Source organism: Desulfosporosinus cupriresistens, from assembly GCF_001707885.1.
GTDB lineage: Bacteria > Bacillota > Desulfitobacteriia > Desulfitobacteriales > Desulfitobacteriaceae > Desulfosporosinus.
The window spans coordinates 1-43,111 of record NZ_MASS01000035.1; the positions used below are offsets into that span (position 1 = coordinate 1).

Consider the following 43,111-nt stretch of genomic DNA (forward strand, 5'->3'; position numbering starts at 1 on the left):
TATAAGAATATGAAGCGAGAATATTTTATGAAATATGCATATCCAGCGATTTTTGCCCCAGAAGAAGAAGGCGGTTATGGAGTCGTAGTCCCTGATTTACCAGGATGTGTGCCTTGTGGCAATAATGTCATTGATGCACCTCACCGCGTTCGTAGTTGCAGTATATTCTTTGGCTGCAATTGAGATATGCTGCAACCTGTGTGTGTGTCAAATCCTTGTCTTTTCTTAAATTCTTATTCTTTCATACACTCGAATTCACCTCAGGATAATTATAGTTTAGCGAATTATTCGCTAAAATTATCCCGGATGATGATTTAAATGGTATAATTCATTAACCATAAGGTTTTTTGTTATTGGTCAAGCCAACAAGATAGTCTATGCTGGTGTTATAGAATTCGGCAAGTTTAATAAGCGAAGTACTTGGGATATCAAGAGCACCGCTTTCATATCTAGAATAGGTCGTTTGATTTACTTTAAGTAAGGTTGCAAGCTGTTGCTGGGTCAAGTCCTTGTCTTCTCTTAAATCGCGTAATCGTCGGTACAATTGTATTCACCTCAAGACTATTTTATAATATGCGATAATCGCATATTATATTCTATGCGAAAAACGCATAGAATAGATAAAAGTAAACTAATACCGGGGTGATGGGTAGAGTGGTGGATTATAAAGAAATGTATAGTATCCTATTTAACAAAATGACGGATATTATTGAGGAAATCCAGCAGATACAGCGTCAGACGGAGGAAATGTACATGCAAGGCCAAGACAGGGAGCTTATTTTGCTGACGTCATGTAAAAATTTAGACCTGTCCGACGAAAAGGATGAATAAATGTTGATGGAGAATACAGAATATGTGGCCATAAGATGCCTAACCCAAATTGGAATGCGCATTCCAATTTGGGTTAGGCATCTTATATGGAAAATGATAGAGTTGTCGAAAATGGAAATGAAAGTTTTTATTGACAAGTATATCCTAAAAAGGTATTATTTTTTCGTAGTAAATAATCGGAATTGTCTGAAAGAGGGAGAATCGGGATAGAGAATAGAGGTTTGAGGTTATGACAATATTTTCAACACAATATGAAAACAAGAGTTATAAAAAAGAGATCGATGAACTTTTGATTAGTGATAATTTTAATAGAACAGGAAAATTAGCAACGGTTTTGTTTGTTATTAACATTATGATGTTATTTATAGATTATATCGACAAGACTAAAGGTCTTTGGATTATTGATCGTGGCTATAAAGATTTATTTTATTCTCATGTGGTTTTAGGCTTGGTTACCCTTCTTTATATTATAAGTTTCTATGGATTTGGGCGTAACACCCATAGAAAGATAACCTTGTTGCATAAATATTATGGAGTTCTTTTTGCTTACTTTATTTTATGCCTTTCAGCTGTAACGTCAGGTTGGATCGACCAACAGATTCATGGTCAGATCACTGTTTATATAATAGGATGCCTTTCAATAGCTGTGATTTACAATTATGAACCGAAGATTACGGCATTAATATATGGATTATCTGGTCTGGTTGTTATGAGTCTCCTGACTTTTATTCACCATGCTCCGAATATACAACAGGCGAATTATCTCAATGCTTTTTTGATAGGGATAATTTCCTATTTTTTATCGGTCGAACTCTATAAACTTAAGCGCCAGGATATGCTCAATAAGTATCTTCTAGAGGATTTAGTCAAAGAGCGGACAATCGAATTACAAAATGAAATTTTAGAACGTCAACGAGCTGAGACTGAGGTGGTGCGCTTGGACAGGTTAAGATTAATTGGTGAGATGGCTGCCAGTATTAGTCATGAGGTCAGGAATCCTATGACAACTGTAAAAGGTTTTCTCCAGTTAATCAAACATAAACAAGATTCTAGAGATAAGGAATATTTCGCCCTAATGATTGAAGAATTAGACCGGGCAAATTCTATTCTTTCTGAGTTTCTTTCGATTAGCAGAGCTAAAGCGACTGTGCTTGAGTGGCTCAACCTTAATGAAATAATTACTTCAACCTTGCCTCTGATCCAAGCGGACGCGCAAAACAGTGACAAATTAATAACTGTAGAGCTTAATAAGGTTCCGGACTTGCCACTTGATTTACAAGAAATACGTCAATTGTTGTTAAACTTGGCTCGTAATGGACTGGAAGCCATGTCGAGTGGTGGGCGATTAACGATCAGAACGTCATCAACGGATCATGATGTGACGTTAATTATATCGGATGGGGGTAAGGGTATTGAACAGAGCTTGTTAGAAAAGTTAGGAACCCCATTCTTTACTACGAAGGAACATGGTACGGGTTTAGGATTGGCAGTGTGTTATGGGATTGCTTCACGACATAACGGCAAGATAAGCGTTGAAACTTGTCCACAGGGTTCTACGTTTTATGTCCAATTTAAATTAGTGAACAGGAAGGGGTGATAAGTAATAGGTTCAAGGATAAAGAATTGTTTAGGCATGTTCCTTAGAATTACAGCATCGATTGAATTAGATTTCTATCTGGAGACTACGGACAAAAATTGTGACTTTCTTTCAGATTCAGGTAAGACCCGGCAAAGCCAAGGTGAACAGGAAAGAGTCGTGCGTAGGAAATTCAAGAAAATCTAAGGCGGATTGTTAATGAGCTGGTTTCAATAAGGAGGTAATAAGCATGAACAGGTTATATCCTTTAACTAATGCGCAAAAATCTATTTGGGTTGCTGATAATTTATATCCCGGTACGAGTCACGCGATTTCATCCTTTACCGCAACCATAAGCCAAGAAATTGACGTTGCTTTGATGAATCAGGCCGCAAATACGCTGCTTAAACAAAATGATGCCCTGCGGATTAGATTGGTTACTTATAACGGTATACCTCAACAATATTTTGCTGATTTTGTGCCTAAAAATTTTGATGTGTTCGATTGCAGTTATGAAAATGGCGAGAGAGATTATAAACAATGGGAAAGAGAAATGATTGAAACTCCTTTTGTTTTAATGGACTCTGAGCTTTTTTATTTTGCCATGATTAAGTTAGGTGAACAAAGAACGGTTCTTTTTTGGAAATTTCATCATATAACGACTGACGCCTGGAGTCTGGCCTTGGTAATGCGCAAGACTTTACAAGAATATTGGTATCTGCAGCAGGGCATTCGTTCGGAAAATGTTGAAGAGCCATCCTATATAAATCACATCATGGATGAACAGCAATATATGGCTTCCGACCGTTTTGCAAAACACAAGGAATTCTGGTCAAATGTTTTTGCGAGTATTCCTGAGTTTACTTCCGTGACGGATAATAAAGGGTATAGTAGTCTGGCAGGGAGCAGAAAAAGCTATGTCTTATCCCAAGCTTTGAGTTCTCAATTGCACAACTTTTGTGAGCAAAATAAAGTATCTGAGTTTAGTGTCTTTTATGCGCTCATCGTTTTATATCTGGCCAAACGAAGCAATAAAAAAGATATTGCCATTGAGACCCCTATTTTAAATCGGTCAGGCAAAATCGAAAAGAATACCTTAGGCATGTTCATGCATAATATACCGACGAGAATTTATGTTCAGCCAAATCTCGACTTTTTAACCTTTGTTAACGAATCCTTCCGCGAGCTAAAGAAGTTTATGAAACACCAGCGCTACCCCTACAGCCATATTCTAAAAGATTTTCGGGAAAAATATCCCTCCTCTGGAGCCCTTGTCGATGTTACCTTGAATTATCATAATTTTAAGCTTGATGCGGTGATGGAGTATGAGGCGGAATGGAATTATCCTGGCGCCCAGACCAATTCGCTGTCGATTTGTGTCAGTGATAAAAACGATAGTGGTTTACCGGCTTTAGAGTATGACTATTTACAAGAAGTTTTTAGCGAGGAAGATATTGACCAACTGCATATCGACCTATGTAGTTTGCTGCACAATGCTCTGGAAAATCCTTCGCAAAAGCTCTTTGAACTGCAAATGGCCTCACAGGATCAGTTGCAGAAGTTGCTGGCGGAATTTAATCAAACAGAATCAGTGTATAAGGCAAAAACAATAGCTGTTCTATTTGAAGAACAGGTTCGAAAATCACCCAACAGCATCGCGATTGTTTTTGAGGATAAAGAATTGACCTATCATGAACTGAATGCCAAGGCCAATCAGCTGGCCCGTTATATTGTCCGAAAAGGGATAGCCCCTAATTCAATGGTTGGTTTGCTGGTCAACCGGTCCTTGGAAATGGTCATCGGGATTCTTGGAATTCTCAAAGCCGGAGCAGCCTATTTGCCCCTTGATCCCAGTTATCCAAGGGAAAGAATTGACTATATCCTTCAACATAGCCAAGCTCAGTTGATCCTTACCAATATCAGCAATCTCGATAGGGGAAGTCTCTTGAATTGTGAGTTCGGAAACATTTCCTTAACCAATACCCACATTTACGTGGGAGATACTGCTAACTTCGAAAATAGAGCTAATCCTGAAGATTTGGCCTACGTGATTTATACTTCTGGGTCTACGGGCAAACCTAAGGGAGTTATGGTTCAGCATCAAGCTTTATGCAATTTCGTCCATAGTATCAGGGAACGTATTAATCTTGACCAGCAAGCCATAGTTTCTCTAACCACCGTATCCTTCGATATATTCTTCTTAGAAACGATTTTGCCTTTAACCAGAGGGATGAACGTTGTGCTTGCTAATGAGGAAGAGCAAACGATGCCCAGGTATCTTTTTGAGCTTATCGTCAAACATCAAATTAGAGTCTTACAGGTCACACCCTCAAGAATGAAACTGATTTTAGATGAACAAACTTGTCAAGAATTCTTGAATAAGTTGTCCTATATTCTGGTTGGTGGGGAAAAGTTTCCTGAGCCTTTGTTAGCCCGCCTGCAAAGCATTACTGACGCTCAAGTCTATAATATGTACGGACCTACGGAGACAACGGTTTGGTCCACAATGCAAGAGGTCACTCGCTCTGAAAAAGTTACCATTGGTAAACCTTTGGCCAATACGCAGATTTATATTTTAGATGATCATTTATTGCCGGTCCCTATTGGTTCAGTCGGCGAAATTTTTATTGCCGGAGATGGAGTCGCTTTGGGCTACTTACACAATCCTGAATTGACCAAGGAACGATTCCTGGTTAATCCATTGATGCCAGATAAAACGATGTTTCGCACAGGGGATCTGGGGCGGTGGCTCAGTAATGGTGAAATAGAATGCTTGGGTCGCAATGATAATCAGGTAAAGATGAGGGGTTTCAGAATTGAGTTGGAAGAAATCGAGGCCTGCCTACTCGAACATACGGCTGTGAGTGAAGCCGTCGTTACGGTTATCCAGGATAAAGCGGGTAAGAAACATCTTAGTGCCTGCTTAACCGGCAGCAGAAGAGTAAGTAATGATGACTTGAGAACCCACGTAGCGAAGTTCTTGCCGGATTATATGTTCCCTTCATGGTTTAGCTGGCTCCCAGAGATGCCTTTGACGCCGAATGGTAAGATCGACCGTCATGCTTTGCCTGAGCCAAGCATATGGGAACTTGAGCAGATGACTTATGCTTATGTTGCGCCAAGAAACGATATGGAGCAGAAGTTAGAGAGGCTGTGGGCGGAAGCACTGGAAATGGAGCGGGTTGGAATCGATGACAATTTATTTGCTTTGGGTGGAGATTCGTTAACAATTCTGGAAATTATGTCGGGTGCTTTATCTTATAACTGGAAGCTTAACGCCCAGAGTTTTTATGAGTTTCCAACAATCCGGCAACTTGCTGCTGAAATTTCCGGGTCTAGCGAAGAGGTTGAGGGAAAGGAAGAGATTTACCTGCCCTGCAGCGTACAGCTCAAGGCAAAGGACATTAACCCGGTTGACCCGGGAAATGTGCTGTTGACAGGTGCGACCGGATTTTTAGGAATCCATCTGCTTGGAGAGTTATTGCAGCAAACAGATCATCTGGTTTATTGCTTAGTGCGCGGAGAACAAGCTGAAAAACGATTAGATGAATTACTAAGCTTTTATTTTGCAGCGCTTCCTAGCTCCATGAAGAATAAGATAAAAGTCATTAATGGGGACATCTCCAGCAGGCACTTGGGGCTTGAAGATCATGACTATTATCGTTTGGGCAGAGAAATAAAAACGGTCCTTCACAGTGGGGCGCTGGTCAAGCATTATGGCAATTATAGTGAATTCGAGAAGGTTAATGTCCAAGGCACGCGTGAAATGATTGATTTTTGTCTGAAGTTCAATAGGAAGTTAAATCATATTTCTACGACGAGTGTCTCCGGAGATTTTGCTGGCGACCAGTTTAAAACGAAAAAGGTTTTTACAGAAAGTGATTTTTATATTGGACAAGGGTATAAAAAGAATGTTTATGTGCGGAGTAAATTTGCAGCGGAGAACGAGATATTCAAAGCTCAAACCAAAGGACTGCAAGCAACTATTTTTAGGGTCGGTATCTTAACAGGTCGCTACTCGGACGGTAAATTTCAGCGCAACATTGAACAGAATGCCTTTTATCGTAAAATTAAATCACTGATGTCTCTGAGGATAGTTCCGGAAAGTTTTTACGATCAGGATTTGGAGTTTACGCCCGTGGATTATTGCGCTAAAGGGATCGTGGACATTATCAAGGTTAACCAGGCCAACAGCTTGGTGTTCCATATTTTTAATCACCAAAAGATCAGAGCCCTTGAGCTGCTTAGCTTTTTGAAATTATTAAACATTTCGGTCAGCACGCTCTCCAATGGGGAATTTGATTCTTGTCTTGATCAACTCTCAAAAACTAAAGAGGGGAAGGAACGGCTAAGTGGTCTTATTGCTGATCTAAGTTTCAATAAGAGCTTAAATTATAGTGGTAATCTGAGTATTGATTCCACCTTTAGTATTAATTATTTGAAGCAAATTGGTTTTGACTGGCCGGAGTTAGATATTGGATACCTGGCTAAAGCACTGGATTATATGTGTGAAGTGGGTTTTATCAATGCTGCGATAGCATGTCATTCTGCTTAAATTGTTTCGTTGTTCATTACATGCCTATCTCAACGGTCTGGTTTCAGGTTCAAATTCGGAATCGATTCCGAATTTGCATTACCATGGTCAGAGGCGGGCCGGGTTTTTGTCCACAAGAGCGGCCCTTAGGCCGCAATAACAACTGCCATCGGCAGGCATGCATTTCCTGTCTGGCGGGTATTAATACTGAGGCGGATCATACAAATCGGTTGTTGTTGAATCCGTGATTTTGATATCTCGTTTACCGATCAATTCACCGCCGGTGGTGAGAAACATGTTTTTAGCTATAATCAGTTCCATAGCGGCCTCAGCTTCCGCGGCGGTCAGATTTTGCCGCGGTGCCGGCAGCGTAAGAGTAAATGTGTTGCCCAGCGTTGTGGCAAAGATCAGTCGCAGGGTCTTCTGCTGGGTATTTGCCATGCCAATCCCTCCTCTTCTTGATGCTGATTGAACAACGATTTATTCCTGAGTCAGGTCATAGCGGTTATTCCTGGACACGGATATCAACGGGTATTCCAGCAAAGCGAATAATGTGGTTGCTGCTTCGTAAAGATCCTCATTGGACACGTCCATCTTCAGCCCGGAGAAGCTTTTTTGCCGGAACACCGGGGAACCTTCAGCAGTCATACCAACCTGATAACGGACAATCAGCTCGGTTTCTACCCCTGACGAAATGATAGCCATCGATAACCCTCCTTATGCTGGATTTTGACCGGCCAAGTCATGGTCTGTCTTTTTATCTTATGCACCTTGTCCGGCAGGGGTTACTCTTGTCCGGGGGTATTAATGACAAAATAAGGGCAAGACCGCAAAGTGCCTATGCGCTTTACGGTCTTGTCCTTATTTTTGTCACCAGTGAGGGCTTGAACACATAGGCTATGAGTAAGCTTGTTCAAAATCCGTCTTGTCTTATGGGAGCTTTTCATCCGGAAAAGCTTATGAATAAGCAGAGGAGCTCGAAAATCATGGCGAACGGAATAACTGAGCGGACGCCGCAGATTATCGCGGCCGAGATTAACAGCATTAAAGACCAAAGCGGCAGAATGCTGCTTTTCAGCTCCATCGAGATTGGACAGCGCCTGACGGAGGCCAAATCCATGGTCAGTCATGGCGAATGGGGAAAGTGGCTGGAGAGCTCGGTAAGTTACTCTCAAAGCACGGCTAATAAACTCATGCGCCTTTTTGAAGAGTATGGGGCCAAGCTGACTGTCGCCCAGGACAATTCAAATTCGGAATTGATTCCGAATTTGAGCTACACCCAGGCAATTATCCTCCTGGGAATTCCCGAGGAAGAACGGGAGTCCTTTGTGGCAGAGAATGATGTAGTCGGCATGTCGACCCGGGAGCTTAAGCAGGCAGTCCTGGAGAGGGACCAGGCCCTCAGCGAGAAAGCGGAGCTCCAAAATGCCCTGGATGCCAACCAAGGCGCAGTCACGAAAATAACCTCTGAGCGGGACGAGTTGAGAAAAGAGGCCTCAGGTCTCCAAGCGGCCATCCACACTAAAGAATCAACCATCAAGACGTTACAGAAGAAATTGGACGCTGCCAAAGAGGGTGAGGCTTCAGCTGCGAAAATCATCGCCCTGGAAAAGGAAATCAAAGTTGCTCAGATTAAGCTGTCGGCCAATAAAGTCAGCTTTCTTTACAACAATATAGCTATAGAATTCGAAGAGTTGCTGAAGGAACTGACTAAGTTAGCCCCGTCGGACCCGGAAGCTCATGAAAAGTATAAGGGGGAGGTAAGCGGTCTTATCGGGAAGATTGCGGAGAAGCTGTAATTAAATAGACCGTTCATTGAGAAATCGCTCCAATGAACGGTCTATTACTATATTATTGTAATCACTGATTAATATCTAATTAATTAAGTGGGGGCTATTTTTCTCTAAGGCTATTGGCAGAGTTATAAGGATTATCAAATCTAAATGCTCCTGTCCTAAATACCGAGAGCATAAGTCCGATTAGCGCCATGTTCACCACCGTCGCCGTCTTCCCATACGCGATGAAAGGCAATGTAAGTTCGGAAAAGAACGGAAAACCCAGATTACATAGAATGTAGGCAATGGTCTGAAAGGTGAACGTGAGCAACACAGCAGTGGAGATAAACAACCCAAGGATACTTGTTTGTTTGAAATTAAGGTAAAAGCCGCGCACAATGAAGGCGGTCAGCACGGTAACAATTGCGAAAAAGGCTATCCATCCAAACTTGTGTGTCAGATACGTAAGCAAATATCTCTCGTTAAAATCACTGAACGGGGAGACATTGTAAAGCGCGGAATCACCTTGTCCGAACAGCTTTGAGCCGCGGAGAAGCGCCTTTATCAAGTTCGGGAGATAGTATTCTCCTATGCCGAACCAGCGTGTGATGTACTCGATATATGTAAATAGCAATGCCAATACTCCAGCCAATGCCGACAAATTTGCAAGTATAAACCCCAATGCGGGCTTGGAGCAAAACCAATCTTTCGCGATCGCAATGTTCAACATGATCAGGCAGGATAGGAACACCAGCAATGTTTCTGACATAAGCGATCCCGCAAAGGGGATACTAGAGAGAACAAATGCGGCGATCAAACTTAACACGATTCCCCAATAGCCCTTTTTCCTCTGAATGTAAACAAAGGCGGCATACGCGATTGGCAACAGCAAAACAGCGTAATGCAGATATTCGGGTGCGCCCTTAACGCGAGGTGATAAAATAAAAACAACTAGATTGGAAAAAATAATTAAGACTTGGGTGAGTTTTGGGTATTTCCCAATTAACGAAAAATCAAAAAAGTAGACTGCCGTTATACAGACCACGCCTATAGCAACCGCCAACAGAGAGCCGGGCAGCAGGGGTTGGCCGAATTCGTTTACGGAAGAGACAAACATGCGGATGGCAAGGCCGATCAAAAGGGCAGCAGCCATAAGTATCAGTATGCTCCACTCGAGTTTGGGACGATGCGTGCGGTCAAGCGCCGAGCCGATCTCCATTGGATCGCCCATCTGAATAAGCGCTTTTTCGGTTGCTTCGTCGGGCTCAATGCCGCTGGATAGGTAGCTTTGAATTTGATCGTCAATGTGGTTTTCCAGTTCTCTGGCGATGACCGGATGGACCCTTTTCCATCTGATCTGGTTGCAGACCTTGTTAATATATTCGCTTACATTTTCATGAGAAGGCATAGCTTGCGTCTCCTTTCTCCAATACCTTGTCTACCGCGCTGGAATAGGCATTCCACTCGGCCTGCTTCTCGCGTGAAAATTTCCGGCCTTTTGGGGTCAAATTGTAATACTTCCTCACCCGTGCGCTGTCGGCGGCTTCTTCGTAAGAGCTTACCATTCCCTGTTTTTCAAGACCGTGCAGGATAGGATAGAGAGTTCCTGCCTTTAGATTGAAGGTATTGTCCGACCGCTTGGCAAGCACTTCGATCATTTGGTAGCCGTACATGTCCTTTTCTTCAAGCAGTTTCAAGATCAGCATAGTTGTGCTGCTAGCAAGCAGGCTTTTGTTGACTTGCATATGACTCACTCCTATATATAGATTATCTATACATAATTATATATCGATACTCTATATATGGCAAGCGCTTTTTCGGTTACCAAGGCACACAGCCCTAAAATTTAATTAAATTAAGATGCCATCAGATCATTCGTACCGGCAAAGTACCATTTGATCTGATGGCGTTGGTTCCTACAAGTTTGTGAAGGGAGAATTATCTCATGTAAGGATTTGTCGGTCGATCGACGGCATAAGCATGTACTAAGGCGTAGGCGGCATCGGCTCTGGTTACTGTTTGGGTTGGCTGCAGGGTGTCTCCGTCAACTTTTAAAATCCCCAGTCCCCAGGCTAAGGCGACATAGCCCAGCGAGTCGGGTTGAAGCGTATTGGCATCTTTAAATGGAACTGCATAGATGCCTTGGGCTTTTGCAGCGGGTTCCATGCCTAGATAGCGAATCATAATTTTGCACAGATCTGCGCGGCTTAACTCAGACTCAAGTTTTACATCCTCCTTCAGCCAGCCGCGCTCTTTGGCCATCTTTGCAACATCCTCATCGTTTAAAACACGATTTCGGTTGTTTCCTTCGGCTGTAAGCATGGCGCGCAGAAGTGTGCTTGTCGTAATTTTTTCATCGGGGTGGAAGGACTGTCCGTATTCTCCAAAAGCTCCGGTCAAGCCTATGATGCTTATTTCTTTTTCGGCATAATTTCCCTGAATATCTGTAAAGGTATGGGAACCGGACCACTGGGGCTGGGACTTGCCGAAGACATCCATGAGGTCACCGGTTTTGGCATCGAGCATTGAAGGCATGTATTGGCTGTTATCTGTATTCGGTTGATAGACCAGGCGTACTTCCAGCTGGTCATTAGGCAGGTAAAGCAGGGTATAGTTTAAGGTTAAGGGGCGTATCTGTAAGAAACGTTCTGTGACCTTGTCAAGAGGCAACACCCCCGAGGAACTGGGGAATTCGGAGTTAGACCAGTTAAGATCGTAATTGCTCACCTTTTTAGCAACGGTATCAATTACTATATTCATTCCATTGTTGGAAACTGGGATGCCGTTTTCGAGCCTGACATAATTAAACATCTGAATATTGGCAGGCATCTTACCTCCAAAGTTATCAGAACGCAATTTGACCAGCGGAAAGCGTTTAGATTGGATAAGCTTGAGGAAATCTTCGGCTATTTTCTGAGCGTCCTTGCGGGAAATAGGCTTAGAATTAGCGGTGGGATTTACCTCCGAGGACTGATTAAAACCGACAAAATCGCCTGTTTGGGCATTGACGCGTGCGCTGAGGAACTGTTGTCCGCTGGTCTTGAAAGGATCGGTATTCCACTGTAAGTTCCAGATTTGTTCGCTGGGGTTTTGCCAGTCCGGATTGAGACTGCAGCCTTGGAGAACAAGGTTGCTGGGAATTTTAATTATTTTTTTGACAATATTAACTGCTTCAGTCTGGCTGATCTGCTGGGAATTGTCCTGGCTATCCTTACCGGAGGCAGACTCTTCTGCCGGAGCTGAAGACGTCTTCGCCGGGACTGTTGAAGTTGAGGCTGAGGCTGAAGCTGAAGCAGAGTAAGAAATCCCTTGTGGATCAATGGTTACAGGTTTCCCGCTAAGTGCATCAATGGCGCCGCCTTGGAAGTCATTGGCTAACTGGTACACGAGCAGGACACGTTGTTTCTCTGAAGCTTGGGGATCCATGATGGGAGTTAGATAATACTGTAATTCAAGCATGGGAGTTTCGTTAAATACCTGTCGCGCCTGCTCGGGGGAAATGACAGCGGAGGCTTTGGGGAAAGTCAGATCCTCTGTCCAATTGTAGTTGTAGTTGATAATTTGCCCGTCTTGGCCGCTGACACTGATATTGACTCCGTTATTAGGAAAAGGAATATCGTTGACGACACGAATCCAACGATAATTATAAGTAAAGGGCTGAGCGTTATTTAATGAAAGAACTTGTTGGTCGTTTTTGACAAGCTGCATTTCAGCTAGATGTTTCTGAGCTAATTTAGTAATTAGAGCGGTGGCTTTCTTTTCTGCATCACTGGCAGACAAGAGAGGCAGTTTAATGGAGGGCTGAGTGGGTTGCTGCCATTGGCCGACGTTTAATATATCTCCATTGGTTGCGTCGACCTCGGCATGGAAGCTGCCGCCTGGCGGCTCGGCTGAATTCCAATTCAAGGAATAGGTGGCCCGTTTATTGTACTCGTTATAGCCTGTAAAGAGTTGCGAATATTTCTCGGGGATCGTGAAGTTATCCTTGACTATCTTTACAGCTTGTTCAGCTGTAATGCTCGCTTTTTCACTTCCTAGGGTACTGACAGGATAAACCGTTACCTGCAAAAGAAGCATAACAATAACTATAATGTTTAAATGGCGAATTTTTCTTAACAACAATTCATCAATCCTTTCTAGTTTTACTTTCTTCAGGGCATTCCTTACCTCCTTGTCCAAAAGTTATAAAGCAGAATACTTCCGCTTTGTTTAATGGTTTATATTCCTGTTTTTCAAGTATTATCCTGCAAGCTCAAAGCTTTTTTAGTAAATTTTATTATCTATGTAACATTCCTCCTTTCCATATGGCATATTTATAATACACCAAATAATTCAATTAATTCTTACAAAAATCTTAATAATGGGTTATCTTAGATGATAAAAAAGAGACATGCCAATTGATGGATAATTGGCATGTCTCTTTTTAACAATTTACTAAATTTTACACCTCAAAACAATCGGTTTGTGTATAACTGTGTTAGATGGGTTTTGATTCTTAATAAGGTAGGTAAATTAGTAGACGTGTGATTGCGGCTATTTTTTCGACTCTGAAGTTAAAAGGAGGAATTTGAAAATGTACAAGGTGGTAACAGATGAAAAGGAACTAAGGATCTTTAATTCTATTTGGACAACGGTCTGGGAGGAAAAAGGTTACGAAACTGAAGGAGAGCATTCTGACGATTCAACAAAATTTATAATTTATTCCGGATCCAAACCGTCTGGTAGCGTAGAATTTAAAAGTTTTAACAAGCAAAGCCCAATTAATCAAGTCTTCCCCTTTTTCCAATTAGGTGCTGAGTTAAAAACAGGAAATGTTGTCGAGGTCGATAAAATGGCCTTACTTAAAGAGTACCGCAGGACACCTGACTTTGGTAAACTTATTCTTCTCGTTTTTGATTATTTTATCAATGAGGAGATTAAGTACGGCCTTGCTCTTATAGAGCCAAAGCTTTTTCGACTTTTACACATTGCAACGGGTAAGGCAATCCAAGCTGTCGGTTCTAAGTTTTTCTACAAGGGAGATTATGTCGTTCCCGTTATATTAAACGGCGAAGCTCTCAATAATACGTTAAAACAACTGCACCGCCGCCTATTATATGGTTTAGGTTTCGAAGAAGCCAGAAAACAAGCGTAGTTGATTATAGGGTAAGATGAGGTGGCATAATCACTCTGCTAGTGGTAAAATCTAACTGTAGTAATATGGAAAGGAGATGGAGAACTACGGCACTAAAAAAGCTTGTGCGATTTGACTGGGCTATAAAATATATACTACGTAACAAAGCTAATTTTGACGTACTGGAAGCGTTTATTTCTAACCTGTTGAAAGAGTCGATAGTTATCGAGAATATTTTAGAAAGCGAAAGCAACCAGGAAGCTGAAAATAGAAAATTCAACCGGGTCGACTTAAAGTGTAAAGATTCCCAAGGGAAACAAATCATCATAGAAATACAAAATCAACGTGAGGCAGATTACCTGCAACGATTGCTATGGGGTACCTCAAAAGCAGTTGTGGAAGGTTTGGAGCTTGGGAAGGGCTATAACGAAGTTGTGAAGGTTATATCGATTAGTATCTTGTATCATACCATGCGAGTGGATGAGAAAGAGAACACCGATTTTATCTATTATGGCACAACAGAGCTAATTGGGATGCATACGAAGAAACCGCTTATTCTTCATGAGTCTAAGGCAAAACACCAAGCAACGCCAGTCGTTACCAGTAAAAACGTCTTCCCTGAATACTATATGATTTATGTGGAAAAGTTTGAGGATATGATTAATGAGGCTATTGATGAATGGGTGTATTTCTTTAAGCATGGTGCAATACGTGAGGATTTTAAGTCACCAGGCATACTGTTAGCAGCTAAGAAGCTAGATTATCTCATGATGAGCGAGGAAGAAAGACGGGGATATGACGACTATCTTGCCTACCTTGGGCAGGAGTTGGGGATATTGGATACTGCTAGAGAGGAAGGTAGAGAAGAAGGCAGAGAAGAAGGCAGAATAATGACCGCTAAGTCGGCTTTAAAGAAAGGGTTAGCCGTCGAACTCGTCGCAGAAATAACAGGACTTCCCTTTGAAGAGATTCTAAAATTACAAAGCGATCATAAATCAAAGTAATCATAAAATCAATCAGAACCTGGAAGGAGAAAACATGAGTAGTATTTTAGTTACAGGCGGAGCAGGTTATATTGGAAGCCACACGGTTCGGGTGTTGCGCGAAAAAGGAGCACAAGTTGTTGTCCTGGATAGCTTAGTGACGGGACATAGAGAAGCGGTCCCGGCGGAGGTGCCCTTCTACCAAGGAGATATCTCTGATGCGGATTTGGTCAGAACGGTTGTCGAGTCTCAGGGGGTGGAGGCGGTCATTCACTTTGCGGCCCGCAGCTTAGTCGGTGAATCGATGACTAAGCCGGATCTTTACTTTTATGAAAATACGGCTAAGACCAATCTCTTTGTCGCTAATCTCCTGCAGTTAGGGGTTAATAAAATCGTCTTTTCCTCGACTGCGGCGGTTTATGGGCTCCCTGAGACCATCCCCATTCCTGAGGAATCACCGACAACGCCGATCAATCCCTATGGATTGTCAAAACGGATGATCGAAGAGTCGTTTCGCTGGCTGGAAAAGGCCTACGGCTTAAAATGGGTTGCTTTACGTTACTTCAATGCAGCGGGGGCGGCGCTCGATGGGGCGATCGGTGAGGAGCATTTCCCCGAAACTCACTTGATTCCTTTGGTCTTAAAGACTGCGCTTGGGCAGCGAGAGGCGATTCAGGTCTTCGGGACGGATTACAATACTCCGGATGGAACCTGTATTCGGGATTACATTCATGTGTTAGATTTGGCAGAGGCACATATCTTAGCTCTTAAGGCTCTGGATCAAGAGCTCAAAAGTGGAGTATTTAATGTTGGGACAGGGCATGGGTATTCAGTACGAGAAGTTATTAATATCGCGAAAAAGGTCACTGGAATTGATATCCCGGTGGTTGAAGCAGCAAGACGTTCGGGAGATCCTGATGTGCTCGTTGCCAAGGTGGATAAAATAGAAAAGGCCTTCGGGTTGAAGGCCAAGTACAGTGATTTGGAGACAATTATTTCCTCTGCTTGGACGTGGCATAAGAACAATCCCGAGGGGTATAAATCGATCAGTTGAATATAGGCTTTTCTCTGCGGCGGAAGGACTTTCATTAAACGGCCAGATGCCCCTTATCTCGAATTCCAGATAAGGGGCGTCTTGTTGCATACCGGCCCAGGTATTTAATTTCAACGATGTTAGGAAAAGAGCTTAATGATGAAAGAACACAATATACAAAGACAATTTACCAGGTACTTATTAGTTGGTATATCCTCTGCCACCATTGAACTTCTGATTTTTTACTTTTTGAGAATATTAGCTCTTAATCTCACACTGTCTAATATATTGGCTGTGATCATTGCCACGCTGTTTAATTTTTTTGTAAATAGAGGCTGGTCATTTGCTACGAGTTCAAAATTGAATCGCAGTTCTATTTTATATCTTACGCTATTCCTTTTGAACCTGGCTTTCAGTACGAATGCGATCAGATTAATGGTTAGGTCGGGGTTCGTTGAAGTAGTTGCCAAGTTATTAACTATGGTTCTTATAACAATGTGGAATTTTGTTCTTTACCGTAAGGTAATTTTTAAATAGCCTGGTAGTGGCCTAAAAACAATTCGGAGGGGTATCAATCTAAGAGCTGATTGCTTGCCTTGTGCGAGGAGGTTAGAATTGAATAGCGCGTTAAAAGTCATAACCGGCCTTGTGAACTATTTCCACGACAAATTAATCCTATTGACTCATTACATGGGTCTGAATCTTAGCGATAAACAGCTCCATTTCCTAGTCATAGGATTCTTGGGAATCGTTCTTTTTCTAATTGTACACAAGTTGTTCCAGTTTCTTATCCGCTATAGCCTAACGGCAATTTCGTTTATTTATACGTTTACGGTCCTCGTTGTTATTGTGTTTGCTATTGAGATTGAGCAGAAAATAACGGGTCGTGGCCATATGGAATTTCAAGATATTTTAGAGGGCCTCTGGGGTTTTCTGGTTGCGTTTTTAATTTACGTGGGCTGTGTGATGATTGTTTATTACTTAAAGAAGTTGTTGGTTCATTTGCGTGCTTCGCGGCCTAAGAGGTAGGGTTAAGATTTTAGGGCGAAGAATGCAATGGCAATCAGTCCGATGATCAATGAACCCGTAATAATAAGGATGTCTTGACGTGCGGGTAAACGAGTGGAACTCTTGAGTTGTTTCCATGGCATACTATCTCACTCCTTACAGTTTATGGGATACAGTATTCTTGGTCCAATGACGTTATTCCTGCCTACTGTTAATAAATAAGTTAAATATTGTAATGTTAAGCCCTTATGAATGAACTTAACAGCTTAACCCATTGAACTGAAACTTTATTTGACAAATGAAGTCGCTAAATGCTAAAATATTTAAATGTGGTGACTTCTCACCGCAACCGCTCGAATCAGGTGTTAAACAGGTTTTTTGCTTTATAAAAAACCGACCTGCAATGGCGAGTCTAGGGCATGGGAGGTGTAATAAAAATGTACGCAGTGATTGAAACCGGTGGTAAACAGTTCAAAGTTCAACAAGGTGACGTAGTTTACGTTGAAAAGTTGGACGCTAACGTCGGAGATGCCGTAACGATTGATAGGGTTCTCCTCGTGGAAAATGACGGCGTGGTTAAGGTTGGAACCCCAGTTGTGGCTGGTGCTACAGCAGTGCTTAAAGTTGTGGAGCACGGCAAAGGGGCGAAGGTTATTGTCTTCAAATTCAAGTCCAAAAAGAACTATCGACGCAAGCAAGGACATCGTCAACCCTACACAAAAGTTGTTGTCGAAGCGCTCCAAGCGTAAGAAGCTAGATGGCATACGTTTCATAGTTTGGGCAGATGAACAAGGGCGGATTCGCGAATTCGAGCTGTCAGGACATGCCGGGTTTGCAGAAGAAGGCTCAGATATTGTCTGCGCGGGTGTTTCTGCTCTGAGCATTGCAGCTGTCAATGGGTTGGAACATTTCTTGTCAGTGGCCCCGAAGGTTCAGGAGGCGGAGGGACATCTCACCTGTGAACTGCCGGAGGTTAAGGAGCAAGAATTGGAAAGTGCTCAGTGGATCTTGCAAACTATGACGTTAGGTATTGAACAAATACAAATGACTTATGGTCAAAATTATATATTCATAGATCGAAGGAGGTGGACTCCATGCTAAAAATGAATCTGCAACTTTTTGCCCATAAAAAGGGGGTTGGTAGCTCACGAAATGGTCGTGATAGCAACGCTCAACGTTTGGGTGTGAAACGTGGCGACGGCCAATTTGTAACCGCGGGTACGATCATCGTACGTCAACGCGGAACGAAGTTTCATCCCGCTAAAAACTGTGGTCTGGGTAAAGATGATACCTTATTTGCGCTGATCGATGGCTATGTGAAATTCGAGCATAAAGATCGGACGCACAAACAAGTTAGTATTTATGCTGAGCGTACAACACCGGTGGCTGTAGCCCAATAAGCTATTTCTGATTCACCCCTGGGTTTTCCCAGGGGTTTATTCGTGTATGTGTACATAAGCGAGGTCGCCTATCCTTAAAGGAGCATTCACAGCGCAGGAGGTTTCTGCTCTGAGCAAAGCAGAGGAGGCTTTCCCGCTTGGAGTAGTGGGGACCTGGGGTGCGAATGATGTTTTAAAGGAGAGGAAAGCGATGCATATGTCAGAGGTTGAACACGTTTTATTGTCGGAACTGCTCCAGTGGTATCGCCTGCAGAGGCATGATTTTCTGAATCACTGGCAGGTAATCATGGGAAATTTACAACTTAATCAGCCCGAAAAGGCTCTGGCCTACATGCTGGAGATGATCGCTGAACCTCAAGAAGAGCAAAAAATAGCGCAAATTGTAGAGCCGCAGCTGGCAGCGATGTTGCTGGGTTTTCTTATCCGTCTGAGGCGGGAAGAGATTACGGCGACGATTGATTTTCCTGAGGGGATGAAAGAGGAAGATTTTTGGCAAGATCATTGGCGAGAAGAATATGGAGAAGCCTTATACGGGTACACTAGAGAATGCCTGGAATTGTCTGCTCAGTTTAGGCAGTTGGGAAAACTGGATGCGGAAGTGTTTTTGTACGATGAACCAGGAGGATTATCTTGTCAGTTTATCTTATTGGATGAGGAAAATGTTCTCTTGGATAAAATGGCTAAGTTTATTATAAATTCCAAATAGGTAATTCGGTTTAAAGAGCGTGACAATAAGGAGAATCAAGTATGTTAATGTTTTACGATCGGGCAAGGATCTATGTTAAAGGCGGAGATGGCGGGGCCGGTGCTGTGGCGTTTCGTCGAGAAAAATACGTTCCTGAAGGCGGACCGAGTGGTGGAGACGGCGGACGCGGGGGGAATATTGTTTTTATTGGTGATGAGGGCCTAAGAACTCTCGTGGATTTCCGTTATAAACGGCATTATAAGGGCGATAGAGGGGACCATGGGCAGGCCAAGAATATGACCGGCAGGAGTGGAGAAGATTCTGAACTTCGTATTCCTGTGGGAACAGTCGTCTTAGATGATGAGAGCGGTGAACTCATTGCGGATATAACAGAGCATGGACAACGTGTTGTCGTTGCTGCCGGTGGGCGGGGTGGCAGAGGTAATGCTCGTTTTATGAGCAATACGAACAAGGCCCCCACCTTAGCGGAAAATGGAGAACCTGGTGTGGAGCGCTGGTTGCGTTTAGAGTTAAAGCTCCTGGCAGACGTGGGGCTGGTTGGTTTTCCGAATGTGGGGAAATCGACACTTATTTCTAAAGTTTCGGCAGCCAAGCCGAAGATCGCCGACTATCACTTTACTACGTTAATTCCTAATTTGGGCGTGGTCGAGCTGGAGGATGGGCAAAGTTTTGTGATGGCTGATATTCCGGGGCTGATCGAGGGCGCCCATACGGGAGCCGGTTTGGGGCATGAATTTTTACGCCACACCGAGCGGACTCGTTTGATCCTCCACGTTCTGGATATTTCTGGTTCGGAAGAACGGGATCCACTGGAGGATTTACGGATTATTCAGGAAGAACTGCGGCAATATAGTCCGGAGCTGGCTCTGCGACCCGTGATCATTGTGGGCAACAAGATCGATATTCCCGGTGCTGAGGAACATTTGCAGCGTCTCAAAGAAGCGGTCGGCGATCAGCAGGAGATTTTCGCAGTTTCCGCAGCGACGGGCGAAGGCTTACAAGCCTTGATTTATCGTATTGCTCAGCTCTTGCCGGATATCCCGGCGCCGGAGATTTTTAATCTTCCGGCAGAACACTTAGTTACGAAGGTGCAGTCGGATAAGCGGTTTGAGATCTCTAAAGAAGAGGATCTATTTATTGTCTCCGGGAAAGAAATCGAGAAACATGTGAAGATGACGTTCTTTGAGAGCGAAGCGGGTGTCTATCGTTTGCAAAATATCTTAAAAGCTATGGGTATCGATGACGCGCTAAAAGCTGAAGGGATTCAAGCAGGGGATAAAGTGGAGATCGCGGGCGTCAGGTTTGACTGGGAGTAGGAGGATGGTCAGAATTTTGGGCGTTTGGGGGTAACGGTGTGAAAAAACTTCTCTGGTGGGGAATCGGGGCAGTGCTGGTGATTCTTGTATTAGGCTTGGGCGGCTGGTGGGCTTGGGGGAAAGTTCAGGGCCCACTGCAGGTTAAGGCTGGGGCGGTAGCGTCAATCTCGATGCAAGAAGATGTTTATGCCACGGGGAGCGTTGTGCCCGTATCCCGCCAGGAGGTTGTCGCCTTAAACCCTGGGCGTGTTGCCAAGGTAGCGGTGCAGGTCGGGGATACTGTTAAAGTGGGGCAGATCCTGGTCAGCTTGGATACAACCCTCGAAGATGCTCAAGTGGCGCAAGCGAAGGCGAATGTTGAAGCGGCGCAAACGAATGTCGATGCGGCCCTGCCCAGCCTGTTGGCTCAAAGTAAAGCGGCCTTAAAACAAGCTCAAGAAGCCCTTAAGGTTGCCCAAGTGCAGCAGGGACTGCAGATTTATAAGGCCTCGCTTGCGGGAACCGTTCTGGAGGTTAATGCCCAGGAGGGAAGTACTTCTCCCGTCCAACAGCCGCTGGTTATTGTGGCGAATCTGGCCCAGATGAAGGTTGAGGCGCAACTCAATGAAGTGGATGCCGGAAAGGTGAAACTGGGCCAGAAGGTGACGGTTACCAGTAAGGTGTTGGGAACGACTTCAGTGCAGGGCACTATTGCCGAGATTGCTCCGGAGGCGGTCTCTCAATTAAGTGCCCAGGGTAATGTCTCGCCAACGGTGAGGGTGACGATTCGTTTAGATCAAGTGCCTGCCGGTCTGAAGCCTGGTTTTACTGTGTCAATCCAAATCATCGCGGCGACGAAAGCAGGCGTCTTAGCGGTCCCTCTAGAAGCTCTTTTCCAAGAAGGGAGCAAAAACTATGTTTACCAGATTAAAGAGGGGCGACTTCTGAAGACTGAAGTGAAGGTCGGTATTGGCAATGACACGCATCAGGAAATTACTTCCGGCTTAAAAGCCGGAGATTTGGTCGTCCTCAATCCTTCCAACGAACTTGAGCCGGGGCTGCGGGTAACGCCGGAGACGGAGAGTGGCGGGACATGAGCCTATTCGAAGGACTGCGAGGTGCCCTCTTTAGCCTGCGCACGAATAAGCTGCGCTCCGGATTAACGATGCTGGGCATTATCATTGGGATTGCTGCGGTCATTGCTGTGGTGACCATCGGTCTGGGCGGTAAGGCGGCGATCATGCAAGAGATGGAGAAAAGCGGCGTTAATTTGTTTGTGTTGTACACGAAATCGGTCGGGCAGACTGGTCAGGCTGAAGGAGATCGCTTAACGGTTCAAGACGGAGAAAGCTTAAGACGGGCCCTGACCCAAGTCAAGACGCTGCTGCCGGCGAGTATTGAATATACGACCTTGGAGGTCAACCAAAAGCACTCCTCAGCCATGATCGTGGGAACGACTCCGGATTTCGCAGAGTTGCGCCATAGGGAGATTGCCAAAGGGCGGTTTTTCTCGGCTGAGGAATTTTCGGCTGATCGTCGTGTCGTTGTGATTGATTCGACGATCACAGACAGTTTATTTGGGGCGGGAAATCCGCTCGGGCAGCAGATTATTATTCAAAATGTGCCTTGTCGGGTGATTGGGGTCTTAGCGAAGGATACCTCATCCTTCGCCCAGTTTGATGTCGGGCCTCAGAATGCTTATCCCCTGTGTGCCTTGGGGAACCTGGTCGGATATTTTCCAGTCCACACGTGTCGACCAGCTGGAAGGGGCGACCTACCTGGAGTCTGATTTGGATAACGCCATCACTAGTGCCAAACGCATTTTGAACGTGCGTCACGGGACAACGGATCAGTATGAGGCTTATAATGTGCAGCAATTGGTTCAATCGGCCAATAAAATTACGCGTATTCTGACCAGCATTATTGGTTTGGTTGCCGGGATCTCCCTTTTGGTAGGGGGAATTGGCATTATGAACATGATGTTGGTGTCTGTGACCGAACGCACCCGGGAAATCGGGCTGCGTAAAGCCGTGGGAGCTAAAGAGAAGGACATTTTAACCCAGTTTTTATTAGAAGCGATTGTTTTATCTCTTGTCGGGGGAATGATGGGCATTGCCGTGGGGGTAGGGAGTGCGTTATTGGTAGCCCATCTCCTAAGTTGGCCTCCGCTTTTGTCGGGCTGGGCGATTGTATTGGCCTTTTCCTTTTCCATTGGTGTCGGATTATTCTTCGGTTTTTATCCCGCGTTAAAGGCGGCCAAGCTCGAACCCATGGCGGCTTTGAGATATGAGTAAAAATTTTTTGGTAAAAGTATTCTTGTGACCCGCAAGGGCTATGAAAGTTTAGGGGGCAGATATCCGTGTTAACAGGTAAGCAAAAACGTTTTTTAAGAGCTATGGGGAATGAAATGGTTCCCATTCTGCAAGTGGGTAAGGGCGGAATCGTGGAGACGGTGGTCACTCAAGCGGACGAGGCCATAGAAGCCCGCGAGCTGATTAAGGGTCGAGTTTTACAAAATTGTCTGGAAGAACCGAAAAGTGTGGCTGCTGAACTGGCTGAACAAACCGGAGCCGAACTTGTGCAAGTGATTGGGCGTAATTTCTTATTGTTTAGACAATCTAAGAATAAGCCGTTGATTGTTTTACCGAGTTAGATTTGGATTTGTCAATACTTTTTGGCTCTCTCGTCCCATAGCTGTGCTAATAGGCATAAGCTATGGGGCTTTTGTTTGGGCAACCTTTACAATACATGATATAATAAGATGTTCTACAGCTTTTGCTAAGGGGAAGAGGAATAACGATGAACATCTTAACGGCTGAGAATTTGACGAAAAGTTATGGCGAAAAACTACTTTTTGCTGATATTTCCTTTGGGATTGACGAAGGGGAAAAGATAGGAATTATTGGGGTTAATGGGACGGGTAAGTCCACTTTGCTCAAGATTTTGGCGGGTGTTGAATGGCCGGATCAGGGGAAAGTGACGATGGGAAACAATGTGCAGCTCGATTACCTCCCCCAAAACCCAGATTTCGAAGATAGTGCGACGGTCTTACAACAAGTCTTTAAAGGGAATTCTCCGGTAATGAAATTGTTGCGGGCGTATGAAATGGCTTTAGAAAAGCTGAATGATGACCCGGAACAGTCTAAGTTGCAACAAACGTTGATCACTCTAGGGCAACAGATGGATGAGCTGGACGCTTGGCAGTTAGAAAACGAGGCGAAAGCGATTCTAAGTAAGCTCGGCATTTCCAAATTCGATACTTTAATTGGGACCCTGTCCGGCGGACAGCGCAAACGGGTGGCCCTGGCGAGTGCGCTTATTAATCCGGCGGATATTCTGATCCTTGATGAGCCAACGAACCACATTGATAATGATACGGTGGATTGGTTGGAACAATACTTGAATCGACGCAAAGGTGCTTTGGTCATGGTAACGCATGATCGCTATTTCCTCGACCGTGTTGTTGGTCGGGTGTTAGAGTTGGATCAGGGAAAGCTTTATCCTTACCCCGGAAATTATAGTCGTTTCTTGGAATTAAAAGCGGAGCGGGAAGAGCAAGTCGAGGCAACGGAGAGGAAACGCCAAAACCTCTTTCGCAATGAACTGGCCTGGATGCGCAGGGGTGCCAGAGCCCGGACGACTAAGCAGAAGGCTAGGATTGAGCGCTTTGAAAAGCTGGCGGCGGATAAGCCCACGGCAGGGACGGAGCGGATTGAAATCACGGCAGGGGCCTCTCGTTTGGGAAAGAAAATCATGGAATGCACGCATGTCCAAAAAGCGTTTCCTGACCGGGGTGTGGTGATCAAAGATTTCGATTATATTCTCTTAAGGAATGATCGGATAGGGATTATTGGTCCCAACGGGAGTGGTAAGTCCACTTTGTTAAATTTGATCGCTGGTCGTCTGACGCCGGATGGTGGGAGTATAGAACTAGGATCTACGGTCAATATCGGATATTTCGCCCAGGAAAATACCTATTTGAATCCCGATATTCGTGTGATTGATGAGCTTAAAGCGGTGGCCGAAGTGATTCCTACGGCTGACGGTGGATTTTTGACAGCATCGCAAATGTTGGAGCGCTTTTTGTTCCCGCCGGCTGCGCAATGGACGCAGATCGCTAAGCTTTCCGGTGGCGAAAAACGCCGGCTTTATCTTTTGCGGATTCTGATGGGTGCTCCGAATGTCCTCTTATTAGATGAGCCGACCAATGATTTGGATATTCAGACCTTGACTATTTTGGAAGGCTATCTGGATGAATTTCCGGGCGCTGTGATTGCTGTTTCCCATGATCGGTATTTCCTCGACCGGGTGACGGATAAGATTTTTGCTTTCCAAGGCGAGGGGATCATTCGGTCCTATGTAGGCAATTACTCGGACTATCGGGAACAAGTCTATGCGGCTGAGCAGGAGGCTGCGCAGGCGACCAATCTAAATTCTTTGGCCAAAGCTTTAAAGGGCCAGGGCACCCCGGTGGCCAAGGAAGAACCGGAGAGAAAGAAAGAACGCCCGCTGAAAATGACCTATAAAGAGCAGCAGGACTTTGCGCAAATTGAGGATCAGATTGCCCAGACCGAAGAAGACCTGCAAAAAAATAGTCAACAGATGAATGAGATGGGTAGCGATTTTGGCAAGCTAACTGAGTTAGTTGCTATCCAACAAGACCTTGAAAAGAAACTGGAAGACATGCTGGAACGTTGGACGTATTTAAATGAACTGGCCGAAAAAATAGCCCAAAATAATTTAGCTTTACAATAATTGGAGGGTCATTAATATGGATGAGAATATGCTTGAGCAAATGAAACGCTTGGTCGAAGAAAAAAAACTGAAGAGTGCCCAACAAGGTGGACCCATTAAAGCTACGCAAAAGATTGGGGAGAGGCGGAAGGGCACTAAACGTCGCAAAGTCGGCGGTATGTTTGACAAATAATATAGTTAGTTGTCAAACCTGGATTCATCCAGCACAATCTATTAAGTTGCAATAAGGGGAGAAGTTTAGTCAGATGAGCATTTTAAATGTGGAAAATGTCAGCCATGGCTTTGGTGGGCGTAAAATTTTAGAGGACGTGAGCTTTCGCTTATTAAAAGGGGAACACGTTGGCCTGGTGGGGGCTAATGGAGAGGGCAAATCAACTTTTCTCGATATCATTACGGGCAAGTTGATGCCGGATAAAGGGAATGTTGAATGGTCAAACCGGGTAACGGTCGGTTATTTAGACCAACATACAATTTTGACCAAAGGAAAAACGATTCGCGACGTTCTCAAAGAAGCGTTTCAAGGGATGTTTGACTTGGAAGCAGAGACTTTGGAGATGTATGACCGAATGGGCAGCGTCTCGGAAAGTGAAATGAACAAACTCTTGGAGGATGTCGGAGAGATTCAGAGTATCCTGGAACACAATGGCTTCTATATGATTGATGCGAAAATCGAGGAGATTGCTAATGGACTGGGGCTTGGGGAAATTGGTTTAGAGAAAGATGTTGAGGATTTAAGTGGGGGTCAGCGCACGAAAGTTTTACTCACGAAACTCTTGCTCCAAAATCCCAGCATTCTAATTCTTGATGAGCCGACGAACTTTTTGGATGTCGAGCATATTGAGTGGTTGAAGCGTTATCTTAATCAGTATGAAAATGCGTTTATTCTCGTTTCTCACGATATCACCTTTTTGAATAGCGTTATCAATGTCATTTATCATGTGGAAAACGCTGGTCTGACACGTTATACCGGAAACTACGAACAATTCATGGAGCTTTTAGAGATTCGAAAAATCCAGGAGATTAAAGCTTATGACAAGCAGCAAAAAGAAGTCGATCGGTTAGAAGACTTTATTGCTCGCAACAAAGCCCGGATTTCGACGACTGGGCGGGCCAAGAGCCGTCAGAAGCAGTTGGAAAAAATGGATCTGTTGGAGCGGCCGAGGGAGAAAATCCAACCAAAATTTAAATTTAAAGAAGCGCGGACACCGAGTAAACTGATTTTCCTGGCCAGAGATATTGTGCTGGGTTATGATGAACCGTTGACGCGTCCTCTAAATTTGACTCTCGAACGAGGGCAAAAGGTTGCCATCCGGGGGGTCAACGGCTTAGGTAAATCCACCTTGCTCAAGACGTTGCTGGGGTTTATTCCCCCGGTTTCCGGTGAAGTCGAGCTGGGGGATTTTCTCGCGCCCGGTTATTTCGAGCAAGAATCCAGTCGCAAAAATGAGAAGACGGCGTTAGACGAAGTTTGGGGTGAATATCCCGGACTCACGAATGCTGAAGTACGCGGAGCCTTAGCACGCTGCGGCCTGACGAAAGAACACATCTCCAGTAAGATGATGGTCTTAAGTGGCGGAGAGAACGCTAAAGTTCGGCTCTGTAAGCTCATGCTGAAGGATGTTAATTGGTTGGTCCTTGATGAGCCAACGAATCATTTGGATGTGGATGCTAAGGAAGAGCTTAAGAAAGCGATTGCGGATTATCGAGGGACTGTGCTTGTTGTTTCCCACGAACCGGAATTTTACGAAGATTGGGTAACCGACGTGTGGAATTTAGAGGAGTGGACAACTAAGATTGTGTAACTAAAACATAAAAAGGTGCCGAATCCGAAAAATGTGGTGGGACAATGTACCCGGAGTACTACAATGGAATCCATGGGTATCAATACCGAATAACGGATATACGATAAAAAGGACCGAGGCGCAGCCTCGGTTTTTCTTATTTTAGAAAGAGGGTAAATTGCTGAAAGCCAGCACCCCTGGAAAAAAGAGTATGTATCCTCTTTTTTCCAGGGGCATCTAGCATTGTCACTGAGACTATTCGATCCAAGCCTTTCTGCATGAAGCAACACGACAGTGAAAGGCTGGACTGGGCGAATTTTCATTTTACCTCATTCTAGTAGGTACTGATTCTGTAAACGATGTCCCAAGGACAATGTAGATGATCAATGACGTGCCCTTTACGTCCTTTTGTACTGCGCTTTCCCAATTTCATAGAGATTATTTCTTTCATGGTCAATAATCACGATCACCGGAAAATCCTTGACAACTAGACGTCGTACCGCTTCTGGTCCCAGTTCAGGATAGGCAATCACTTCCGCCGAAACAATTCGCTTGGCAATCAAGGCACCGGCTCCACCAATTGCTCCGAAGTAGACGGCACCGTGTTTCTTCATCGCTTCGATCACTTCCGGAGAACGAAGCCCTTTGCCGATCATTCCCGTTAGTCCCTCGGCGATCAACTTCGGCGAATAAGCATCCATCCGCCCGCTTGTCGTCGGCCCAGCAGAACCAATCACTTGGCCCTTTTTGGCAGGTGTAGGCCCTACAAAATAGATGATTTGATCTTTCATAGTAAAGGGAAGGTCTTTGCCCTGCTCCAGAGCAGCGACCATTTTTTTATGAGCTGCATCGCGCCCGGTATAAATCACGCCGCTTATCAAGACATTGTCCCCGGCTTTCAAGCCTTTCAGCATTTCTTGAGTTAAAGGAGTTTCAATACGTTTCACTCCGTTCATTAGCTTTCCCTCCCTTGCAAGGTGATTTCTTTATGACGAGTTGCATGACAGCCAATGTTTACTGCGACTGGCATTCCCGCAATATGTGTCGGATAGACCTCTAAGTTAACCGCCAACGCAGTTGTCACTCCACCAAACCCTTGAGGACCAATACCTAAGTGATTAACGCGCTCTAATAACTCCGCTTCGATCTTAGCCAATCGCTTTTCAGGATTACGTTTCCCCACTTCGCGAAGCAAGCCTTTTTTGGCTAGAAGGGTTGCTTTCTCCATCGTACCGCCCACGCCCACTCCGACGATAATCGGCGGGCAGGGATTTCCACCCGCTTGATCGACCGTGTCCACAACAAATTGCATTGCACCCTCTAAGCCCTCCGAAGGTTTACACATTTTTAAGCCTCCCATGTTTTCGCTGCCGAACCCTTTGGGAGCCACTACAAGATGCAGCGAATCGCCGGGGACAATATCATAATGGATCACTGCTGGCGTGTTATCCCCTGTGTTAACCCGTTCAAACGGATCTTTTACCACCGATTTGCGAAGATAGCCATGTTCATAACCTCGACGTACCCCTTCATTAATTGCCTCGGTGAGGTCCCCACCGACTACGTGCAAATCCTGGCCAATACCTACAAAAAGCACCGCCATCCCGGTGTCCTGACACATTGGGACTCTTTCCTCGTGTGCAATTTTAGCGTTCTCGATGAGACGTTCTAATACCTCTTGGCCTAACGGAGAACGCTCATCCTTCAAAGCCTGATGAAACCCAGCCATGATGTCCGAACCTAGGTCATAATTTGCCTCGACACAAAGTTTTTCAACCGCAGTAACGATTTCTTCCGCGAGTATTTTCTTCATCTCGTCTGTACCCCCAATATTTCTATTGTTATAAATCTATAATCTCCACGAAATCGTGCATGCTAAGCCTTCTGATTCAGTTCTTCTGGTGGCGTAGGTGGAGTAGAGCCTCCACCTAGAGATCCATGTTCGGGGTAGCTGAACGAGTTCACTTGGCAACTGCCCGAGCCGCCACAGAAGCTTGCTTAGATTTAAAGGCAATATAGGAACTTACAATAATAAATCCAATTCCTATAATTACGTTTGTCTGAAGCTTATCTCCAAGTATCATTACAGCAAGTATGGTAGCTAAAGCGGGCTTTATTAAAAATACTAAGGATGCTGTAACTGCTGAGGTTAACCTTATTGCTCCAAGATAGAATATATATCCGAGTGCCTTTATAAAAAGACCCATGTAGACCAGTATTAATACTGAATTCCCATCAAGTCCATTTAGAACAGGTCTTCCTGTAGCTAAGAGTATTAATAGCACAAAGAATGCTCCGAAATAGAATGCTATACAGTTAAATACATAACCACCGTATAGATGTATTCTAATTTTGCTGATTACTGTATATAGTGACCATGATATAGCCGCGCCTAATGAAAGTGTTATTCCTAATAAATTGGAAGATCCGCCATGCATTCCCGCTGCCATTTTGGCTGGATTGAAAATTACAAGAACGCCCAAAATACCTATAAAAAGAGAAAATAAGATTGATTTACTAGCTTTTTCTTTTAAAATTAAATAAGCAAAGGGTACTGTAAATATTGCATTAGAACTAAATATAACTGCTGAAGTTGAAGCTAGAGTATATTTGCCTGCCCATGATAGGAGAGCCATTGAGATAGGTACACATAATGCACCATTTAATGCTAAGTATCCAAAATCTCTTACACCAAGATTTAGCTTCTTAGCTTTGATATCTTTTATTGCTAGTGGGGTCAATAGGATAGCGCCGATCAAAAATATTATAAATGTAATTTGAAATGAATCTAATCCTTTCTGAACTAGCATTTTATTTGCAATTTCCTGGGTACTATATGATAGAGCAGTTAGAAGTATAAACATATAACCTTTTTGCATTTCTTTATCCTCCTATGTTTTGTGTATAATTTTAGAATTTAGTTCAAAATCTCTTTTTCCATACTTCAATAAGTGAAGGTCTAAAGTCCCCGTCATTTTCGGTTTCATTCTACTGACTCCTTTCTCTCTTACTGCATTCACGCAACGCATACCTTTGTGATCATACACATGTCATTAAGTCGTTTCCTCCTCTTGTATTTTACATTAGCAAGAATTGTGCCAATAGTAAGAAATTTAAGAATAATTGTACAAGGCGTATACAAGGCGTATACAAGGCGTATATAAGGCAGATATGTGAGAATAATAAAAGAATGAAGTTCATTCTAATTTCTAGAAATTAAATTAAAAATCTATAAAACAAGAGAACGAAGAGTAGATAAAGCCAAATACCAAAGGGAGCACCAGTAAAGCACACATCCAAATTAGTAGTAATAGCTGTGGCACATAAGTTGCAAATTATTGATTTGTGACTTTTTTCTATTTTAAGAGCATAAAATCGGGTAAGACTTCCATAATAATTCCAAGTTTGTGCCTCATAATGGGATCTGACAAAGGGTTAGATGCACTCCGTAGCAGGACGACATAAAGTTATTATTAGGAGGATGAAAAAGAAAACTATTGAAATGTTCTTTATAAATTATAGAAATAAGATGAATTAATTGAATAATGTCTACTCTATTCAGAGAAACTTCTAAAAATTAATAGATAGAGTAGGAAATTTGATGAATGGGGGCGAATATTCTAATAATTGTAATTAAGAATTTACAATCTATAAAGAATTTCGGAGGGAGGGTGAAACATGGCTAAGGTAAGAGTAGGTATTGTTGGCATGGGAGGAGGAGGATCGACGGTCTATAAAACGCTACGTTTCATAGAGCATATTGAGATCGCTATCGTGTGTGATCTTAGAGAAAAGACACCAGGAATGGAGATGGCGCGCATAGACGGCGTGCCGACCTGTGTAACGCTGGAAGTATTTCTAGAAGTGCCAAATCTCGATGTAATTATTGAAGCTACTGGTATCCCTGAGGTACAAGAACAATTAGAACGAAAGAAAACAAAGTTCTGCGCAATGATTGAAGCCCAAGGCGCGAATCTTATGATGTATATCATAGAAGAAAAAGAAAAGCTGGCAGATATAAAACGCTTAAAAGGAGAACTCGACGCCATCTTGAACTCTGTTCAGGAAGCCATTGAAGTAGCGGGGATTGACGGAAAGATAAAATATGTTAATCCATCGTTTAGTCGTGTCACGGCAGTTCCGGCAGGTCAGCGGATTGGACACAATATTTTTGACGTCTCTCCTAACGGTGCGCTTGCGCGGTCTCTTCGGATGCATGAACCTGTGTTCGCTCACCGGTCTCAGGTTGGAGGAACAGGTGTGGAAGTAATCTCTAATGCGTCCCCTATTGTCGTTGATGGCAAAATGGAAGGAGCTGTCGTGGTTTTTCAGCCACTGACAGATATTTATAAGTTGATGGAACAGTTGAGAGCTTCCAATCAAGTGATTGATGAACTACAAAGCCGTATTAGTCAAATCTCCACTAGTAAGTATACGTTTGATGACCTGATCGGGAGTCATCCGGAATTTGAAACGGCCCTGGATTTGGCCCGTAAAGCGGCAAAGAGTAACTCAACCATACTCATTACAGGAGAATCAGGTACTGGAAAAGAATTATTTGCCCATGCCATCCATAGCGCAAGTTTACGTAGGGACAAGCCTTTTATCAAGGTAAACTGTGCAGCAATCCCTGAGACATTATTAGAAAGCGAATTTTTCGGGCATGAAAAAGGGGCCTTCACGGGAGCATTAAAAACAAAGCTCGGCAAGATGGAGTTGGCAAACGGCGGAACAATTTTCTTAGATGAGATTGGAGATATGAACCTTTATTTACAGGCTAAACTTCTGCGCATTTTACAGGAAATGGAGTTCGAACGGGTTGGAGGGACTCAAACTATCAAAGTGGATGTCCGCGTGATTTCTGCTACCAACCGTAATTTGCTGGAGATGGCCAAACAAGGGGTTTTTCGAGAAGATCTTTATTACCGGCTCAATGTTTTAGAATTGCGCTTACCGCCACTACGTAAACACAAAGAAGACATTCCAGCTTATGTACATTCCCTCATTGTCAAGTTTAATCGTAAATTTGGTAAACGCGTGATAGGATTGACAGTCCAAGCGGAAGAACTGTTGCGGCAATACAACTGGCCGGGTAATATCCGGGAACTTCAAAATGTTGTAGAACGCGCCATGGTCACGGTGGAAGAAGATATGATTACCGATAAACATATACTCAACCTCGTGGATTACCAGTCCACAATTGGGGAAGAGCAGGTGATCGGAGAAATTATGCCCCTTGAACAAATGGAAAAGCAGATGATTCAATTGGCTATAAAGCGCTATGGGAATTCAGTGGAAGGAAAGAAGCAAGCCGCAAATGCCTTAAAGATATCCATAGCCACGCTATATAATAGACTTAAGACGATGTCCAACGAATAAGTTAGGATGAACTATTGATATTCTAAAACATATAAATAATCAGTATTTACATTCTAGAAATTAGAAATGAAAGTGAACCATAAAGAGGTAAGCGACGAAAGATAGTTGCTTACCTCTTAACCTTTAGTTTGAAATAAATCCTTCTAAAAAACGAGAGCTCAGGGGCATCCAACGCTATATTAAAAATATTTTCTGAAAATATCCTCTATTCAATTCGATCTTGGCACACGGATTGCTTATTCTTTAAATTAGAAATCAATCACAAGAACATAAAAAAGCTTGTTTTTTCTACAATTTATATTATTGGAGGAGGTTGGAAACCGGAATATTCTATTTCGTAGAAAGAAGAAGAGATTCTATGTTCGCCAAAAGAGCTTTGAGAGGAGAGGATCGGAATTATGAGTACGACACAAAAACCTTATCACTTTTTGATTCGTAGAGTCCATTCCCTATTAGGACTAATACCTATCGGCCTATTTTTAACCTTTCATATGATTCTTAATTTAACTGCCCGTGGAGGAGCAGAGAAGTATGACCGAGTCATTAACACAATGAGGAATTTCCCCGGGATATTTATCGTTGAACTTCTGATCATCTTTATCCCTATTTCAATTCACGCTATATATGGAACCTGGGTGGTTTATACCGGGCAAAGCAATGTTTTGAGATATAAGTATGCTCGGAATTGGTTCTACATTATCCAACGAATTTCCGGTCTATATACCGTGGTCTTTATTATTATTCACGTTTACCTTCTGCGTTTTGGCGAGGCTAATTTCGCAGCACTCCAACATTTTGTGAGTCATCCACTTGGACTAATCTTCTACGCCCTAGGCATTTTGTTTGCGATTTTCCATTTTGTCAACGGCTTATGGGCCTTTGCCATCACTTGGGGCATCACTGTTGGACCCCATTCCCAGAAAATGTGGTTGTATTCATTGGCAGCAGTTTTCATGCTCCTATCGGCGATCGGTTTAGCAGATATTTCAGCCTTCCTAAAGTAGAAGGAGAATCACCCTACGCAGACAGCGGTTAATAATGAAAAGTAAACAGAAAATGCTATCACAAATAAGAAACAAATTTTTAGGGGGGCAAAGGGATGAGTAAAGTCATAGTAGTGGGAGGCGGCCTTGCTGGGCTGATGGCAACGATCAAGATGGCCGAAGCCGGTACGCACGTTGACTTATTTTCTTTAGTACCAGTTAAACGTTCACATTCGGTATGCGCTCAGGGAGGCATTAACGGAGCAGTTAATACCAAAGGAGAAGGGGACTCAACGTGGCTTCACTTTGATGATACGGTGTACGGTGGGGATTTTCTGGCTAATCAACCGCCAGTGAAAGCCATGTGTGATGAGGCGCCAGGGATTATTCACTTGATGGATAGGATGGGCGTAATGTTTAGTCGTACTCCAGAAGGGTTACTCGATTTCCGTCGTTTTGGAGGGACCAAATTTCATAGGACAGCCTTTGCAGGGGCTACAACCGGCCAGCAACTTCTCTATGCACTCGATGAGCAGGTTCGGCGTTATGAAGTTGAAGGCATGGTGCAAAAATTCGAACAGTGGGAATTGCTCTCAGCTGTGCTCGATAAAGGTATGTGTAAAGGGATTGTCGCACAGGACCTACGGGATATGAGTATTAAGTCGTTTGCTGCGGACGCCGTGATTATCGCAACGGGCGGGCCGGGCGCGGTCTTTGGTAAAAGCACAAACTCTACGATTTGTACGGGAAGTGCTGTATCAGCGTTATATCAACAAGGCGTAAAATATGCTAATGGGGAATTTATTCAGATCCACCCCACCGCTATTCCGGGCGATGACAAGCTCAGGCTGATGTCTGAATCAGCCCGCGGAGAAGGAGGACGAGTCTGGACATACAAAGATGGAAAACCTTGGTATTTCCTTGAGGAGATGTATCCGGACTATGGAAACCTGGTTCCGCGCGATATTGCGACTCGTGCTATTTATGAAGTTGTCTTTGACAAAGGCCTTGGGATTAATGGCGAAAACATGGTTTACCTCGATCTGTCACATATCGATCCGCAGGTCTTGCAACGTAAGCTTGGAGGAATCTTGGAAATCTATGAAAAGTTCGTTGGTGATGATCCAAAGAAAGTCCCCATGCGGATTTTCCCTGCCGTGCACTATTCCATGGGTGGACTCTGGGTTGATTACGACCAGATGACGAATATTCCAGGACTATTTGCGGCTGGGGAATGTGAATACCAATACCATGGGGCAAACCGTCTGGGAGCGAACTCGTTGCTTTCGGCAATCTATGGGGGAATGGTTGCTGGACCCAAGGTGTTGGAGTACGTTAAGAAAAACAGGCTGCAAACCCCAAGCGGCAATGAGCCAGCTTTTATGAAAGAGAAGAAACTTCAAGACGAGAAATGGGCAAAGATCTTATCTATGAAGGGGACAGAAAATCCCTACTTTCTCCACAAAGAACTAGGGGATATTATGACTATGAATGTGACCGTCGTACGCTACAACAATAAACTGGCGGAAACCGACGTTGTACTTCAGGGGCTTATGAAACGTTGGCATAATATTGGCAGAAGCGATAACGTTGAATGGGGAACCCAGGAAGGAACGTTCATCCGTCAGCTGTGGAATATGTTGGAACTGGCGAGAGTTGTTACCTTGGGAGCATTACGCCGCAACGAGAGCAGGGGTGGACATTATAAACCGGAGTATCCAGAGCGCGATGATGTGAATTTCTTAAAGACAACCATTGCCCAATGGACCCCCAAAGGACCAGAGCTCAGTTATGAAGATGTTGACGTATCCTTGATTCCACCGCGTCCGCGCCATTATTAAGATAGAGAAGTAGAGGTGAATAAAAGAATGGCTGAACAAAAAACAATACGCTTTAAAATTCGTCGTCAAGATGGACCTAATAAGCCAAGTCGTTGGGAAGAGTTTAATGTTCCCTATCGAGAAAAACTAAATGTTATTTCTTGTTTAATGGAGATTCAGAAAAACCCGGTAACTGCTGAAGGGAAGAAGACGACCCCCGTGGTTTGGGAATGTAACTGTCTAGAGGAAGTTTGCGGAGCTTGTACTATGAACATTAATGGACAAGGGAAACAAGCTTGCTCTGCTCTCATAGACCAACTGAAACAGCCGATTGTACTTGAACCACTGACGAAATTTCCGTTAGTGCGGGATCTCATGGTTGACAGGCAAATCATGTTCGATCACTTGAAAACAGTTCATGCTTGGATTCCGATTGATGGGACTTATAATTTGGGGTCCGGGCCGCGTATGGCAGAAGTGGAGCGCCAATGGGCCTATGAATTGTCAAAGTGCATGACCTGTGGGTGCTGTATGGAAGCTTGCCCCCAAGTAAATTCGCGTTCCAAATTTATAGGGCCGTCTGCCATTTCTCAAGTCCGTCTCTTTAATACTCATCCAACGGGGAAAATGAACAAACATGAACGGTTGGCGCCTTTGCTCGATGAGGGGGGGATTGCTGACTGTGGTAATGCACAAAACTGTGTTCGTGCTTGTCCGAAGGAAATACCCTTGACATCGAGTCTGGCAGACTTAAACCGTGAAACTAACAAATTTGCTCTGGATCGTTGGCTCCGAAAATAGCCTAATTAAAAGGGCTTGATCTAGGACTAATTCCTAGACCAAATACGCGGATTTCGACAAATGCTAGTAGAAGAAGATTATTATTCTAAAAGGAGATAGATTATATGGGAACACTTAGAGACGATGCTTTAGCTCTTCATCGCGATAATATAGGTAAACTGGAAGTTCGCAGCAAAGTTCCGGTCTGTAACAGTCGAGATTTATCCTTGGCGTACTCTCCAGGAGTGGCTGAACCTTGCTTGGATATTCATAAGGAAAAAGACTTAGCGTATGCTTATACGAATAAAGGTAACTTTGTGGCTATAGTCTCTAACGGAACTGCTGTTCTCGGCCTTGGAAACATCGGAGCGCTTGCCTCCATGCCTGTCATGGAAGGGAAGTCCGTTCTCTTCAAGACGTTTGCCGGAGTCGATGCCTTCCCGATTTGCTTAGACACAGAAGATGTTGAAAAAGTAATTGAGACGGTAAAGCTAATGGAACCAACATTTGGCGGAATCAATTTGGAAGACATCAGTGCACCGGCATGCTTCGAGATTGAAAAACGCCTAAAAAATGAAATGAACATTCCTGTTTTCCATGATGATCAACACGGAACAGCTATCGTTGTCATGGCCGGAATGATTAACGCTCTCAAAGTTGTTGGAAAATCTATAGATAGCATTCGTGTTGTTACCAACGGTGCAGGTGCTGCTGGTGTGGCGATCATCAAATTGCTCATGAGCATGGGTGTTAAAGATGTAATTATGTGTGATACCAAGGGAACAATCTACACAGGACGTCCTGTAAGAATGAACAAATCAAAAGAGGAAATCGCCAAAGTGACCAATCCTCAAACGCTGATCGGTTCTCTTGCAGACGCCTTAGTTGGAGCAGATGTCTTTATTGGTGTTTCAGCAGCCAATATGGTAACTCCTGAGATGGTCAAAACCATGGCCAAGGACCCGATTATCTTTGCTATGGCAAACCCTGTTCCAGAAATTATGCCCGAACTCGCCAAAGAGGCTGGAGCAAAAGTTGTAGGTACGGGACGTTCGGATTTTCCAAATCAAGTCAACAACGTTTCTGCCTTTCCTGGTATTTTCCGCGGCGCCCTGGATGTTCATGCCTCACAAATTAACGAAGAAATGAAAGTCGCCGCAGCTTATGCGATTGCGGGCTTGGTCAGTGACGACGAGCTTGATGCGGATTATGTCATTCCCAAAGCGTTTGATCCCCGTGTTGCTCCGGCTGTTGCTGCTGCAGTCGCCCAAGCCGCTATGGACAGCGGGGTAGCCCGGATCACCGTTGACCCTGAAGAAATCTCCAAGAAAGTATGGGCGATTCGCCCAGAGTAGTCACTAATATAAATAAGTCCTAAAGAGGGATTAGCCAAACTTTGCTAATCCCTCTTTTGAGCGGGGCTCTGTTAAACTGGCATTTGACAGTTAAAAAACTGGAACCCTTATCACACAAGGGTTCCAGGAGATATCAAAAGAACGCACTTAGATTAGATAATAACTATAATAACAAATTAAATAATGAAGGAGGTTGACTATTTTGATTTTAAGTTTTGTTGCTTATCTTTCCATACTCCTTTTTGTAGGAATTTCAGCTTATAAGGCTTATCAATTCGCAAAAATGCCCTTGCACGGACGAATGGAGCTTTATCCTGTACCCAAAGAAAAAGGGTTTGAACATGGTGGTTCCTTCTACGAGGAAGAATCACTATGTTGGAAAATATTTTACGTTCCATACGGTTCTTTGGGATAACAGTCCTAACCTTAAAGGGAGCGCGGTTGAACAAAAAGTCAAAAAAGCGACATCCTATCGTCCGACCACGATGCAGAGTATGTCATCGTAGCTATGGGCTCGATTTGTGACACGATTGAGGAAACGATTGATTACCTCATGGCCAAAGGAGAAAACGTTGGGGTTGTTAAAGTTCACCTGTACCGTCCGTTCTCTAGTGATTACTTCTTTAAAGTGAACTCTTACGATAGTGCCCAATAGCTGTGGACATTGATGATAAGGAGGGGGTGGATTAAATATTCGCCTCCTCTCTTAAATCAATAGTCAACTTCCAATTGTTCATCTTCAATTGTGTTTGTGAGTGTATTATATTTATCATCCCAGGGGGTTGGACAATAAACAGAAAAAATAAGATAATATAGGGTATTAGGAAGAAAGGGAAAACGTATAACTCAGTAGAATAAGATGCAACATAAGGAGTGATAAAAGTGAACCGTTTAGGAATAATGGGCGGGACATTTGACCCGATTCATAATGGGCATCTTGTTGCTGCGGAAATGGCGCGGAGTGAGTTTAATCTAGACAAAGTGTTATTTATTCCGAGTGGGACGCCGCCCCATAAAAATAGGCGGGACGTCTCCGCTGCAAATTTACGTTATGAGATGGTTGGACTCGCCATTAAGGATAATCCGGATTTTGATCTTTCTGCTCTGGAAATTGAGAGAGATGGTTTATCTTATACTGTGGAAACGTTGCGCCTCTTACGCTGCGCCTGGCCGGAGCATGAACTTTATTTTATAACCGGGACCGATGCACTCCTCGAGATCTTTTCCTGGCGTGAAGCTGAAGAAATCCTGACGCTGATTCAATTTATCGGTGCTGCACGTCCTGGGTTTGATGCGAGCGATTTTCTTCTGAAAGTTCAAAAAGAACATCCGGAAACTCAAGGTAGAATTCATTATTTGGAAGTTCCTGCTTTAGCGATTTCCTCAACGGATATTCGCTCGCGGGTCCGCCATGGACAACCTATTCGTTACCTTTTGCCGGAGTCGGTTCGTCTTTTTATTCAACAACATGGCCTTTATCTTGCTGAAAAAATGCCTGATAAGACACAGATATAGTGTTTTTATGTCTTTGTTCGCATACTCTGTTTAGATTTGATCATACTAAAAACGATAACGATCAATGAATCAATTCAAAGAGGTGGGTATTGCTATGACAACAACACTTTATGTCGGAAATCTCCCGTGGAATACTACAGCAGACGAACTCGGTCAATTCTTTAGCGAATATGGGCAGGTAGAAAGCAGTCGGATTATTACCGACCGGGAAACTGGCCGTTCACGAGGATTTGGCTTTATCGAAGTCGAAGAAGCGGATGCAGAACGCATGGCTGTAGAACTTAATGGCAAAGATTTTGGTGGACGCCCCTTAACAGTGAATGAAGCTAAGCCAAAACAAATGTAATACCCTGCGAACTGTAAGGGAGGCCTCCTGACATGCTTGTGGGGCCACCCTTATTTCTTATATATTTGTACTTCTTTTGTACTTTTTGACACAAATTTAGAAATGGGTTTATTCGCGCTCGTAAATGTTTAATATATAATGTAGAGGGATTAAAAATCATAGAGTAAGATAAAGATAAAAGAGGGGCGGGAGAGACTTGATATTGCGAGTTGAAGAAGTGTCTATTTTAGCAGCTCGTGTTCTTTCTGACGAGCGGTTGAAGCATACGTTAGGTGTTGCTGATTGGGCCGAAGATTTGGCCAGACACCATGGTTTAGATCCGGTCAAAGCTCGTTGTGCAGGGTTAGCACACGATTTGGCCAAAGGTATTTCGATAAAGGATCAGTTAAGTTTAGCGCGTCAGTGGAATTTACTTAATTATCCTGAAGATGAACAGAACCCCCATATTTTGCACGGGCCTCTTGCGGCTTATTGGTTGGAGCATTATTATAGGGTAGACGATACAGAAATTTTGGCGGCGATTGCGAATCATACGTTAGGAAGGCCAGGAATGTCCCCCATGGAGATGCTTATTTACAGTGCTGATTTAACCGAACCCAATCGTGACTTTCCAAAAGTGGACAAGTTGCGACAATCCCTGTATGATGATTTAGAAAAGGGTACATTAGAATGTGTCAAAGGCACTTTAATATACTTGAAAGAATACAACCACCCGATTCATCCCTTAACTCAATTGACTTATGAGGATTTACAAAGGAGGCAAACTATTGGAACTGGATCAAAAAAAGCTTAAAGAAATTGTTGGTATTGTCGAAGACAAAAAAGGCGGAGATATTTCTCTTTTGAATTTAAAGAGTATTTCAATGGTCACAGATTATTGTTTGATTGTGACCGGGAATACGACAACGCAGGTTAAAGCGATCACGAATCATCTGGAGGAAAAGTTGCCGGAGATCGGAATTCCAGTTGCTCATCTTGAAGGGCTGCCGGCTGCTAAATGGGTTTTGATGGATTGTGCGGGCGATTTAGTTATTCATGTGATGACTCCTGAACAACGTGAATTTTACCAGCTTGAACGTCTTTGGAAAGATGCGGAGGCTGTTTCATTCAGTACTAGCGGAATTTAAACCAAACACGCAAATGCAACGATAGGGAGTAGTACTAAGGAATCCTCATTCAGAGAGACAGCGGTTGGTGAAAGCTGTTGGGGGGGACTTCAGGAACTCGCCCTGGAGCTGTGTTCAGGTTGCAATGAACACCGGTGCGAGCCGTTAACATCGTTTGAGCATATTTAAAATTGGGTGGTACCACGGGAGCAAGCCTCTCGTCCCTTTAGAGGACGGGGCTTTTTACTGTTTTTAAGGGGGAAAGATTGTATGCAAGAGAAGTATTCGTTTTCGGAGATCGAATCGAAGTGGCAGAAATACTGGGGGGAGAACAAGGCATATAAGACCGAGGAGAAATCCTCGAAGCCAAAGTATTATGCCTTGGCTATGTTTCCTTATCCTTCGGGAAATTTGCACATGGGGCATGTGCGTAACTACTCGATCGTGGATGTCATTGCGCGTTTTAAACGGATGAATGGGTTTAATGTCCTTCACCCGATTGGCTGGGATTCCTTTGGCTTGCCGGCGGAAAATGCGGCGATTAAGAATCAAACGCCTCCGGCTGATTGGACTTGGAAAAACATCGCCAACATGCAGCTGCAGCTGCAAGGAATGGGTCTTTCCTATGATTGGGACCGCGAAATAGCAACCTGTCACCCGGGTTATTATAAATGGACGCAGTGGCTGTTCTTAGAGTTTTACAAACATGGTTTGGTGTATAAGAAAAAAGCTGCTGTGAACTGGTGTCCTTCCTGTGCTACGGTGCTGGCCAATGAGCAAGTGGTGGATGGAGGGTGCGAACGGTGTGATACCCTTGTGACGAAGAAGAATCTGGAGCAGTGGTTCTTTAAAATTACGGATTATGCTGAAACGTTGCTTCAAGACTTGGATAATATGCCGGGCTGGCCGGAGAAGGTTAAAACGATGCAGCGCAACTGGATCGGTCGTTCTGAAGGGGTGGAAGTTCAGTTCGCCTTGGAAGAGCGCCCGGAGAAGATTGCGGTGTACACCACTCGGGTTGATACTCTTTATGGGGTGAGCTATGTGGTTTTAGCTCCGGAACATCCGCTGGTCTTAGAGTTGGTAACCGGGACGGAATATGAAGCAGATGTGCTGGCGTTTATTGAGAAAATGAATGGCCTCAATGAAATCGCTCGGACTTCTACGGAAGCTGAGAAGGAAGGGCTATTCATCGGGGCATATTGTCTCAATCCCCTAAGTGGGAAAAAAGTTCCGATTTGGATTGCCAACTATGTGCTTCTTGAATATGGAACAGGTGCGGTTATGGGTGTGCCGGCGCATGACGAACGGGACTTTGAATTTGCAACCAAGTATCAACTGGAGATCAAGACGGTTATTGTGCCTGCAGGAAGTGCCCCGGAAGCGAAAGATCAGCTACTCAAGGCTGCTTATACCGAGGAAGGGGTCATGGTTAATTCGGATTCCTTTGATGGTTTAAACTGTGATGAGGGTTGGGATCGGATTGCCGATGAAGCGGAGCGCCGCGGCGTGGGTCAACGGAAAGTTAATTTCCGCTTGAGGGATTGGCTCATTTCTCGTCAACGTTATTGGGGAGCGCCTATTCCGATGGTTTATTGTGAGTCCTGTGGAACAGTGCCGGTTCCCGAAGAGCAGTTGCCCGTTATGCTTCCGACGGATGTCGTCTTTAAAACAGGGGAAAACCCGTTGGCCTCATCGTCATCGTTTACTGAAACGACGTGCCCCAAGTGTGGGGGAATTGCTCGGCGTGAGACGGATACGATGGATACCTTCGCTTGTTCTTCGTGGTATTTCCTTCGTTATACAGATCCTCGCAACACGGAGGCGCCCTTTTCTCAAGCTGCAGCGGATCAGTGGATGAATGTCGATCAATATGTCGGTGGAGTGGAACATGCGATTCTGCACCTACTGTATGCGCGGTTCTTTACGAAAGGCTTACGGGATTTTGGCTATTTGAAAGTGGATGAACCTTTCCAGAACTTGCTTACGCAAGGTATGGTGTGCATGAATGGCTCGAAGATGTCCAAATCCAAAGGGAATGTTGTCAGCCCGGAAGTGATTATTGGCAAGTATGGTGCAGACACGGCAAGATTGTTTATCCTGTTCGCTGCCCCACCGGAGAGGGATCTGGAGTGGAGTGATCAAGGGGTTGAAGGGTGTTATCGGTTCCTTAACCGCATTTGGCGTTTAGTTGCTCAATATGAGCCGATCTTTAAGGAAGCTCATAACCAAGCTTCAGCTTCGCTAGGTCAAGCAGACGAATGGGGTAATCTGGATGCAGCTAGTAAAGAAATGCGTCGCCACACCCATTTGGCAATTCAGAGAGTGACGACAGATATCGGAATGCGCTTTAACTTTAACACGGCAATTAGTACCATCATGGAATGGGTTAATGCTTTGTACATCTATAAGGAGCAGCCGACGGCAGTGACTGCGGTCGGACGAGAGGCGGTCGAAGCGATTCTGATTCTCCTGGCCCCGTTTGCTCCGCATATTACGGAAGAGCTTTGGCTGGAAATTGGGCACACAGAGAGCATTCATCAACAGCCTTGGCCTAAAGTGGATGAAGCGGCTCTCGTTCAAGATGAAGTGACTGTCATTCTGCAGATTAATGGCAAGGTCCGTGATCGGATTCAAGTGGCTGCAGATATATCGTCTGCTGAGCTGGAAAAATTGGTGCTTGATACGCCTAAAGTGGTGGAATGGGTGCAAGGTAAATCGATTGTTAAGGTGATTACGGTTCCGGGTAAGCTGGTTAATATAGTAGTGAAGTAGGGGGACTTGTAAGACACAGCGTTCGGTGCTTACGACGCAGAGCAAACTAACCGTGAAAGCTCCTTGGCTTTGGGGAGCGGGGTTCCCGCCAAAAGCGCCATCCTTGGCGCATTGGCGGCAGCGCACATCCTTGTGCGCTGCCCCGTATCTGGGGTCGGTCGCTTTCACGGAAGTTTGCTTTCTGCTTACGTAAAGACCTCGCGCTCGTGTCTTACTGCGTCCCGGGCTAGGGACGGGGGAGACGGGGGACTTGTATGACCCG

Annotated in this window: 42 protein-coding genes, 2 pseudogenes and 2 other annotated features; of the genes and pseudogenes, 35 read left to right on the plus strand and 9 right to left on the minus strand. The window is 44.2% G+C overall.

Translation table 11 applies throughout. The annotated features are described in order from the left end of the window. A partial coding sequence (locus DSBG_RS22535; RefSeq protein ID WP_242877626.1) for a type II toxin-antitoxin system HicB family antitoxin occupies window positions 1-183 on the plus strand: 183 nt, incomplete at its 5' end. Between the two features lie 148 nt (window positions 184-331). Here DSBG_RS22535 and DSBG_RS13785 read toward each other — a convergent pair. Further along, window positions 332-544 carry a helix-turn-helix domain-containing protein gene (locus tag DSBG_RS13785; RefSeq protein ID WP_068964896.1) on the minus strand — a complete coding sequence of 71 codons (213 nt, stop codon included), beginning with the start codon at window positions 542-544 and terminating at the stop codon, window positions 332-334. A 98-nt stretch (window positions 545-642) separates the two neighbouring features. On the opposite strand from DSBG_RS13785, the gene DSBG_RS22540 reads away from it, so the two are divergent. The 3 genes from DSBG_RS22540 (at window position 643) to DSBG_RS13800 (ending at window position 6,962) form a co-directional block, all read left to right on the plus strand. Next, window positions 643-831 carry a hypothetical protein gene (locus tag DSBG_RS22540; protein WP_176716274.1) on the plus strand — a complete coding sequence of 63 codons (189 nt, stop codon included), beginning with the start codon at window positions 643-645 and terminating at the stop codon, window positions 829-831. A gap of 229 nt (window positions 832-1,060) precedes the next feature. Beyond that, window positions 1,061-2,428 carry an ATP-binding protein gene (locus tag DSBG_RS13795; protein WP_068964898.1) on the plus strand — a complete coding sequence of 456 codons (1,368 nt, stop codon included), beginning with the start codon at window positions 1,061-1,063 and terminating at the stop codon, window positions 2,426-2,428. Between the two features lie 229 nt (window positions 2,429-2,657). After that, a complete protein-coding gene (locus tag DSBG_RS13800; protein WP_068964899.1) occupies window positions 2,658-6,962 on the plus strand; it encodes a non-ribosomal peptide synthetase in 4,305 nt (1,434 codons plus the stop codon). Window positions 6,963-7,142: 180 nt separating this feature from the next. On the opposite strand, the gene DSBG_RS13805 is transcribed toward DSBG_RS13800, so the two are convergent. Both DSBG_RS13805 and DSBG_RS13810 read right to left on the minus strand, forming a co-directional pair. Next, window positions 7,143-7,382 carry a DUF2922 domain-containing protein gene (locus DSBG_RS13805; RefSeq protein WP_068964900.1) on the minus strand — a complete coding sequence of 80 codons (240 nt, stop codon included), beginning with the start codon at window positions 7,380-7,382 and terminating at the stop codon, window positions 7,143-7,145. A 39-nt stretch (window positions 7,383-7,421) separates the two neighbouring features. Then, entirely contained in the window at window positions 7,422-7,646 is a 225-nt protein-coding gene (locus DSBG_RS13810; RefSeq protein WP_068964901.1) for a DUF1659 domain-containing protein, read from the minus strand. 281 nt (window positions 7,647-7,927) lie between these two features. Here DSBG_RS13810 and DSBG_RS13815 point away from each other — a divergent pair, with 281 nt between their 5' ends. Beyond that, a complete protein-coding gene (locus DSBG_RS13815) occupies window positions 7,928-8,740 on the plus strand; it encodes a DUF3102 domain-containing protein (protein ID WP_068964902.1) in 813 nt (270 codons plus the stop codon). A 94-nt stretch (window positions 8,741-8,834) separates the two neighbouring features. On the opposite strand, the gene DSBG_RS13820 is transcribed toward DSBG_RS13815, so the two are convergent. The 3 genes from DSBG_RS13820 to DSBG_RS13830 form a co-directional block, all read right to left on the minus strand. Further along, window positions 8,835-10,124, minus strand: coding sequence for a permease prefix domain 1-containing protein (locus DSBG_RS13820; RefSeq protein WP_068964903.1), 1,290 nt, complete (start codon window positions 10,122-10,124; stop codon window positions 8,835-8,837). Further along, window positions 10,111-10,461 (minus strand): PadR family transcriptional regulator, encoded by a 351-nt coding sequence (locus DSBG_RS13825; protein WP_068964904.1) that lies wholly within the window; start codon window positions 10,459-10,461, stop codon window positions 10,111-10,113. The genes DSBG_RS13820 and DSBG_RS13825 overlap by 14 nt, the downstream gene beginning before the upstream one ends. Window positions 10,462-10,654: 193 nt before the next feature. Continuing rightward, a complete protein-coding gene (locus DSBG_RS13830; RefSeq protein WP_348980976.1) occupies window positions 10,655-12,895 on the minus strand; it encodes a YcdB/YcdC domain-containing protein in 2,241 nt (746 codons plus the stop codon). A 394-nt stretch (window positions 12,896-13,289) separates the two neighbouring features. Here DSBG_RS13830 and DSBG_RS13835 point away from each other — a divergent pair, with 394 nt between their 5' ends. From DSBG_RS13835 to DSBG_RS13905, 17 genes are all read left to right on the plus strand, one after another. Beyond that, window positions 13,290-13,850 carry a hypothetical protein gene (locus tag DSBG_RS13835; RefSeq protein ID WP_068964905.1) on the plus strand — a complete coding sequence of 187 codons (561 nt, stop codon included), beginning with the start codon at window positions 13,290-13,292 and terminating at the stop codon, window positions 13,848-13,850. A 104-nt stretch (window positions 13,851-13,954) separates the two neighbouring features. Beyond that, window positions 13,955-14,833 (plus strand): Rpn family recombination-promoting nuclease/putative transposase, encoded by an 879-nt coding sequence (locus tag DSBG_RS13840; protein WP_176716275.1) that lies wholly within the window; start codon window positions 13,955-13,957, stop codon window positions 14,831-14,833. Window positions 14,834-14,867: 34 nt separating this feature from the next. Further along, entirely contained in the window at window positions 14,868-15,866 is a 999-nt protein-coding gene (gene galE, locus DSBG_RS13845; protein ID WP_068964906.1) for a UDP-glucose 4-epimerase GalE, read from the plus strand. A gap of 138 nt (window positions 15,867-16,004) precedes the next feature. Beyond that, the gene (locus DSBG_RS24340) at window positions 16,005-16,382 is read left to right on the plus strand and encodes a GtrA family protein (RefSeq protein WP_491005746.1); all 378 of its coding nucleotides are present in this window, start codon (window positions 16,005-16,007) and stop codon (window positions 16,380-16,382) included. 78 nt (window positions 16,383-16,460) lie between these two features. After that, the gene (locus tag DSBG_RS13855; protein WP_068964907.1) at window positions 16,461-16,874 is read left to right on the plus strand and encodes a hypothetical protein; all 414 of its coding nucleotides are present in this window, start codon (window positions 16,461-16,463) and stop codon (window positions 16,872-16,874) included. Between the two features lie 316 nt (window positions 16,875-17,190). After that, window positions 17,191-17,277, plus strand: a sequence feature (ribosomal protein L21 leader region). Between the two features lie 13 nt (window positions 17,278-17,290). Then, window positions 17,291-17,602: a 50S ribosomal protein L21 gene (gene rplU / locus DSBG_RS13860; protein WP_068964908.1), complete on the plus strand. Its 312-nt coding sequence runs from the start codon at window positions 17,291-17,293 to the stop codon at window positions 17,600-17,602. Beyond that, a complete protein-coding gene (locus DSBG_RS13865; RefSeq protein ID WP_491005743.1) occupies window positions 17,580-17,954 on the plus strand; it encodes a ribosomal-processing cysteine protease Prp in 375 nt (124 codons plus the stop codon). The genes rplU and DSBG_RS13865 overlap by 23 nt, the downstream gene beginning before the upstream one ends. After that, the gene (rpmA, locus tag DSBG_RS13870; RefSeq protein ID WP_068964909.1) at window positions 17,948-18,253 is read left to right on the plus strand and encodes a 50S ribosomal protein L27; all 306 of its coding nucleotides are present in this window, start codon (window positions 17,948-17,950) and stop codon (window positions 18,251-18,253) included. The genes DSBG_RS13865 and rpmA overlap by 7 nt, the downstream gene beginning before the upstream one ends. 190 nt (window positions 18,254-18,443) lie before the next feature. Continuing rightward, window positions 18,444-18,959: a Spo0B domain-containing protein gene (locus tag DSBG_RS13875; protein ID WP_068964930.1), complete on the plus strand. Its 516-nt coding sequence runs from the start codon at window positions 18,444-18,446 to the stop codon at window positions 18,957-18,959. A 47-nt stretch (window positions 18,960-19,006) separates the two neighbouring features. Continuing rightward, complete coding sequence (gene obgE / locus DSBG_RS13880) at window positions 19,007-20,275, plus strand: GTPase ObgE (RefSeq protein ID WP_068964931.1); 1,269 nt, start codon at window positions 19,007-19,009, stop codon at window positions 20,273-20,275. A gap of 38 nt (window positions 20,276-20,313) precedes the next feature. After that, a complete protein-coding gene (locus tag DSBG_RS13885; protein WP_068964910.1) occupies window positions 20,314-21,351 on the plus strand; it encodes an efflux RND transporter periplasmic adaptor subunit in 1,038 nt (345 codons plus the stop codon). Further along, on the plus strand, window positions 21,348-22,043 hold the full coding sequence (locus tag DSBG_RS23765) for an ABC transporter permease (protein WP_242877627.1): 696 nt from the start codon (window positions 21,348-21,350) through the stop codon (window positions 22,041-22,043). Before DSBG_RS13885 ends, DSBG_RS23765 begins: the two co-directional genes overlap by 4 nt. A gap of 1 nt (window position 22,044) precedes the next feature. Beyond that, entirely contained in the window at window positions 22,045-22,548 is a 504-nt protein-coding gene (locus tag DSBG_RS23770; RefSeq protein WP_242877629.1) for an ABC transporter permease, read from the plus strand. Between the two features lie 65 nt (window positions 22,549-22,613). Further along, on the plus strand, window positions 22,614-22,907 hold the full coding sequence (gene yhbY / locus DSBG_RS13895; protein ID WP_068964911.1) for a ribosome assembly RNA-binding protein YhbY: 294 nt from the start codon (window positions 22,614-22,616) through the stop codon (window positions 22,905-22,907). Between the two features lie 146 nt (window positions 22,908-23,053). Next, a complete protein-coding gene (locus DSBG_RS13900) occupies window positions 23,054-25,009 on the plus strand; it encodes an ABC-F family ATP-binding cassette domain-containing protein (protein ID WP_068964912.1) in 1,956 nt (651 codons plus the stop codon). 16 nt (window positions 25,010-25,025) lie between these two features. Then, window positions 25,026-25,181, plus strand: coding sequence for a hypothetical protein (locus DSBG_RS23140; protein WP_176716276.1), 156 nt, complete (start codon window positions 25,026-25,028; stop codon window positions 25,179-25,181). Window positions 25,182-25,254: 73 nt separating this feature from the next. After that, window positions 25,255-26,811, plus strand: coding sequence for an ABC-F family ATP-binding cassette domain-containing protein (locus DSBG_RS13905; protein WP_068964913.1), 1,557 nt, complete (start codon window positions 25,255-25,257; stop codon window positions 26,809-26,811). Between the two features lie 377 nt (window positions 26,812-27,188). Here DSBG_RS13905 and DSBG_RS13910 read toward each other — a convergent pair whose 3' ends face one another. From DSBG_RS13910 to DSBG_RS13920, 3 genes are all read right to left on the minus strand, one after another. Continuing rightward, window positions 27,189-27,746: a Fe-S-containing hydro-lyase gene (locus DSBG_RS13910; RefSeq protein WP_068964914.1), complete on the minus strand. Its 558-nt coding sequence runs from the start codon at window positions 27,744-27,746 to the stop codon at window positions 27,189-27,191. Next, window positions 27,746-28,603 (minus strand): fumarate hydratase, encoded by an 858-nt coding sequence (locus DSBG_RS13915; RefSeq protein ID WP_068964915.1) that lies wholly within the window; start codon window positions 28,601-28,603, stop codon window positions 27,746-27,748. Before DSBG_RS13915 ends, DSBG_RS13910 begins: the two co-directional genes overlap by 1 nt. 148 nt (window positions 28,604-28,751) lie before the next feature. After that, a complete protein-coding gene (locus DSBG_RS13920; protein ID WP_068964916.1) occupies window positions 28,752-29,669 on the minus strand; it encodes a DMT family transporter in 918 nt (305 codons plus the stop codon). Window positions 29,670-30,468: 799 nt separating this feature from the next. On the opposite strand from DSBG_RS13920, the gene DSBG_RS13925 reads away from it, so the two are divergent. From DSBG_RS13925 to DSBG_RS22545, 13 genes and pseudogenes are all read left to right on the plus strand, one after another. Then, window positions 30,469-32,169 carry a sigma-54 interaction domain-containing protein gene (locus DSBG_RS13925; RefSeq protein ID WP_068964917.1) on the plus strand — a complete coding sequence of 567 codons (1,701 nt, stop codon included), beginning with the start codon at window positions 30,469-30,471 and terminating at the stop codon, window positions 32,167-32,169. Window positions 32,170-32,567: 398 nt separating this feature from the next. Beyond that, entirely contained in the window at window positions 32,568-33,173 is a 606-nt protein-coding gene (locus tag DSBG_RS13930; protein WP_068964918.1) for a succinate dehydrogenase/fumarate reductase transmembrane subunit, read from the plus strand. A 95-nt stretch (window positions 33,174-33,268) separates the two neighbouring features. Next, entirely contained in the window at window positions 33,269-34,993 is a 1,725-nt protein-coding gene (gene sdhA, locus DSBG_RS13935; protein WP_068964919.1) for a succinate dehydrogenase flavoprotein subunit, read from the plus strand. A 27-nt stretch (window positions 34,994-35,020) separates the two neighbouring features. After that, on the plus strand, window positions 35,021-35,773 hold the full coding sequence (sdhB, locus tag DSBG_RS13940) for a succinate dehydrogenase iron-sulfur subunit (protein ID WP_068964920.1): 753 nt from the start codon (window positions 35,021-35,023) through the stop codon (window positions 35,771-35,773). Window positions 35,774-35,877: 104 nt separating this feature from the next. After that, window positions 35,878-37,107, plus strand: a complete 1,230-nt coding sequence (gene ystJ, locus DSBG_RS13945) for an NADP-dependent malic enzyme (RefSeq protein ID WP_068964921.1) — start codon at window positions 35,878-35,880, stop codon at window positions 37,105-37,107. 202 nt (window positions 37,108-37,309) lie between these two features. Continuing rightward, window positions 37,310-37,471, plus strand: a pseudogene (locus DSBG_RS13950) (nitrate reductase gamma subunit); the annotation flags it as partial. 120 nt (window positions 37,472-37,591) lie between these two features. After that, window positions 37,592-37,738, plus strand: a pseudogene (locus DSBG_RS21895) (hypothetical protein); the annotation flags it as partial. A 242-nt stretch (window positions 37,739-37,980) separates the two neighbouring features. Then, window positions 37,981-38,622: a nicotinate-nucleotide adenylyltransferase gene (nadD, locus tag DSBG_RS13955; protein WP_491005745.1), complete on the plus strand. Its 642-nt coding sequence runs from the start codon at window positions 37,981-37,983 to the stop codon at window positions 38,620-38,622. A gap of 94 nt (window positions 38,623-38,716) precedes the next feature. After that, window positions 38,717-38,968 (plus strand): RNA recognition motif domain-containing protein, encoded by a 252-nt coding sequence (locus DSBG_RS13960; protein ID WP_009622056.1) that lies wholly within the window; start codon window positions 38,717-38,719, stop codon window positions 38,966-38,968. A gap of 196 nt (window positions 38,969-39,164) precedes the next feature. Then, complete coding sequence (gene yqeK, locus DSBG_RS13965; protein ID WP_141694323.1) at window positions 39,165-39,761, plus strand: bis(5'-nucleosyl)-tetraphosphatase (symmetrical) YqeK; 597 nt, start codon at window positions 39,165-39,167, stop codon at window positions 39,759-39,761. Continuing rightward, the gene (rsfS, locus tag DSBG_RS13970) at window positions 39,736-40,095 is read left to right on the plus strand and encodes a ribosome silencing factor (RefSeq protein WP_176716277.1); all 360 of its coding nucleotides are present in this window, start codon (window positions 39,736-39,738) and stop codon (window positions 40,093-40,095) included. Before yqeK ends, rsfS begins: the two co-directional genes overlap by 26 nt. Window positions 40,096-40,104: 9 nt before the next feature. Beyond that, window positions 40,105-40,303: a binding site (T-box leader), on the plus strand. 41 nt (window positions 40,304-40,344) lie between these two features. Next, a complete protein-coding gene (leuS, locus tag DSBG_RS13975; RefSeq protein ID WP_068964925.1) occupies window positions 40,345-42,849 on the plus strand; it encodes a leucine--tRNA ligase in 2,505 nt (834 codons plus the stop codon). 63 nt (window positions 42,850-42,912) lie between these two features. After that, window positions 42,913-43,107, plus strand: coding sequence for a hypothetical protein (locus tag DSBG_RS22545; RefSeq protein WP_141694324.1), 195 nt, complete (start codon window positions 42,913-42,915; stop codon window positions 43,105-43,107). Window positions 43,108-43,111 lie beyond the last annotated feature (4 nt).

Bases quoted from the DNA above. Each gene is read 5' to 3' on its own strand.
- leuS (WP_068964925.1), top strand. From the start codon at position 40,345: ATGCAAGAGAAGTATTCGTTTTCGGAGATCGAATCGAAGTGGCAGAAA.
- DSBG_RS13875 (WP_068964930.1), top strand. From the start codon at position 18,444: ATGCATATGTCAGAGGTTGAACACGTTTTATTGTCGGAACTGCTCCAG.
- DSBG_RS13930 (WP_068964918.1), top strand. From the start codon at position 32,568: ATGAGTACGACACAAAAACCTTATCACTTTTTGATTCGTAGAGTCCAT.
- DSBG_RS13795 (WP_068964898.1), top strand. From the start codon at position 1,061: ATGACAATATTTTCAACACAATATGAAAACAAGAGTTATAAAAAAGAG.
- DSBG_RS13825 (WP_068964904.1), bottom strand. From the start codon at position 10,461: ATGCAAGTCAACAAAAGCCTGCTTGCTAGCAGCACAACTATGCTGATC.
- DSBG_RS13815 (WP_068964902.1), top strand. From the start codon at position 7,928: ATGGCGAACGGAATAACTGAGCGGACGCCGCAGATTATCGCGGCCGAG.
- DSBG_RS13820 (WP_068964903.1), bottom strand. From the start codon at position 10,124: ATGCCTTCTCATGAAAATGTAAGCGAATATATTAACAAGGTCTGCAAC.
- DSBG_RS13800 (WP_068964899.1), top strand. From the start codon at position 2,658: ATGAACAGGTTATATCCTTTAACTAATGCGCAAAAATCTATTTGGGTT.
- galE (WP_068964906.1), top strand. From the start codon at position 14,868: ATGAGTAGTATTTTAGTTACAGGCGGAGCAGGTTATATTGGAAGCCAC.
- DSBG_RS13910 (WP_068964914.1), bottom strand. From the start codon at position 27,746: ATGAACGGAGTGAAACGTATTGAAACTCCTTTAACTCAAGAAATGCTG.
- sdhB (WP_068964920.1), top strand. From the start codon at position 35,021: ATGGCTGAACAAAAAACAATACGCTTTAAAATTCGTCGTCAAGATGGA.
- DSBG_RS23140 (WP_176716276.1), top strand. From the start codon at position 25,026: ATGGATGAGAATATGCTTGAGCAAATGAAACGCTTGGTCGAAGAAAAA.
- DSBG_RS13920 (WP_068964916.1), bottom strand. From the start codon at position 29,669: ATGCAAAAAGGTTATATGTTTATACTTCTAACTGCTCTATCATATAGT.
- DSBG_RS13960 (WP_009622056.1), top strand. From the start codon at position 38,717: ATGACAACAACACTTTATGTCGGAAATCTCCCGTGGAATACTACAGCA.
- DSBG_RS13915 (WP_068964915.1), bottom strand. From the start codon at position 28,603: ATGAAGAAAATACTCGCGGAAGAAATCGTTACTGCGGTTGAAAAACTT.
- DSBG_RS13925 (WP_068964917.1), top strand. From the start codon at position 30,469: ATGGCTAAGGTAAGAGTAGGTATTGTTGGCATGGGAGGAGGAGGATCG.
- sdhA (WP_068964919.1), top strand. From the start codon at position 33,269: ATGAGTAAAGTCATAGTAGTGGGAGGCGGCCTTGCTGGGCTGATGGCA.
- DSBG_RS13810 (WP_068964901.1), bottom strand. From the start codon at position 7,646: ATGGCTATCATTTCGTCAGGGGTAGAAACCGAGCTGATTGTCCGTTAT.
- DSBG_RS13805 (WP_068964900.1), bottom strand. From the start codon at position 7,382: ATGGCAAATACCCAGCAGAAGACCCTGCGACTGATCTTTGCCACAACG.
- DSBG_RS13905 (WP_068964913.1), top strand. From the start codon at position 25,255: ATGAGCATTTTAAATGTGGAAAATGTCAGCCATGGCTTTGGTGGGCGT.
- DSBG_RS13900 (WP_068964912.1), top strand. From the start codon at position 23,054: ATGAACATCTTAACGGCTGAGAATTTGACGAAAAGTTATGGCGAAAAA.
- rplU (WP_068964908.1), top strand. From the start codon at position 17,291: ATGTACGCAGTGATTGAAACCGGTGGTAAACAGTTCAAAGTTCAACAA.
- DSBG_RS24340 (WP_491005746.1), top strand. From the start codon at position 16,005: ATGAAAGAACACAATATACAAAGACAATTTACCAGGTACTTATTAGTT.
- obgE (WP_068964931.1), top strand. From the start codon at position 19,007: ATGTTTTACGATCGGGCAAGGATCTATGTTAAAGGCGGAGATGGCGGG.
- ystJ (WP_068964921.1), top strand. From the start codon at position 35,878: ATGGGAACACTTAGAGACGATGCTTTAGCTCTTCATCGCGATAATATA.
- DSBG_RS23765 (WP_242877627.1), top strand. From the start codon at position 21,348: ATGAGCCTATTCGAAGGACTGCGAGGTGCCCTCTTTAGCCTGCGCACG.
- rpmA (WP_068964909.1), top strand. From the start codon at position 17,948: ATGCTAAAAATGAATCTGCAACTTTTTGCCCATAAAAAGGGGGTTGGT.
- DSBG_RS13835 (WP_068964905.1), top strand. From the start codon at position 13,290: ATGTACAAGGTGGTAACAGATGAAAAGGAACTAAGGATCTTTAATTCT.